This is a genomic window from Rhodococcus sp. NPDC004095 (assembly GCF_053604015.1).
This window is the reverse complement of sequence record NZ_JBSGGS010000002.1, coordinates 603,493-660,705: the sequence shown is the minus strand read 5'-3', so window position 1 is coordinate 660,705 and position 57,213 is coordinate 603,493. Positions and strand designations below refer to the sequence as shown.

Genomic DNA, 57,213 nt, shown 5'->3' with positions numbered 1-57,213 from the left:
AGCAGATTCACCCGCACGCCCCACGACGCCCACTCGCCCGACATCGTCACGGTCAGGTGCTTGAGGGCGGCCTTGGAGGCGCCGTACGCGACGGACGCGGAGTCCGAGGCGTAGGCCGCCATCGAGGCGATGTTCACGATGCTGCCCCCGCCGCCGTCCCGCATCACCGGCGCGACGCACTGGCTCATCCGCAGGGGACCTTCGAGGTTAACGCTGAACACCTTGCGCCACAACGGAAGCGACACGCCGGCGGCACTCTGGCCGGCGGGGTTGATGCCCGCGTTGTTCACCAGCACGTCGATTCGGCCGAACCGGTCGACGATCCGGTCCACCACCTCCTGGGCGCCGTCCCAGTCGGAAGCGTGCCAGGCGACGGCGAACGTCTCGGTGCCGGTGATGTCCCGGATCCGGGCCGCGGCCTCGTCGCACCGCTCCTGGTCACGGCCGCTGACCACCACCGACGCCCCGGCGCCGGCGAATCCCTCGACGATCGCTCGGCCCAAGCCGCGCGTCGATCCGGTCACCAGCGCGACCCGGCCGGTGAGATCGAACATGTCCAACGGGCTCTTCACTGGTTCAGGACCTTTCGACGCTGGTGCAGTTGATCATCGGCCCGCCCAGACGGGTGGACGCCTCTCGGCGAACGCGCGGGCTCCCTCCGCGGCGTCGGCGCTCGAGACGATCGCGGGCAGACTCTGCTGGACCGCTCGCCGCGCCTCCTCCTGGGTGCAGTCCAGCGCGCCGTACATGTGTTCCTTGGTGAACCGGACCGCGAGCGGCGCGTTCGCGGCGACGGCGTTCGCCAATCGGAGTGCCTCCGCGCCGACCTCGGCACCCGGCACCACGCGGTTCACCAGGCCGAGCGCGTGGGCGCGGGCGGCGTCGAGCGAGGCGCCGGTCAGCCCCATCTCCAGGGCGACCGCCAGCGGTAGCCGACGTGCGAGATGGACGATGCCGCCGCCTGCGGCGACGAGGCCGCGCCGGACCTCGGGGATCCCGAACTCGGCGTGCTCGGCGGCCACCACCAGATCGCAGGCGAGCAGCAGTTCGAGGCCCGCGGCGAAGGCGCTGCCGTTGGCGGCGGCGACCAGCGGCTTCGGGTACGTCCGGTTCAGCAGCGCCGCCAGACCCGGACCGTCGGTGGCCCGCGGCGCGGACCGGGTCCGGGAGAACTCCTCGAGATCGAGACCCGAACAGAAGGTGCGTTCGCCGGCTCCCGTGAGCACGACGGCCGCCACGGCGTCGTCGGACTCCGCGGCGGCCAGCGCCAGGCCCAGGCCGGTCACTGTCGCCGAGTCGAGGGCGTTGTGCCGGTCGGGGCGGTCGAGCGTGACGACCAGCACCGACCCCTCGCGCTGCACCCGGACGCTCATCGGCGGTCCTCAGTAGTGCGCTCGACCGAGGCCGAGCGCGTGCTGGGCGATCATGTTGCGGAAGACCTCGAGCGTGCCGCCGTAGATGCCGCACAGCGGCGCCCAGCGGTAGAGGTGCTCGGCGCCGCCGGCATCGGCGGCCCCCTCGGCGTCGATCGGCAGCAGTGCCGCGGTGCCGAGCACGTCCATCAGGTCTGGGGCCACGTCACGCATCGCCTGGGCCAGTGCCACCCGGCCGTACATGTTCGGAGTCGCGAGCGCGGCCTCGACGCGGGCGGCGGATCGGCCGAACCGCTGGGCGACCGAGCTGTCGTCGAGGCCCCGGCGGCCCGCCGGATCGGGCAGGCCGAGCAGACCCGCGGCGCGGTCCACGACCGCCGCCATCTCCAGGCCCTGGTGCTGGAGGATCGACACGTCCTGCAGTCCGTCGGTGTCGGCGTCGACGACGCCGTGCTCGGTGTCCAGGGGGCCGCGCAGCACGGCCCAGCCCTCGTTGACCTCGCCGAGCCGATACCTGTCGTCGACCCGGATGTCGCTGTAGTAGGTGATGTTCGTGCGGTCACCGTCGACGGTGCGCAGGCCCTGGATCTCGATGCCCGGGGTGTCCAGCGGGACCAGGAACATGGTCAGGCTCTTGTGCTTGCGCGCGTCCGCGTCGGTGTTGGTGATGAGGAAGACGTACCGGCTGTTGTGCGCGCCGGTGGTGAACATCTTGGAGCCGTTGATCACCCAGCTGTCGCGGTCCCGGACGGCGCGGGTCTTGCAGGTCGCGACGTCCGAGCCGCCTTCGGGTTCGGTGTAGCCCAGACACAGGCGCACGTGGCCGCTGAAGACGCCGGGCAGCACCTCCTCGCGCAGTTCCGGGCTGCCGAATCGCTCCACCGACCGCGCCACGATCGAGGTCGTACCCCAGGTCACCCACGGCACGTGCACGCGCCGCTTCTCCTGTTCCCAGATCCGGCGCTGGATCCGGTCGAAACCGCCCTCGGTCTCCGAGCGGTACTCGCGCTCGAGGTAGCCCGCGGCGCCCATCGCCAGGTGCACGCCCTCGTCGAAGTTGTCGCCGGTCTCGCGGTCGCGGCGGCGCACCTCGTCGGTCACGTGTGTCGCGAGGAACGAGCGGACCTCCTCGAGGAAGTCGTGATGTTCCTTGGACAGCTCGACCCGTGAGAAATCCATCTGTCGTCCTTGGTGATTCGGGGGAGTGATTCGGGGGAGTGATTCGGCGGCCTGAGGATCGGTCGGGCGCTACGCCGCACCGTCGCGAGCGACGAGTTCGGCACCGTCGCGAGCGGCGACGAGTTCGGCGACGCGGCGGGCCGCGGCGGCGGGATCGCCGCCGGCGAGGGTCCATCCGCGCGCCCGCACCAGGTAGGAGGTCGCGGCCGACTCCGTCGACACGCCGAGACCGCCCTGGACGTGCACGGCCATCGTGGCCGCGCGACTGGCCTCGTCGGTCATGAACACGAAGGCCGCTGCCGCCAGTTCGGGTCGCACCCGTGGCTCGTACTCGAGGTACCAGGCTGCCTTCCGGGTCAGGTTTCGTCCGCCCTCGACGGTGATCGCCATGTTGGCGAGGGGATGCGAGATGCCCTGCAACGTCGAGATCGGGACCCCGAAGGTGTAGCGGGTGGTGGCGAACTCGGCGGCGATCCGCATCGTCTGCTCGACGAGGCCGACCAGGGCCGACGCGGTGAGCAACCGCCATTCGTCGACGGCACGTTCGAAGGCCCGCACGGCCTCGGGGCCGGCTGCGACGACCTCCCGGGTGGTGGCGTCGGCGGGATCGACCCAGGCGAGCGGCAGCCGGCCGAGGTTGTCCACGTGCGCCGGTCGCGTCGCGAAACCGAGACGGACCACCTGGTCACCGTCGAGGGTGACCACGTGGTCGGCGACCGCGCCCGCCGGCACCAGTCGTGGGCCCGGTGCTCCCGTGGCGCTCACGTCGAGCGCCACCGGTTCGGCGCCGCTCACGGCCTCCGCCGAGAGGAGCGAGCAGTCGCCGAGACGGGCCAGCAGTCGGGTCGCGGTGACATGGTCGGTCCACGGAACCGGCGCGAGGCTGCGCCCGATCTCCTCGGCGACCAGCGTCAGGTCGACCAGGGTGGCGCCGTCGCCGCCCGCGGACTCCGGAACCGCCATCGACATGGCGCCCGTGCCGGCCAGTCGTTCCCACAGGCCCTTGTCGAACCCGGTGGCCTCGGCCGCGCGGACCACCTCGATCGGGCTGTACGTCTGGAAGAACTTCACGTATGCGGCCTGCAGGTCGGTGTGGTCCGACGTGAGGCTGTAGTCCTCACGGCGCAATTCGTACCGGTCCATCACTTCACTCCTGTGTCGTGTGCGCCTGCCGGCGCGTGCTGGTCGAAGAAGAATTCGCGGGCGTTCTCGTACAGGTAGCGGTCGCGCACCTCGTCCGGAAGGTCGAGTGCCGCGGCCTCCGGGATCACCCGGCGCATCGGCAGGACCGGCCAGTCCGACCCGAAGATGACCTTGCCCGCGCCGCGGCTGCGCATGAAGTGCAGCAACGACTCCGGCAGCCGCTTGGGTGACCAGGCGGAGGTCATCAGCCGCAGGTTCGGATACTTGATCAGGAGCCGGATCGCGACGTCCCACCAAGGATCGGCGCCGTGGATCATGCACAGCTTCAGTTCGGGGAACCGCACGCACACCCGGTCCAGGTGGATCGGGTTCTGCACCTCGCCCGGGATCGGCGGGCCCGGGATGCCGGTGTTGATGCAGAGCGGCAGTCCGAGTTCGGCGCATTTTGCGTACAGCGGGTAGTAGACCGCGTCGCTCGGCGGGTACTGTCCGTCGCCCCAGAAGCTCGGTCCGACGGCGGCGTAGGCCACCGGCAGATCGGCCGCCACCGCGGTCAGTTCGCGCAGCGTGGCGACCGGGCGGAGCAGATCGGGGCCACCCATCGCCAGTGCGAACCGGTCCGGGTGTGCCTCGACGAACTTGCGTGCCGTGGTCGACGGCTTGGTCAGCGAGTCCATCAGGATGGCACGCTGCACGCCCTGCTCGTCCATCTCGTCGATCAGTTCGGCAAGGTCGACCGGGGCGAACATCGACTTGGGGCCCTTGAAGTAGTTGTCCCGCACCGCGACCATCCAGCCCGGCTGCTGCTCGGTCTCACCGAAGTGGACGTTCACGAGGCAGTCGATGACACGGTGCCCGGGGCGATCTCCGCTCGCGTGGCTCATGCGATCTCCGTTGTGAGAGAGGTGGATTCATCGGTCATGGCGGCGACGGTGTCCCGGGCCCACCGATAGTCCGGCTTCCCGTTGCCGAGCCGGCCCACCGCATCGACGAAGTAGAGGGCCTTCGGGACCTTGTAACCGGCGAGGCGGGTCCTGCACAGCGCACGCAGGTCGGTGTCGTCGACCCCGCCACCCGGCGCACGCTGCACCAGGGCGACGACCTCCTGCCCCCATCGCACGCTCGGGCGGCCGACCACCAGTGCGTCGGCGACCTCGGGATGGGTGCGCAGGACCTCCTCGACCTCCTCCACGAACACCTTCTCGCCGCCGGTGTTGATCACCAGGGAATCGCGTCCGATCAGCCGGATCGTGCCGTCGGCGTCCAGCGTCGCGCGGTCGCCCGGCACCGCGACGCGCCGGCCGTCGATCACGGGGAAGGTGCGCTCGGTGGCCTCGCGATCCCCGTAGTAGCCGAGCGGAATGCGTCCGGTCCGGGCCGCCCAGCCGATCTCGTCCTCGCCAGGGGCGAGGAAGCGGCGGCGGTCCTTCGACACCACGGTGCCGCCGGGCCTGGGCAGGAACGTCTCGGCCCGCGACGCCTGGCCGGTGTTGCCGAACCCGAGCCCGCCGGTCTCCGAGGATCCGTATCCGTCGATGACGGTCACCTGCGGCAGGTGGTCGATGATCGCCTGCTTGTGGACCGGATTGGTGGCGGCCCCGCCGGTTCCGATCGCGAACAGTGACGTCAGGTCGTACCGGCCGGAACGCATCTGCTCCACCAGGGGACCCGCGTAGGCGTCCCCGACCATCGTCATCAGGAACACCCGCTCGCGCTCGATCGTCTCGAGCACCGTGCGGGCGTCGAAGGGTTCCCGGTCGTCGTAGAGGACGACGGTCTGGCCGCCCAGGACCCCGGCGAGCGCGGTCCACACACCGGCGGCGTGCAGCAGGGGCGAGACCGCGAACCACACCTGGCCACCCGAGGTGGCGATGTCGCGCAGCGTCTGTGCCGAGTGGTCGTCTCCGGACATGGCCGCGACGTACATGTCACTCTGTCTCCACAACACGCCCTTCGGCCGTCCGGTCGTTCCGCCGGTGCACATCATCACCAGGTCGTCCGGGCTGGTGGGGATCACCCGGTCCGGATCACCGAGGGCGAGGGCCTCGTCGAGGGTGATCGAACCCGGCAGGAGTTCGTCGCCGCTGCCGTCGTCGACGGCGACGAGCAGATCCGGCCCGACCACATCGACAGCCTCCCGCAGCGAGTCGCCGAGCGAGCGGTGATAGACGATGCCGCGTGGGCCCACGTACTCGAGCAGGTCCCGGATCTCGCGGGCCGTGTAGTGCCGGTTCACGTTCACCGGCACCACCCGGGCCTTGAGGCATCCGATCATCACGTCCGGATAGAGGTCGTTTCGCATGACCAGGGCGATCCGGTCCTGGGCGCACTCCCAGTTGTTCGGGGCCTTGCTGTTCACGGCATCGGGGCCGTCGTGCCGGCCGAACCCCTGGTCGGCCAGGAAATTCCCCAGCCGTCGGGTGCGATCCCGGACCTCCGCGAAGGTGCTGCGGCGGTCGCCGCAGACCGTCATCGTCCGGTCCGGAACCGCATCGGCGACGACATCGAGGATGTCGCCCAGCGTCCATTCGGTCACCGTGGTCCGCCCTTCCCGCCGACTGTCGTGAGGGGCGCTCGATTGGGGTGCACGGCGGCTACGCGGCGCTGCGGACGGGAAGACCGAGGTACTCGACGGCGTTGTCGCGCATCACTTTCCGGATCGCGGCGTCGTCGAGTCCGGCCAGATCGCCGACGTACGAGGTCGGGTTCTCCAGACCCTCACCGTGCGGCCAGTCCGAACCGAACAGGATCCGGTCCACCCCGATGCGGTCGGCGAGGGCATTGACGTCCTCCTCGTAGTACGGCGCGACCCAGACGTGATGGCGGAGCTGCTCGACCGGGTCGTTGGGGAAGGACTTCGGATACTGGTTCGCCAGCTTGGTCAGCCGCTTGGCGAGGCGATGCACCCACTCCGAGCCGTTCTCGATGCTCGCCACCCGCAGGTTCGGGTGCCGGTTGAAGACGCCGTGGACGATCAGCGACGCGATGGTGTCGTGGATGGCACGGTCGTCGGTGACGATCTTGTCGAAGGGGTCCACCGTGCCGAAGCCCTCGAAGTTCTCCTTGCCGCCCCACATCGCCGACAGTTTGAGGTAGCCGCTGTCGCCGAGGTGGAAGGCGACCGGGACACCGGCCTCCGCCAGGCGTGCCCAGACCGGGTCGTGGGACGGGTGGCCGAGCGAGCGTGGTTTGCTCGCACCGGGCACGGGGGCCGGCCGGATGTGCACCAGGCGTGCGCCCTTCGCGATCACCGAGTCGACCTCGGCGAGCGCGGCGACCGGGTCGGCGAGCGAGATCATCGGCGCCGTGTACACCCGGTGGTCGGCCCGGTCGAAGCCCCAGTCCTCGTCGAGCCAGAGGTTGAAGGCGTGCAGCGATGCCATGGTGGCGTCGATGTCGTGGCGCAGGGCCTGCTCGACCCCGCAGCCGAAGGTCGGGAACATGAACACCGTCTCGATGTCCTGCTTGTCGAGGACGTTCACGCGGGCGTCGCGGTTCTGGTACTCGGGTCGCAGTTCGAGTTCCTCGACCTGCATCATCGTCGACCGGTCCATGCCGTCGGGGATCTCGCCGCGGAAGAACGGGTCGAGGCAGCCCGGGACGATGATCGGATCGAAGGTCGGGTTCGGGATGAAACGATTGACGCGGTCCCCGATCACCGCGACGGTGTGCTTGCCCTCCTTCAGCATCTGCACGCCACGCCGGGTGAACTTCCGGTCGAGGTGGCGGGTGAACGCGTCGATGGGCTCGTAGTAGTGGTTGTCGACGTCGATCGCGCGGTAGTCGAGTGCGGTCACGGTCTCCTCCTTCGGTTCGGCACGTCGTGTGTCTTCTGGTCGTGTGGGTGGGGCGGGCAGTGCGGGATCACCGCCCGGCCCGCGCCTTCCGGACATCCAGGGGCGGGAAGGCGGGGGGCCGTTTGGCGAGGAACGCGGTGACGCCCTCGATCACGTCGGGACGAGTCAGCGACTCGGCCATCAGTTCGGCGGCCCGGGTCGTCGCGTCCGCCGCGTCACCGGAAGTCACCGCGTATGCCTGGTCCTTGATCCACCGCAGGGAGGCGGGCGAACAGTTCGCGGCCATGTCCTCGCAGTACCGGAGGGCGTGGTCGAACAAGTCCTCGGGCGGGAGCACCGCCGCGACAAGGCCGAGGTCGGCTGCCTCGCGGGCGAGGAAGGTGCGTCCGCTGAGCAGTAGGTCCAGTGCGACACCCCATCCGGCGAGCCGGGGGAGTATCCAGGCGATGCCGTGCTCGGCGATCAGTCCGCGCCTGGCGAACGGGGCGGCGAACTTGGCCCCGTCGGCGGCGAACCGGACGTCGCACATCAGCGCGTAGGTCAGGCCGATGCCCACGCACGGACCGTTGATCGCGGCCACCACCGGCTTGTGTACCGAGGTCAGGAAGTGCGGTGGCCGGTCGCCCATCAGGGCCGTGACGTCGACCGGTGTGTCCGACTCGAACGCGTCGCCGATGTCGGTGGACGACCCCATGTCGGCGCCCGCGCAGAACGCGCGGCCCTTCCCGGTGACCAGGAGCACGCGGACGTCGGGATCGGCCTCGGCCCGGTCGACGGCGGCGTAGAACGCGGCCGCGATGTCGCGTCCCCAGGAATTGAGGCGCTCGGGCCGGTTCAGGGTCAACACCGCGACGCCGCCGTCCGTGCGGTCGTAGAGCACCGCGTCGCCGTCTCCCGCGCCCTGGCGCGGGGTATTCCCAGCTCGTTCGGCCATGCCCTACTGTATACCTATCGGTAGAGCATTCCGCAAGCAATTCCGGCGGCCTCGGGGAGGGGTGTCGACGCGTCCCCCGGGATTGTGCCGAAGGTTATGCCGTATGGTTTACGGTAACTGCATGTGACGTGCCGGACACGACGGCGCGGCGGAGGTGTGAAGAGTATGGTCAAGCGCGATTCCGGGTCGGCGCGGCAGAGCCGGCCGCCGAAAAGGCAACGCCGGGAACGGGGTTCGATCGACCCGGACGACATCATCGCGGGCGCGTTCGAGCTCGCCGAGCGGGTGTCGATCGACAACCTGAGCATGCCGATGCTGGGCAAGCACCTCGGCGTCGGGGTGACCAGCATCTACTGGTACTTCCGCAAGAAGGACGACCTTCTCAACGCGATGACCGAGCGGGCCGTCCGTCAGTACCTGAGTGTGGCCCCGGCTCTGGCCGGCGATGGTGCGGCCTCCGACGTGGGGGGCTGGCGTCGGGTGCTGACCGGCTTCGCTCGCGGCATGCGCGCCACCTTCCTGGCGAACCCGATCCTGATCGACCTGATCCTGATCCGCTCGACGCTCAGTCCCGTCCACGGCCAGCTGGGTGCCCGCTACATCGAGACGATCGTCGCCGATCTGGTCGACGCCGGCCTGTCGCTGGCGGACGCCTTCGACACCGTCGCGGCGGTCCAGTTGCACGTGCGCGGTTCGGTCGTGCTCACCCGGCTCGGCGACAAGGCGAAGGAGGCGGACCCCGACTCGCACGCGTACTACGACGATCTCGACATCACGCCGGAGGGCACACCGCTGCTCGCCGAAGCTGCGGCGCAGGGGCGGACCGGCGCCGCGCCGGACGATCGGAACTTCGAGTACGGACTCGTCTGCATCCTCGACCGTGCTGCCGGTCTGCTCGGTGCGCAGGGGGCGCCGAGCGGGCCAGTTCGGGGTCGGGTGGGTGTGCGCGCCTGAGCGGTCCGGTGAACCGTTCCGCGCCGCCTCCCGGTCTGTTACGGTCTGGCTTACGGTAAGTAATTCGGCATCTGGGCGCCAGGGGTGGTGCCGACCGTTGCCGTGGTGGACAGCCACGGCCGGAGCAGTGAGGGGAGCAGCGGTGGCGGAGACGATCGGTTTCGTCGGAGCAGGTCAGATGGGGGAGCCGATGGTTGTTCGGCTCCTGGATGCGGGGCACGAGGTGAACCTCTACGCGCGGCGACCGGAGGTGCGGGAACGGCTCGGTGCTCGCGGTGTGGCGCTTGTCGACAGCCCGGCAGAGTTGGCCCGGCGCAGTGACATCGTCATCGCCTGCCTCTTCTCCGACGAGCAACTCCTGGACGTGGCAGGCGGGCCCGACGGGATTCTCGCCAATGCCGAACCGGGTGCGGTGGTGGTGTCCCACACCACCGGCAACATCGGCACGGTGACCGGGCTGGCGGCGCAGCATCCGGACGGTCCGGTCCTGCTCGACGGCCCCATCAGCGGCTCCGCCGAGGACATCGCGGCGGGCCGATTGACGGTCCTTCTCGGCGGGCACACCGCGGCCGCCGAGCGCGCCCAGAAGGTACTCGAGGCCTACAGCAGCAACGTCATCCACACCGGCGGCCTCGGCACCGCACTGTCCCTCAAGCTCGTCAACAACCTGCTCTTCGCCGGAAACGCCCAACTCGTCGCGGCCGCACTCGATCTCGGCGCGCGACTGGGCGTCGAGGACGCGGCGTTCCTCGACGCGCTCACCGTCTGCAGCGGACGCAGCCATGCATCCTCCTCGGTCCGGCTGCTCGGCAGCCTGGAGAAGTTCGGCAAGGTCGCCGGCCCATTCCTGCGAAAGGATGTCGCGGCCTGCGTGGACGCCGCCGACGACGCAGGAGTGGAGCTCGGCTGGTTGCGGACCGTCGTTGCCGACGGTCCGCTGTCCCTCTCCTGATCGGCGGAATCATGACCACCACCGACAAACCAACCGTCACCGCAGAACGGGACGGTGCCACCACTCTGCGCCCGATCCTCGAACGTCAGCGGGGCGCCTTCCTGGCCGAGGGTCCGCCCACACTCGCGGTGCGCCGCCACCGCATGGACCGGCTGGTCGCCCTCGTCCTCGACAACGCGGACGCCTTCGTCGAGGCGCTGGTCGCCGACTTCGGCAGCCGATCACGGACCGGGACGCTGTTCACCGAGATCATCGGGATGCTGTCGGTGATCGAACACACCCGCTCCCACCTGCCGCGGTGGATGCGCGACGAGACGCACATGCGGGCCGCAGGCCCGGTCGGGCTGCGGGCCCGGGTCCGGCCCACCCCGCTCGGCGTGGTCGGCATCGTTGGTCCCTGGAACTTCCCGCTGCACCTGGTGGTGCTGCCCGCCGCGGCCGCGCTGGCCGCAGGCAACCGGGTGATGATCAAGATGTCCGAGGTCACCGAACACACCGCGGAACTGTTCGCCTCCCTGGCGCCGCGCTACTTCGACGACTCCGAGGTCGCCGTGGTCACCGGCGACGCGCGGGTGGCGGCCGAGTTCGCGGCCCTGCCCTTCGACCACCTCTTCTTCACCGGCTCCCCTCGGGTGGGCCGGCTGGTGCAGCGGGCGGCTGCCGAGAACCTGGTCCCCGTCACCCTGGAACTGGGCGGAAAGAACCCGGTCGTCGTCGCGCCGGACGCGGACATCACCCGATCCGCCTCCCGAATCGCGCGGGCTCGCATGGTCAACGGCGGACAGGTGTGCATCTGCCCCGACTACGTCCTGGTGCCGGAAGCTGCCGTCGACGCGTTCGTCGCGGAGGCAATGCGCACCTTCGGCGAGGTGTTCCCCACGATCGTCGACAACGACGAGTACCCCGCCACCGTGAACATCGCGAACTTCGACCGTGTCGTCGGACTCGTCGAGGACGCCCGCGCACGAGGGGCGCACGTGGACACCGCCGCCCCGGTCGGTGAGACGCTGCCGGACCGTGACCGTCGCAAGATCGCGCCCACCGTCGTGCGCGGCGTGGACGACTCGATGGCCATCGCCCACGAGGAGGTCTTCGGCCCGGTGCTGGTGGTGCTGCCGTACCGTTCCGTCGACGAGGCGATCACCTACGTCAACGCCCGGCCGGCACCCCTCGTCGCCTACTGGTTCGGTCCGGACGGAACCGAGTTCCGCCGCTTCGTGGACCGGACTCGCAGCGGCGGCGTCGCGCGCAACGAGTTCGGCCTGCAGATGGTGCCGGCCGGCGCGCCCTTCGGTGGGGTCGGCAACAGTGGCATGGGCGCTTACCACGGCAAGGCCGGGTTCGACACCTTCACCCACCACCGGACCGTCGTCGCGAGCGATCTGCCGTTCATGGTGACCACCGGAAGCGCCGTCCCGCCGTTCGGCCGGGCCATGCGCTCCGGGGCATCAGCCGCGGTGTGGGCGGCGCGCCTGCGCGTCGCCTGGCGGCTCGCTCGGGCCCGCCGCACCACCCGCCCCGCCGGGCGCGGTGACTCCACCGCGTTCACCGACCATCTGCAGTGAGGTTGTGCCCGTGAGTATTTCGTTGCTCCTCGAGATGTCCGCCGACCTGGACCCCGGCCGGATTGCGGTGTCCAGCGACGGCGACCGCACGACTGTCGCGGAACTGAACGGGATGGCCGACCGCGGCGCGGCGCTGATCGCGTCCACCGGTGTTCGGCACGTCGTGCACGTCGGCACCGGCGGAACGGTACTTCCGGTGCTGCTGTTCGCGGCCGCGCGCGCCGGCCTCGCCCTGACCCCGCTGAACTACCGGCTCGGCGAGCGCGGACTGTGCGAACTGATCGAACGCCTGCCCTCGCCGCTGGTCGTCGCCGACCGCGAGTACCGCGAGGCCCTCGGTGGCGTTGACGCGCGAATCATCGACACCGACGAATTCCTCGCTGCCACGAGGGCCGCCGACGCGCCGAGTGCCGAGGCGGTGCCGGTCGATCCCGAGCGGCCCGCGGTCGTGCTGTTCACCTCCGGCACCACCTCGCAGCCCAAGGCGGTCGAACTCAGTCACAGCAACCTCACCAGCTACGTCATGGGTACGGTCGACTTCGCTTCCGCCGAACCCGGCGACGCTGCGCTCATCTGCGTCCCGCCGTACCACATCGCGGGTGTCGGGGCCTCACTGTCGAACCTCTACGCCGGCCGAACCATGGTGTACCAGAGGCGATTCGACGCAGCGGACTGGGTCCGGCTGGTCCGAGGCGAGCAGGTCACCAGCGCAACCGTCGTCCCCACCATGCTCGACCGCATCGTCTCCGCACTCGAGCACGATCCCACGGGGTTGCCGTCGCTGCGGACACTCGCGTACGGCGGATCCCGGGTGCCGTTGCCACTGGTGCGTCGCACGATGGGCCTGCTGCCCGAGGTCGGGCTCGTCAACGCATACGGACTGACCGAGACGTCGTCGACCATCGCGGTTCTGACACCGGACGACCACCGCAGTGCGGGATCCGATCCCGCGTTGGCCGCCCGCCTCGGATCGGTGGGCCGCGCGGTTCCCGGTGTGGAACTGCAGATCCGGGCCGAGAACGGAACCGTGCTCGGCGCCGGCGAGGTGGGGGAACTGTTCGTCCGAGGATCCCAGGTGTCGGGCCGCTACACGGGCATCGGCTCCGTCCTCGACGCGGACGGTTGGTTCCCGACCCGGGATCACGCCAGCGTGGACGCGGACGGGTACCTGTATGTCGTCGGCCGCGCCGACGACACCATCATCCGCGGCGGCGAGAACATCGCACCGGCCGAAATCGAGAACGTCCTCGTAGACCACCCGGACGTCCGCGACGTCACCGTTCTCGGCCTCGACGACGAGCAGTGGGGGCAGATCATCGTCGCGGTGGTGGTCCCCGCCGGGCCGGGCGAACCCGACACCGAGGCCCTGCGCACCTGGGTTCGAGAGCGACTGCGGGGATCACGCACCCCGGACCGGGTGGTCTTTCGCGCCGAGTTGCCCACCACCGACACCGGAAAGGTGTTGCGCCGCGCCCTGGTCGACGAGTTGCGCTCGGCCGAGCCGGACGTGACCCCGGTCTGAGCCCGCGGAAGCACCACATCCCGGAACCACGAGAGATGACCACAGGAGGCGAGAGATGATCAAGAGCGGTACCCGATTCGAGAGCCAGGTCTGTGACACCCAGGTGATCGTGATCAGGTCGACGGACCGGTTCGACGACCTGCGGTGCGGTGGGAGCCCGATGGTCGCGGTCGGCGAGGCGAAGACGGCCGGTGCGACGATCGACGAGCACCTCCGCGCCGGCAACGCCCTCGGCAAGCGCTACGTCGACGAGTCCGGGGCGGAGGTCCTGGTGACGAAGCCGGGTGACGGCACGCTCACGGTCGGCGAGACGCCGATGCAGTTGAAGGCGGCGAAGGCGCTGCCGGCGAGCGACTGACGAGCGCCGCCGCGGATGCCCCGGCCGGCGGGTGCATCCGCGGCGATGTCTCGGCGCTCGCGTGGCGCGCCGCCGCACCGGTCAGGAACAGCCCCGCCAGGTGCGCACCAGATCGTCGGTCGTCGTGAGCGTCGCGAGCACCGCCAGGGTGTTGTCGAGAACCGCGCGCCCGTAGTCGGCCGGAACACCCGCGACCGCGTCACGAGGCACCACGACCCGATACGCGGCATTCACCGCGTCCATCACCAGGTTCGGGATCGCGACGTTGAGGGACACCCCCACCGCCACGATCGTCGACACCCCGAGATTGCGCAGGACCGCGTCGAGATCGGTCCCGCCCATCGGGCCGAGACCGTGCGTCCTGGTGAGCACGAGATCGCTCGGATCGGGGCCGAACTCGGGGAGCAGCGACGCTCCCACGCCGCCCGGCTCGATGTCGACCCCCGCCCGCCCGATGTCGAAAAGGGCCGCGTTGGTGTTGGAACCGCGGCCGTCGGCGCGGCGCTGCACCAGACAGTGCACCACCTGCACGCCCGCGGCCCGTGCCGCGGGCAGCAGGCGGGCGATGTTCGGCAGGGCCTCCCGGCGGGCCTCCACCGCGAGGGCGGGCAGGCCGGCGTCCGGGCCGACCACCGCGCACTGACACTCCTGCGTGACCAGTGCGGTGTGGCCCGGTGTGACCAGATCGGTCACGCCCGGGCGCGCCGGGCTCACGGTGCGCTCGCCACGGCGGGCTCGGGTTCCACCTCGTAGAACTGCTTGGCCCACTCCCGCATGGCCAGATAGGGCTTGGCGTCAACGGCGGCCAGTGGCGGCTTCTCCACGTAGACCTGGTACCGCCAGATGTCGAGGTCCTCGAACACAGTGACCAGGAACCGCCGCTCCACCTCGGCCCGCACCTCCTCGGGGGGAACGTCGGAGACGTCGCCGGCAACGCGCGGCCACCAGATCGAGTAGAAGAGATCGGACACCTCGTCGTCGACGGGTGTGCACGCGAAGATGAGCCGGTGGTTCTGGGCGCCCTCGAAGACGCTCATCGCGAATCCCAGCCCGGAGAAGTGGCTGTGAATGCGCAACGCCATCGTCTCGGGGTCGTCACTGCGGGCATCCGGCCACCCGGTCAGGAAGCGCCACTCGTTGTCGACCGCTGCCCAGTCCAGGCACACCGGGGTCACCGACGCGCCGTGCACATAGCGGAAATGCGAACTGTCCGGGCCGTTCTCCGCGACGACCTGCGGGTGCACCGGCTCCCGTTCGGCGCGCCGGGAGAACTCGGGGAACGGCCGGTAGTACGAGTCCGGGCCGCTCTCGAACTCCGGGAACTTGGTGAAGATGTCGGGGAGTTTCCACTGCGGCGCTCCACCCTGGGGCTGATACCACATGAACACCACACCGTGCTGCTCCTCGACCGGGTACACGCGCAGTTTCTGCGTGCGATTGGGGCGGTCCGGCTGGTAGGGGATGTACTTGTTCGAGCCGTCCGGGCCCCAGCGCCATCCGTGGAACGGGCACTCGATGCAGTCGCCGACGACCTTGCCGCCGTGGCCGAGATGAGCACCCAGGTGTTTGCAGTGGGCCGTCATCACATGCAGATCGCCTGCCTCGTCCCGATAGGCGACCAGGTCCTCGCCGAAGTAGTGCAGAGCCCGTGATTCGCCGGTGGGGAACTCGGCGGACCACCCGATCACGAACCATCCCGTGACCTTCCAGGTGAACGGAACCTTCACGCGCACGCCTCCCGATCGACATCGCTGTAGTTGGACATACGGTAATACTTACGATAGCGGGATGTCGAGTGCGGCCGCCGGACCTCCCGCCTGCGGGAGAACGGAGCACGACTATCCTCGAACGCTGCGACGCCCGGGTTGAAAGGAGTCGCAGCCGTACTCGTTCTCGAAGGAGCATTCGTGGTCGACCTCGCCTATGTCATCGCCGGTTCGGAAGCCACCGGTGGAGCGGGTCTCCAGGTCGACCTGAAGACCTTCCAGGAACTCGGTGTCTACGGGGTCGGCACCATCACCTGCATCGTGTCCTTCGATCCGAAGGCAGGGTGGGCGCACCGGTTCGTTCCGATCGCACCGGAGGTCATCGCCGACCAGATCGAGGCCGCGACCGCCGCGCACGACCTCGACGTCGTCAAGATCGGCATGCTCGGCACCCCGGCCACCATCGAGGTCGTCGCGGCCGGTTTGCGTCGCCAGTCCTGGCGGCACGTCGTCCTCGACCCGGTCCTGATCTGCAAGGGTCAGGAGCCCGGTGCAGCCCTCGACACCGACACGGCACTGCGTGAGCAGATTCTGCCGCTCGCCACCGTCGTCACACCCAATCTGTTCGAGGCCCGCACGCTCGCGGGTATGGAGGCCATCGGCTCCGTCGACGAACTCATCGAGGCGGCGCGTCGCATCCACGATCTCGGACCGCGCTACGTGATCGCCAAGGGCGGCGTCGAGTTGGCCGGCGACGACGCCGTCGACGTGCTCTTCGACGGCACCGAGGTGACCGTCCTGCGGGCCCCCAAGGTCGGGCAGGAGCGGGTCTCCGGTGCCGGGTGCACGCTCGCCGCCGCGATCACCGCCGAACTCGCCAAGGGCGTCGAGGTGGCGTCCGCGGTCGAGTTCGCCAAGGAATTCGTCACCGCCGGAATCGCAGGCCGGGTCTCGGCGCGCACCCCGTTCGACACCGTGTGGCAGGGCGCGTACGTCGACGCCCTCGCCTGAGCGACCGTTCGTCAGCGGGCCGCGGCCGCGCGCACCTGCGCGGCCGCGTTTGCGTGACCGGCGGCGTTCGGGTGCAGCGGAATCGGCGCCGCGACCGAGGTCGGGATCGCGCCCTCGATCCAGCGCTGCTGCGGCGGCGCGCACACGTCGTGGCCGCGAGTGGACGGGAATAGATCGACGAACGTGGCGTTCGTGATGCCGGTCGCCATCGCCGCGTTCAGCCGGACGATCAGCGACTCGAGGTAGTCGGCGTCGACCGGCCACACCGGCTGGATCCCCGGGCAGCCGCCCGGCCGGATCGCGGTGGGGTATCCGACCAGCAGGACCCGCGCCCGCGGGGCTCGGCTCCGGATCTCGCCGATCACGGCCGTATACGTCGCGGCGAGCCGGTCGGCCCGCTCCGCGTGGCTGTCGGCGCCGTCGGTGGTGCGCGCGGCCGCGCACGACCGGCCGTACGGGGGCGGCCCGACGTTCAGGCACCCCACCGCGAGCGGCACCAGGCCGACGTCGTTGGCTCCGATGCCGACCGTGACGAGGGTGGTGTCCGGGGTGAGTGCATCGAATTGTGCCGGGCGCGAAGGGGACTGGCTCTGCCAGAGATCGCCGGTGGTGGCCCCGCTGCACGTGACGTCCCGGAACGCGGCGGCGTGCAACGCCGCGGCGACGAGGTGCGGATAGTTCACCGCGGACTGCAGACAGCCGGTCACCACGAGATTCGGAGCGATGCCGGGACCGGCCGAGAACGAGTCGCCGAGCGCCACGTACACCACGGGCGGCGACGGGGTGTCGGCCCGGGCGAGGGGCATCCCGGCGAGGACGAGGGCGGCGACGAACGCCGCAACCGATTTCATTGCGATCTCGGTTCCGTGAGGGCGACGAGCGATGCACAGTCAACGTACCCCCGTTGCACTGCCCGTGGAACGGGCGGATGAAACGTCCCGCCCGGCTACTGTCGACCGATGACGGCGAACGCGGCGAGATCGGCAGTGGACGACACCCGGCCGGGGCTGACCAGGGACCGGTGCGCGAACGCGCTGCAGCGGTTCGAGGTCCGTACCGCGCCCGACACCGGTGACCGCCGTGCTGCGGTCGCCCTCGCGGTCGTCGACCGCGCGGACGGTCCGGTCCTGCTGCTGACGCTGCGGCCGAGCAGGATGCGTGCGCACCCGGGACAGTTCGCGCTGCCGGGCGGCGGCATCGATCCCGGCGAGACGCCCGAGCAGGCGGCGCTGCGCGAACTCGACGAGGAACTCGGGGTGGCGGTGGGCGAGGACGCGGTGCTCGGCGTCCTCGACGACTTCGTCACCAGGTCCGGGTACGTGATGACCCCCGTCGTGGTGTGGGTCGGCGCGCTCACCGCGCCGCTGCGGCCCAACCCGGACGAGGTGGCGATGGTGTTCGAGGTGACCGAGGCCGAACTGGACACCGAGCCGGTGCGGCGACCGCTGCCCGGTGAGACCGAGGCGCTGTTCCGGTGGCCGTTCCGCGGCGAGCAACTCTTCGCGCCGACCGCGGCGATCATCCACCAGTTCCGGGAGATCGCCCTGCACGGTCGCGACACCAGGGTCGCCGCGTTCACCCAGCCGGACTTCGCGGCGCGGTGACACGCGCGCCGGGTCGTGAGCGGATGTCACCGTCTCGGGGTTACCGTCGGCTGATGGACGCGAGCATCCCACAGGGCGACGGACGAACCGCGGGCGACGGGCCCGCCCTGACCCGAGAGGGGTGCGCCGCCCGGGTCGCGGCGTTCGACCGGATCGCCGCTCCGGACACCGGTGGACGACGGGCCGCCGTCGCGCTGGCCGTGATCACCGACAGCGCAGGCGCGCGACTGCTGCTCACCCGGAGGCCCCCGAAGATGCGGGCGCACGCAGGCCAGTTCGCGCTTCCGGGCGGCGGGGTCGATCCGGGGGAGTCGCCGCAGCAGGCCGCGGTCAGGGAACTCGCCGAGGAACTGGGTGTCCAGGCGCCCGCCGAGAGCGTTCTCGGCCTCCTCGACGACTACGTGACGCGGTCCGGATACGTCATCACCCCCGTCGTGGTGTGGGTCGGTGGGCTCCCCGGCCCGATCACCCCGAACCCGGACGAGGTCGCGTCGGTGTTCGAGGTGACGATGGCCGAGGTCGACGTCGACCCGCTGCTGGAACCGGTGCCGGACGCACCGGCCGACGCCCTGCCCATGCTGCGCTGGCCGTTCCGCGGCGGCGCCATGCACGCCCCGACCGCCGCGATCATCCACCAGTTCCGGGAGGTCGCCATCCACGGCCGTGACACCCGGGTGGCCGGATATGCGCAACCCGACTTCGCGGCGCGCTGACCCGATTACCGTGGGTGCATGGGATTCGCACGCGACGTCCTTGCCCGACTCGACCGAACCGGCGTCGACCCCGTCGCGTGGCGGGCGCCGAGGCCGCCCCGTGAGATCCCCGATCCGGCACCGGAATTCGACGACCTCGAGCGGTGGCCGACACCCGGCACGGCGGGGCCGGAGGACGTGGCCGTCGATCACGAGGGCAGGCTCGTCACGGGCACCGTCGACGGCGCCGTCTGGCGCTACGACGGCCCCGGCCGCGTCGCACGGGTCGCCGACACCGGCGGCCGCCCGCTGGGCATCGAGATCCTCGCGGACGGTCGGTACCTGGTGTGCGACGCCGAGCGTGGCGTCCTGCGGGTCGACGACCGGGGCCGGATCGAGACACTGACGGACCGCGCGGTCGGCAAACCGCTGATCGCGTGCAACAACTCCGCCGTCGGACGGGACGGCGTGGTCTACTTCACCGATTCGTCCGCGAAGTTCACCATCCCCGAACACCGGCTCGACGTCCTCGAACATCGCGGCACCGGCCGGCTGATCCGCTTCGACCCGGCCACCGGCGACACGGACCTGCTCGCCGACGGCCTGCAGTTCGCGAACGGGGTGGGTCTCGCCGCCGACGAGTCGTACGTCCTGGTCGCCGAGACCGGGGGCTACGCGATCCGTCGGGTCGACCTGACCGGCCCCTCGGCGGGGCGGGTGTCGACCTGGGTCGAGAACCTGCCCGGCCTGCCCGACAACGTGACCTCCCAGACCGACGCGGGCATCTTCTGGGTGGCGCTCTACAGTCCCCGGATGCGCCTGCTCGACCTGATGGCGCCCTACCCCGCGTTGCGGATCCTCGCAGCGAACCTGTCGGACCGGGTACAGCCGGATCCCGAGCGGCGAGCGTGGGTCCTCGGCCTCGACGCCCGCGGGAGCATCCGGCACAACCTGCGCGGCCCCGAGGGCGGCTATTCGCCGGTGACCGGTGTGCGGGAGTCGGGCGGGTCGCTGTATCTGGGCAGCCTCACCGCCGACGGGGTGGCCCGCATCCCGGCACCCCGCCCGCCCGTGTGACAGTCTTTAGCGGATCGCCCCGACCCCGTGAACCAGTCCCCGGTGAACCAGCCCCGGGGGAATCGGGACGTCGGCGAAGCGGCGAGTGACTGTGGGAGTGACATGGACAGCGGAGACCTGCCACGCGGGCAGGCGGATGCGGCGGCAGAGCCGGTCGTGACCGACCGGGTGCTGACCGTGCCGAACCTGCTCAGTGTGGTGCGGTTGATCGGCGTGCCGCTGTTCGCCTACCTGTTGCTCGTGCCGCACGCGGACGGGTGGGCGTTGGCGATCCTGATCCTCAGCGGTTTCACGGACTGGGCCGACGGCAAGCTGGCGAGGCTGCTGAACCAGACCTCGAAGCTCGGCGCGCTGCTCGACCCGCTGGTCGACCGGCTGTACGTGGTCACCACCCTGCTGGCCTTCTCGATCCGCGGGATGATCCCGTGGTGGGTGACGGCGCTGCTCATCGGGCGCGACCTCGTGCTCGCCGCGACGCTGCAGATCTATCGCCGCCGCGGCCTGCCGCCGCCGTCGGTGCTGTACCTGGGCAAGGCCGCGACGTTCGCGCTGATGATCGCACTGCCGCTCGTGCTCGCCGCCCAGGGCGACTGGGCCGTCGCGCCCTTCGCGCACGCCTGGGGGTACGCGCTGCTCGCGTGGGGGACGGGACTGTACGTGTGGACGGGGCTGCTGTACCTGCTGGCGGCCCGGAATGTCGCCCGTGAGGTGACGCCGGTCGTGGCCGGCGCCGGGCGGGGAGTCGAATCACCATGAACGACAGCGGCGTTCCGGTGACGCCCGAGGTCTCGCAGGTGCGCCGCAATCCGACGCCGTCCCTGCTGACGGCGCTGCTCGCGGAGGGGCTCGACCCCGGCTACGCCGCGGCCGCCGAGGACCGCGCCCGCGGCCACTCGCTGCACCGGCCGCTGCGCGCCGGGGTGTGGTGCGCGGGCGGCGCACTGGTTCTCGGCCTGATCTTCGGAATCGCCTTCGCCGAGGCGGCCGACCGGGCCCCCGGCACCGAGCAGGTGCGCCGCGACATCCTCACTCAGGTCGATGCGGCGGAAACGCGCGGCACCGACCTCACCAACACCCGGGACGACCTGACCGCGCGCACCGACGCCGCGCGCACCCAGGCGCTCGCCGGGGACGCGCAGGGCGCCGCCGTCCTGGGCCGGATCGCCGCCCTCGAACAGGACGCGGCGCTCGGCCCGGTGCACGGGCCCGGGATCACCGTCACCCTGACCGACCCGGCCGCCCGGCCGGACCTGTCGGACCGCTCCCGTCCCGGTGGAGGCGCGAAGCCGGTGATCATCGACCGTGACCTGCAGGCGGTGGTGAACGGGCTGTGGGGCGCCGGCGCCGAGGCGGTCGCGGTCGGGAACGTGCGGGTCGGGCCCGGGGTGACGATCCGGCAGGCCGGCGGGGCGATGCTCGTCGACAACCAGCCGGTGCCGTCGCCGTACGTGGTGTCGGCGATCGGATCGCCGGCCAGGTTGCAGACCGGGTTCGTCGTCAGTGACGCCTACCTCCGGATGTCCGGGGTGGCGCAGCTGTACGGTGCCGGATTCGACGTCGCCGAGGACGACGAGATCAGCCTCCCGGCCGCGACGGCCAGGGAGATTCGCAGTGCACGAGAGGTGAGGGGTCAGTGAAGTCGGTCAAACCTCTGCAGGTGGCCAAGAACGGCTATGCGATCTACGGGGTGCTCGCACTGATCGTGGGCATCGTGGCCGGCGTCGTGTTCCGGCCGCAGGTTCCGGACGCGATCCAGCCGTACCTGCCGATCGCCGTGGTCGCGGCGCTGGACGCCGTGTTCGGTGGTCTGCGTGCGTATCTCGACGAGATCTTCGACGCGAAGGTGTTCGTCGTCTCGTTCGTGTTCAACGTGCTGGTGGCGGCGCTGATCGTCTGGCTCGGTGATCAACTCGGAGTCGGAACACAGCTCTCGACCGCGATCGTCGTCGTGCTCGGCATCCGGATCTTCGGCAACGCGGCGGCCTTGCGCCGCAGGCTCTTCGGGGCGTGAGGGTCGACGTGGGAGGTGAGGACTGAGGTGGCGACCGAGGGCAGGCACGAGTGGCACACCGCGACACCGGCCGCGGCGCGGCGATCGAAGGTGGTGTTCGGGCTCCTGGCGCTGCTGCTGATGGCGGCGCTCGGCATCGCGATCGCCACCCAGGTCCGCGACACCGGGTCGGGGGACACCCTGGACTCGGCGCGCCCCGCGGACCTGCTGGTGATCCTCGACAACCTGAATCAGCGCGAGGCCGCGCTGCGGCAGGAGATCACCTCGCTGCAGGAGACCCTTTCGACCCTGCAGCGCAGCGGTGGCGGCTCCGACGCCGCGTTGGCGGAGGCGAACGCCCGGCTTACCGCCCTGTCGATTCAGGTCGGCGCGGCGGCGGCGACCGGACCCGGGGTGGTCCTGACCGTCACCGACCCCGCCTCCGGGGTGGGTTCGGAAGTGATGTTGGACATGGTTCAGGAGCTGCGGGCGGCCGGGGCCGAGGCGATCGAGGTGCGGGGCGCCGAGGGCGCGCCGATCCGGGTCGGCGTCAACTCCTGGGTCAGTGGTACGGCCGGGAACCTGCAGCTCGACGGCGCTGCGCTGGCCGCGCCGTACGTCGTCACCGCGATCGGCGACCCGCCGACCCTCGCTGCCGCACTGAACATCCCGGGTGGTGTCGTGGACACCGTCGCGCGCAGCGGTGGCCGGGTGTCGGTCGAACAATCAGGGCAGGTCACGATCGCCGCCTTGCGAGAGGCGAAACCTCGCCAATACGCTCAGCCCGGAAACTGAAGTTCCGCTGTCGCACAGATCTTCTGTACGGCGTCGGACACTCGTCGAAAGGACCACACGGTGAGCGACACCAACATCCCGGCCGAATTGCGTTACACGGCCGAGCACGAATGGGTGCAGCGGACGGGATCGACCACCGTACGGGTCGGCATCACCGATTTCGCGCAGTCCCAGCTCGGGGACGTCGTCTTCGTGCAACTGCCCGCCGTCGACGAAGAGGTGGCGGCCGGAGATTCCTTCGGCGAGGTCGAGTCGACCAAGAGCGTGTCCGACATCTACGCGCCCCTGACCGCGAAAGTTGTTGCGGCGAACGAGAACCTGGAGGCCAGCCCGGAGCTGGTCAACTCTGCGCCGTACGGTGACGGCTGGCTGGTCGATCTCGAGGTCGCCGACGAGGCTGCTCTGGACGCTGCGCTGGCCGGGATGCTCGACGCGGCCGCATACCAGGAGGTAGCCGGGGGTTAACCCCGACGCGCCCCATGGCGAGAGCGCCTACGCGGACCGGCATCAGCAGGGTACGGTCGTGGGGAAGGGCATTCGCCGTGTCGGGGCGCAGATCCGGATCGGTTGTGATTGTGTCTACAGATTTGTTCGGGGAGTCCCGAATCGATCGGACTGAGGAGGAGAAACGGTGAGCGACAACGACAGCGACGCGGTCTACGGGGAGACGCCCGCGGAGACCACGTCGGTTTTCCGAGCGGATTTCCTCAGCGAACTGGACGGCGCCACGGCCGCGCCGACCGAGCAGGCCGTCTCCGGTGTCGAGGGTCTGCCCGCCGGCTCCGCCCTGCTGGTCGTCAAGCGCGGGCCGAACGCCGGATCGCGGTTCCTGCTGGACCACCCGACCACGTCGGCGGGACGGCACCCGGACAGTGACATCTTCCTCGACGACGTCACCGTCTCCCGCAGGCACGCCGAGTTCCGCCGCGAGCAGCACGAGTTCCAGGTCGTCGACGTCGGCAGCCTCAACGGCACCTACGTCAACCGCGAGCCGGTGGACTCGGCGACGCTGGCCAACGGCGACGAGGTGCAGATCGGCAAGTTCCGCCTGGTCTTCCTGACCGGTCCTCGCGGCGCGGCCGGTGACTCGCCTGCGGGTGCGGGTAGCTGATGACCGCGGTCGGGCAGCGGAGCCAGGGTGCGGGCGGGATGTCGATCGGCTCCGTCCTCGATCGGCTCCGCCCCGAGTTCCCGGACGTCACGATCTCGAAGATCCGCTTCCTGGAAGCGGAAGGCCTGATCAGTCCGGAACGCACACCGTCGGGATACCGGCGGTTCTCGATCGCCGACTGCGAGCGGTTGCGTTACGTACTCACCGCGCAGCGTGACCAGTACCTGCCGCTCAAGGTGATCAAGGAACAGCTCGAGGCCATCGACAGCGGTGTCGCCGTCGTCGGCGCCCCGGACGCCGCGCCGCGGCGTCCGCGGGTGCTGGCGGTGGCCCCCGGCGAGGTCTCGCCCGAGGAGTTCCGACCCGACCGGGAGGTCCGGATCAGCCGGACCGACCTGCTGGCCAGGTCCGGCGTCGACGAGGGCTTCCTCACCGAGCTGATCCGGGCCGGATTGATCGTGCCCGGGTCGGCGGGGTTCTTCGACGAGGACGCGGTCACCCTCGCCCGCACCGCGAAGGCGATGTCGGGGTTCGGTCTCGAGGTGCGGCATCTGCGGGCGTTCAAGCTCGCCGCCGACCGAGAGGCGGGGCTCGTCGCGCAGATCGCCGGGCCGGTCGCGAAGGGGCGCGACGCGGGTGCGCGGGACCGGGCCGAGGAGATGGTCCGCGAGCTCGCCGCACTGTCGCTGACCCTGCACACCTGCCTGGTGAAGTCGGCCGTCCGAGGCGCACTGGATCGCTGATCGTCGTCGCGGTGCGGCTCGCCGAATGGGTATCGGCGCGGTGCGTCGCATCGGCATAGAATCGGTCGAAGCAACAGATTTCACGGAAGGCGAGCGCGATGAGTGAGATGCGTGTGATCGGAATCCGCGTCGAGCAGCCGCAGAACTCGCCCGTGCTGTTGCTCCGCGAAGCGGACGGCGACCGGTACCTGCCGATCTGGATCGGTCAGACCGAGGCGACCGCGATCGTCCTCGAACAGCAGGGTGTCGAGCCGGCTCGGCCCCTGACCCACGACCTCATCACGACCCTGATCGGTGCGCTCGGTCACCGGTTGCTCGAGGTGCGGATCGTGGACCTGCAGGAGGGCACCTTCTACGCCGACCTGGTGTTCGACCGGAACATCACGGTTTCGGCGCGGCCGTCCGATTCGGTGGCCATTGCACTGCGGGCCGGGGTGCCGATCTACGCGGAGGAATCGGTGCTCGCCGAGGCGGGTCTGGTGATGCCGGACGAACGCGAGGACGAGGTCGAGAAGTTCAAGGAGTTCCTCGAGTCGGTCTCCCCGGACGACTTCAAGGCCACCGACGGATAGGTCTCGACACAGGTATCGATAGCATCTCACCTGCACAAATCCAGCTATTTTCAAGCTAAGCTTGGATCACTTTGGGCGTGTTGCGTTGACCGTGTGACCGTCGGCCCATACCGTCTGGCCGTCATGAATACGCACCATGTGATTCATCGGGACGCCCACTGAGCAACGTGGGCGTACGCTTTTCGATGAATCCACGGTTTGGATTTGCGTGTGAGAGGGAGCAGTCAGTGGTAGATCAGCCGCAGGACGCGAATGATCGTCAGCGCGTCGATGCCCAGGCGCCGGCCGTCGAGGTCGACGACGTGCAGCCGGGACTGTTCCCCGACGATTCCGTCCCCGACGAGCTGGTCGGCTACCGCGTCCCGATCGCGTGCCAGATTGCCGGAATCACGTACCGGCAGCTCGACTACTGGGCCCGCACGTCGCTGGTGGTGCCCTCGATCCGCGGCGCGGCCGGTTCGGGAAGTCAGCGCTTGTACTCGTTCAAGGACATCCTGGTCCTCAAGATCGTCAAGCGCCTGCTCGACACCGGCATCTCGTTGCAGAACATCCGGGTCGCGGTCGATCACCTGCGCAAGCGCGGTGTCGCGGACCTCGCGAAGATCACCCTCTTCTCGGACGGCACGACCGTCTACGAGTGCACCTCTCCGGAGGAGGTCGTGGACCTGCTGCAGGGCGGTCAGGGTGTGTTCGGCATCGCCGTCAGCGGCGCGATGCGGGAGCTGACCGGCACCATCGCCGACTTCCCGGCCGAGCGTGCCGACGGCGGCGAGAGCGAGCAGAGCCCGGAGGACGAACTCGCGTCCCGTCGCCGCACCCGGGGCAGCCGCAAGATCGGCTGACCCGCAGGTGGGCCCCCGGGATTTCCGGGGGCTTCCGGCGTGCGTGGCGCTCGCCACACTGCGGCGCCGCGGCATCGGCGTTTCGGCGAACGTCGCCTAGAATTCAGGGTGCGTCGTCGCCGTACGGGAGAGTTCCGGAGCACCTGTCCGGACGCCGAAGGAGCAGCACCTCCCCGTCAATCTCTCAGGCAACAGGGACCGTGCGGGCACCGGCGCCTCTGGAAAGCGGTGGGAGCACCCACCCGCCCACGGGGAAAGGGACGGTCACCCCGCCGACCCGAATCTCTCAGGCGCTCTGACGAGCAGGCGACAGAGGGGGAGGAACGCACCGAACGGTGTGCCCTCTGATCCTTCACCGCGGGAGTTGCCTTGCACGACCAGACCAGCGTCTTCGACAGTGCCGCGTTCGCGGCGCGTCACATCGGACCGGACGACGCCGAACTCGGCCGGATCCTGCACGTGATCGGTGTCGACGACCTCGACGCCCTAGCGGGTAAGGCGGTCCCCGCCAGCATTCTCGATGCGGTCACCGACGGTGTGAGCACCGGCCTCGACGCGCTGCCCGCACCGGTGTCCGAGCACGAGGTGCTCGCCGAGCTGACCGCGCTCGCGCAGCGCAACACCGTCGCAACGTCGATGATCGGTCTGGGCTACCACGACACCCTCACCCCGCCGGTGCTGGTGCGGAACCTGATCGAGAATCCCGCCTGGTACACCGCGTACACGCCCTACCAGCCGGAGATCAGCCAGGGCCGCCTCGAGGCGCTGCTGAACTTCCAGACGATGGTCTCCGACCTGACCGGGATGGAGGTGGCGAACTCGTCGATGCTCGACGAGGCCACCGCCGCGGCCGAGGCGATGACGCTGCTGCGGCGCGCGGGCAGGTCGAAGTCCGCGCGGTTCGTGATCGACACGGACCTGTTCCCGCAGACCCGGGCCGTCCTCGAGACCCGGGCCACCCCGCTCGGTATCGAACTCGTCGAGGCAGATCTCACCCAGGGCCTGCCCGACGGCGAGTTCTTCGGCGTGCTCGCACAGCTGCCCGGCGCGTCCGGCCGGGTCGTCGACCACTCGTCCCTCATCGCCGCCGCCCACGAGCGCGGCGCGCTCGTCGCGGTCGGCGCCGACCTGCTCGCGCTGACGCTGCTCACCCCGCCCGGAGAGATGGGTGCGGACGCCTGCTTCGGCACCACCCAGCGCTTCGGTGTCCCGATGGGCTTCGGTGGCCCACACGCCGGCTATCTCGCCGTGCACTCCAAGCACGCCCGGCAGCTGCCCGGCCGGCTGGTCGGCGTGTCCGTCGACGCGGACGGCGACAAGGCGTACCGGCTGGCACTGCAGACCCGCGAGCAGCACATCCGCCGCGAGAAGGCCACCTCCAACATCTGCACCGCGCAGGTGCTGCTCGCCGTCGTCGCCGCGATGTACGCGAGCTACCACGGCGCCGAGGGGCTGACCGCGATCGCGCGGCGCGTCAACGCCGCCGCCGGCAGCCTGGCGGCCGGTCTGCGTTCCGGTGGTGTCGAGGTCGTGCACGAGGCGTTCTTCGACACCGTCCTCGCCCGCGTCCCCGGTCGCGCCGCCGACGTCGTCTCGACGGCCAAGGGCTGGAACGTGAACCTGCGCCTCGTCGACGCCGACCACGTCGCCGTCGCGTGCGACGAAGCGACCACGACCGCGCACCTGCAGTCGGTCCTCGCCGCGTTCGGGGTCGCGGGTGACCTCACCGCGGACGCACCGGAATCGTTGCCCGCCCCGTTGGCCCGGACCACGGAGTTCCTCACCCACCCGGCGTTCACCAGCCACCGCACGGAGACCGCGATGATGCGCTACCTGCGCAAGCTCTCCGACAAGGACATCGCCCTCGACCGCAGCATGATCCCGCTCGGCTCGTGCACCATGAAGCTCAACGCGGCCGCCGAGATGGAGGCCATCACCTGGCCGCAGTTCAACGGTCTGCACCCGTTCGCGCCCGCCGACGACACCCCCGGCATCCGGCAGATCGTCGCGGACCTCGAGTCGTGGTTGTCGTCGATCACCGGCTACGACCGGGTGAGCCTGCAGCCGAACGCGGGCAGCCAGGGCGAGTACGCGGGCCTGCTCGCGATCCGCAACTACCACCTCTCGCGCGGCGACGACCATCGCGACACCTGCCTGATCCCGTCGAGCGCGCACGGCACCAACGCCGCGTCGGCCGTGATGGCCGGTATGCGCGTCGAGGTCGTCGCCTGCCGCCCGAACGGCGACGTCGATCTCGACGACCTGCGCGCCAAGATCGCCGACCACGCCGACCGCCTCGCCGCGATCATGATCACCTACCCGTCCACGCACGGCGTGTACGAGCAGGAGATCGCCGAGATCTGTGCCGCCGTGCACGACGCCGGGGGCCAGGTGTACGTGGACGGCGCGAACCTGAACGCGCTCGTCGGCCTGGCCCGGCCGGGCAGGTTCGGTGGCGACGTCAGCCACCTGAACCTGCACAAGACGTTCTGCATCCCGCACGGCGGTGGCGGTCCCGGAGTCGGGCCGGTCGCGGTCCGCTCCCACCTGGCGCCGTTCCTGCCCGGTCACCCGCTCGCCCCGGAACTCGGCGACGGCCCCACCGTCTCCGCGGCGCCGTACGGCAGCGCGTCGATCCTCCCGATCACCTGGGCGTACATCCGGATGATGGGGGCCACGGGGCTGCGTGAGGCATCGTTGACCGCGATCGCGTCCGCGAACTACATCGCCCGCCGGCTCGACGAGCATTTCCCGGTGCTCTACACCGGCGAGAACGGCATGGTCGCCCACGAGTGCATCATCGACCTCCGGCAGATCACCAAGGACACCGGTGTGACCGTCGACGACGTCGCGAAGCGGTTGGCGGACTACGGTTTCCACGCGCCGACGATGAGCTTCCCGGTCGCGGGAACGCTGATGATCGAGCCGACCGAGTCGGAGAACCTCGCCGAGATCGACCGGTTCTGCGACGCGATGGTCGCCATCCGCCGCGAGATCGACCGCGTCGGGTCGGGGGAGTGGCCGGTGGACGACAACCCGCTGCGCGGCGCCCCGCACACCGCGGCCTGCCTGGTCGGCGAGTGGACCCACCCGTACTCGCGGGAACTGGCGGTGTTCCCGGCCGGGACCGCCGACAAGATCTGGCCGCCGGTCCGCCGTATCGACGGGGCGCACGGCGACCGCAACCTGGTGTGCTCGTGCCCTCCGATCGAGGCGTTCAGCAACTGATCGCCCGGCCGTGAGCGTTGCTCACGGTCGTTGTGCGCGGCGTCCCGCCGGGAGGACGATGATCTCGCGTCTCCCGGCGGGGCGCCGTCCCCGCCTCACCCCATCAACGGAGGTCGGGAAAATGCCTGCCAAGATCGCACGTGCCCTAGCCGTCACCGCGGCCGTTCTCACGCTCGGCGCAGTGGTGGCGCCGTCGGCGTCGGCCGTCGAGCGGCGCGAGCTCGGCAATGGCTCGCTGAACATCTGCTTCGTCGTGCCGCTGCCCGGGTCCGCCGACATCAGCTGGTGCCTCTGACGAACCGGCGATCACGCCGACGCCGAATCGCTCACTGCACGGGCGCCGGAGCCTCCCGGACGGTGCCGTGGGCCTCGCCGCCGCGGAGGAAACGTCCGGTGGCCGCGGTCCGCCCGTACCCCGGCGTGAATTCGCCGGCGCGGTAGACGACCCTGCCGCCGACCGCGGTGACCGTGACCGCCCGGTCGTTGCGGTTGACCATGCGGCGCAGACCACCGAACTCCGCCATCGGTGCTTCCGCATAGCGTTCGGTTTCCTCGTCGAGCCCGGCCGGGTCGATCACAACCAGGTCCGCGCGGTCGCCCTTGCGGAGCCGTCCCGCGTCGAGGCCGTAGAAGTCCCCGATCTCGCCGGTCAGTTTGTACACCGCGGTCTCGGTGGGGATCACGGGTTCGCCGCGGCCCGCGAACTCGTGGATGCGGCGCAGGAACCGGATGCCGTAGTTGTAGAACGCCATGTTGCGCAGGTGCGCGCCCGCATCGGAGAAGCCGAGGGTGACTCCCGGCTGACGGATCAGATGGTTGAGGATCTCCGGTCGGTGGTTGGTGATCACGGTGGTCCACCGGATCGCGGTGCCGTTCTCGACGACGAGATCGAGGAAGGTGTCCACCGGATGCAGGTTCCGCTCGCGCGCCACCTGCCCGAACGTCTTGCCGACGAGAGTGTCGTCCGGGCACTCGGTGATGTGGGCGTCGTCGAAGTCGCGGTGCCAGATACGGGACGAGAACTTCTTCTCGAAGTCACGGCGGAACCACCGCCGGTACGACTCGTCGCGCAGCAGGTCGTTACGCCCCATCTCCTCCTTCAGATGCAGGGCGGCCCGACCGGAGCCGAACTCCTCGAACACGACGAGGTCGATGCCGTCCGAGTACACCTGGAACGGTGTCGGCAGGTGCTGCCAGCGCAGCGCGCCCTTGCCGAGGTCGTTCGTCAGCCGCGCGATCGGACCGAAGATGCGGTACAGCCACGGTTCGGCCTTCGGGTCGGCGGCTGCGAGGACCGACAGCTTCAGCGGCTTGCGCCGGATCCCGGTGCTTGCGGCCGCGAAGAACACGATGTCGTACTTGGTGTTCAGGTTCGGGATCGTCTGCAGGACGGCGCCCCGCCGACGCAGCACCCGGTGCAGGCGCCGGAATTCGCTCCACCGGGCGTAGGTGGAGGGCAGTGATCGGGACCGGTAGCGGTCGCCGTCGAGTTTGTCCCAGGGATTCGTCATCGTGGACAGCCCCAGGAACCCGGCGTCGATGGCGTCCTCGACGGCACGCTCGATCTTCCGCATCTCGGCGCGGTCCGGCTTCTGGCCGGGATCGGTGGACCGGCCCAGGCCCATCACATGGGCGCGGACGTCCGAATGCCCCAGGAAGGAAGCGACATTCGGGCCGAGCGGTAGGGCCTCGATCGCCTCGATGTACTCCTGCGGTGTCCGCCAGCACTTTCCGTCGGTGAGCGCGGGCAGAACGTGTTCGCGGGGCAACGCCTCGACGCGGCTGAACATGTCGGCGATGTCGACCGGGTCGGAGTACACGGTCGACAGCGAGCAGTTCCCCACGAGCACCGTGGTCACGCCGTGCCGGACCGATTCGTTCAGCCCGGGCGCCACCAGCACCTCGGCGTCGTAGTGCGTGTGGACGTCGATGAATCCCGGCATCACCCATTGGCCGGCGGCCTCGACCACCTCGGTGTCCGGACCTGCGGGCAACGGAGCTGAGCTGACCTCGACCACCCGCCCGCCGCGGATGCCGAGGTCGCGTACAGCGCCGGGCGCGCCGGTGCCGTCGAACCAGAGCCCGCCGCGCACGACGAGGTCGAATGGTGCGTCTGAAGTCTGCATGGTGTCCACCTCCCGGTTTTCTCGAAAGGTAGCAATCAACCGAGGGTGCCACGCCCCGAATCGGGACAACCGAATTCGGTTCCGGACGGGCCCCGGTGCCGCCCGTGCACCGAACGTCCACCGGGCGCGTTCAGCCTGCGCCCGCGGGTCCTCGCACCAGTTCGGCGAAGGTGATCTCCGGGGGTGCCCCGATCCGTACCGGTGGCCCCCACGCGCCCGCGCCGCGGCTGGTGTAGAGCACGGTCTCGTCGAATCGGTCGAGTCCGGTCACCGATGGTTGCTGCAGGGGCACCAGATGGCGGAACGTCCACATCTGGCCGCCGTGCGTGTGCCCGGACAGTTGCAGGTCGACGCCGAGTTCGGCGGCCTGCTCCACCTGCTTCGGCTGATGGGCGAGGAGGATGACCGCGCGCTCCGGGTCGCGGCCGGCCAACGCGGCGGGCAGATCCGGCGCGAACGGGGCGGCTGAACTGTGGTCGTGCACCCCGGCGAGGTCGATCACCGCTCCGCCGCGTCGCAACTCGACGCGTGAGTTGCGCAGGGTGTGGATGCCGAGCCGGTCCCACAGGTCGAGCCAGCGGCCACCGTCACCGGCATAGAACTCGTGATTGCCGCTGACCCCGAAGACTCCCAGCGGTGCACGGAGATCCGCGAGCGGGGTCAACGCCGAGCCGACCTTCGCGACGGTGCCGTCGACGAGGTCGCCGCCGAGCAGGATCAGGTCGGGTTGCCGGGCCATGACGGCGTCGACCACGCGGCGGGTGAACGGGGCGCCGCGTGCCGGTCCGACGTGCAGGTCCGTCACGAGCGCGATCCGGGTGCCCGCGAACTCGGCGGGCAGGCGGCGCAACGGAATCCGGACCTGGACCGCGCGGGGAGACGCGGCCTCGGCGACGCCGTATCCAACCGCGCCCAGCGAGCCGACCACCACGGCGACGGTGGCGCCCTGCAGCACGCGGCGCCGTGACGGGTCGGCGGGCGGGTCGTCGGCCCGTGACGTCCGGAGCCGTCGTGCGAGACCGGCGCCCACCGCGATCGCGGCGAGGCCGAGCGTCAGGTACAGCACCACGGCCAGCCACACCCAACCGGCGAACGCAGGCACCCTGGCCCACGTCGGATCGAAGACCTCACCGGTGCCCGCCGCGACAACGGCCAGCGCCGTGAGCACGACCAGGGCCGTGGCGACGGCGCGTCGGCCGTGGGCACCCAGCGCGGTCGGACGGGTCAGGCGCCGATACAGCCACCAGGTGAGCAGCGCCAGGAGCACACCGAACAGGAGGATCCGCAGCATTGCTCAGCGCATCATCGACGTGAATGCCTGCGCGAGTTCCGGTGCGTCCGAACTCGGCACCGCCGTCATCGTCCCGCCGGTCCGTTCGGCCAGCTGGGTGAGGGTGGTCGCGTCGGAGTTCTCGCCGATGGTGACGACGTCGACGCGGACGGGTGCTGCCGTGTCTGCGGTTCCTGCGATCGACCGGAGGAACTGGCTGCTGCTGATGCTGGTGTCGTCGTTGGGTCCGTCGGTGACCAGCAGCACCGAGTTCGGCCGGTCCGCGGCATAGCTGCTCACCGCGCTGGAGTAGGCGGCCTGCACCGAGGGGTACGTGGACGTCGCGGTGGCCGGCGTCACCGCCGCCAGAGCATCGGCGATCGCCTGCCTGCGCGGGACACCGCCGACGCTCTCGTCGACCGGTCCCGTGGTCACGAGCACCTTGTAGGCCTTCGACCCGTCGAGGCCGCGCGAGTACACCCACAGGCCGAGTTCCGCGTCGTCCGAGGTGGCGCGGACCGCCTCGGTGAGCGCGGCGACGGTGTTCGCCAGCCGGGTGCCCGCCCCCTCGACATTGCTCATCGAGCGCGAGACGTCGAGCAGCAGCGTCGTCCGGCCGGGCCGCGTCGGCGCGGCGATCATCTGCCGCAGTTCCGCGGACACCTCCGGGGCGGCAGGCACCAGCGGGGTCTGGATCGGCGCGTAGGCGACCTCCGGTGTCGAGGCCGGGGCACGGTCACCGGCGCGGAACCCGGCGGCGACGAACGCGTCCGCTTGCTCGGGTTGGCGGAGGAAGTCGGCGAAGTCGGCGGCGGCCCGGCGCTGGGTCTCGTCGGTCCAGGCCGCCGCGAGGACCGCACCGGGGTGGTCGGCGACCGGGGTGGCGCCGGCGGGGACGACCTCACGCAATTGCGCGCCCGCCGCGATCGCCGCGGCCAGTTGCTGCTCGGTGGCGGGCACCGCGTGGAGCGCACCGCTGCGGGGCTCCTTCTGCGCGCCGAGGGCGGCCAGGGCGTCCGCGGTGGTCGACGGCGAATCGGGGATTGCCGCGGAGCCGCGGGCGAGGGTGGTCACTGCCGACCTGACTGGGGGCGACGACGCCTGCTCGGCCGTGACCGGTCCCGCGCCTGCCACGGCGACCGCGGCCGCGACGGCTTCGGTGGCCAGCATCGTCGGCTCGGAGTCCGGTGGCATCGCCAGTTGGAGTGTGCCCCAGCGCGGCAGTCCCGCCGTCGTCAACGCCTCCGGATCGGACTGCATGCGCGGCAGGTCCTGCCATCCGACGAGGGGGCGCGACATCGCCTGCGCCACCACGGTCGGCGCGGCGATGACGACCGCCGCGGACGCGATCGGCTTCGGCTGCCCGTCGATCATTCCGGGATGGGCGTTCAACGTGGAGATCGACCAGTTCGACTGCGGAATCCACAGTGCCGGTGCGGGAGTCGGGCCAGTCCATGCTCCGCCTGCGCTCGCGGCGAGCGTGTCGGCCGTGGCCCGGGACGGCTCGTCCGTGACGGTGACGGTGATGCAGTGGTCGCGGACCACCGGCGCGGTGTCGGTGTATCCGGCGGCGAGATCGCGGACCACCGCGGCGATGTCGGGATCCGCGGTGACGTTCAGGCTCGCCTCTCCCTCGACGCAGGTGCGGGCCGCCTGGTCACCCTGGTCGGAGATCCTGTCCCGCAACTGGAACCAGCCGAGCACGGCGAGAAGGAGGACGAGCACCGTGCCGACGGCGATCACCGGGCCTTTGCTGACGCCCCGGAATCCGCCGCTGCCACTGCCGTCTCCACTGCCGCGATGTTGACCCACGGCGGCCAGTCTACGGACGCCCGGAGACATGCCTGACGGACGAGCGTCGCCGCGGGGGCGGCCGTGAACGACGGCACCGCCGTCCGAGGGTCTCGGACGGCGGTGCGGTCGGTCGACCGAGCCGGATCAGGCGTTGGCGGCCTTGTACTCGCGGCGGCGGCGGTGCAGGATCGGCTCGGTGTAGCCGCTCGGCTGCTTGGCGCCCTCGAGGATCAGCTCCTTCGCCGCCTGGAAGGCGATGTTGGAGTCGAAGTCCGGGGCCATGTTCCGGTAGGTGGCGTCGCCGGCGTTCTGCCGGTCCACCACCGGGGCCATCCGCTCGAGCGAGGCGACGACGTCCGCTTCGGTGACGATGCCGTGGCGCAGCCAGTTGGCGAGCAGCTGGCTCGAGATCCGCAGCGTCGCACGGTCTTCCATCAGAGCGACATCGTGGATGTCCGGCACCTTCGAGCAGCCGACACCGGCGTCGATCCAGCGCACCACGTAGCCGAGGATGGACTGGCAGTTGTTGTCGAGCTCCTCGCGCTTCTCGGCGTCCGACCAGTCGGTGGACGGGGCGAGCGGGATGGTGAGGATGTCGTCGACGGTGGCCCGCGGCTTGCCCTTCAGCTCGTCCTGGACCGCGAACACGTCCACCTGGTGGTAGTGGGTGGCGTGCAGGGTGGCGCCCGTCGGGGACGGCACCCACGCGGTGTTGGCGCCGGACTTCGGGTGGCCGATCTTCTGCTCGAGCATGTCGGCCATCAGGTCCGTCATCGCCCACATGCCCTTGCCGATCTGCGCCTTGCCCTGCAGACCGGCGGCCAGGCCGGTGTCGACGTTCCAGTCCTCGTAGGCGGCGATCCAGCGCTGCTTCTTCATCTCGGCCTTGCGCACCATCGCGCCGGCCTCCATGGAGGTGTGGATCTCGTCGCCGGTGCGGTCGAGGAAGCCGGTGTTGATGAACACGACCCGCTCGGACGCCTCCTTGATCGAGGCGGCGAGGTTCACCGTGGTGCGGCGCTCCTCGTCCATGATGCCCACCTTGAGGGTGTTGGCGGGCAGGTCGAGGACCTGCTCGACCCGACCGAACAGTTCGGTGGTGAACGCGACCTCTTCGGGGCCGTGCTGCTTCGGCTTGACGATGTAGATCGAGCCGGTGCGGCTGTTGTTCAGCGGGCCGTGGGCCTCGTCGATGGTCAGGCCGTGGACCGCACACGCGCTGGTGACCAGGGCGTCGAGGATGCCCTCGGGCACCTCGCCTCCGTCGGCGTCGAGGATCGCCGGGTTGGTCATCAGGTGACCGACGTTGCGGACGAACAGCAGTGACCGGCCGTGCAGGGTCAGCTCGGAGCCGTCGACGGCGGTGTAGGTGCGGTCGCCGTTCAGGGTGCGGGTGAGGGTCTTGCCGCCCTTGTCGAACGATTCGGACAGGTCGCCGCGGTTGAGGCCGAGCCAGTTGCGGTAGCCGACGACCTTGTCGTCGGCGTCGACGGCCGCGACCGAGTCCTCGAAGTCCATGATCGTGGTGATCGCGGACTCGAGCACGACGTCCTTGACGCCGGCGGCGTCGGTCGAGCCGATCGGGGAGGTGGCGTCGATCTGGATCTCGGCGTGCAGGCCGTTGTTGCGCAGCAGCACCGACGTCGGCGCGTCCTTCTCGCCGAGGTAGCCGACGAACTTCTCCGGCTGAGCGAGGCTGGTGACGACCTCGGAGCCGAGCTCGATCTTCAGCTCGGTGCCGTCGACGAAGTAGCGGGTGGCGTCGGCGTGGGTGCCCTTCGCCAGCGGGGCGGCGGTGTCGAGGAAGTTGCGGGCCCAGGCGATGACCTTGTCGCCGCGAACCTTGTTGTAGCCGGGCTTTCCTCCGGGCGCCTTCTCGGCGCCACCGGCCTCGGAGATCGCGTCGGTGCCGTACAGCGCGTCGTACAGCGAGCCCCAGCGGGCGTTGGAGGCGTTCAGTGCGAAGCGGGCGTTGAGGACCGGCACGACCAGCTGTGGGCCTGCGGTGGTGGCGATCTCGGCGTCCACGTTCGCGGTGGTGACCTGGAACGGCTCCGGCGTCGGCAGGAGGTAGCCGATCTCCTGCAGGAAGGCCTTGTATGCGGCGGCGTCGTGCGGCTGTCCGGCGCGCTCGCGGTGCCAGCCGTCGATCTGCGCCTGCAGGTCGTCACGCTTGGCCAGCAGTTCCTTGTTCTTGGGGGCGAGGTCCTCGATCACCTTCACGGCGCCGGCCCAGAAGGCGTCGGCGTCCACGCCGGTGCCGGGAAGGGCCTCGTTGTTCACGAAGTCGTAGAGCACCTTGGCGACCTGAAGACCACCGACCTGCACGCGTTCAGTCATTTGAACAGCCTCACTTTTCCGGTACCAGCGGCGGCCCAGCGGGACGCCTACACGGGACGACAACAATGTTACCCGGCGGTAGCTTCCCGGGGAGATCGGGCCGGGCCGCAGCCGGGGCGGAAATCGACGAAAACAGCACTGGTGCTGAGGCGCGTGAGGTGGGCGCCGGCCGTTGCGGACGTATGGTGCGCGTCCGGCCACGGTCTCGATCATGACGGGCGAGTCGGCCGTCGGAAACAGATCATACGGTTTGGTCAGGATCTCGGGCACGCGGCACCGCGACACGGGCGGTCGGGTCCCGGTCCGGAGCGGCGAGCGGTCGCGAGGATGCGGCGAACGGTGCGCACGGATCGAAGCGCGTACGGGTGCGCTCCTACCCGCGCACCCGGATCTGCTGCATCATGTCGTGGTCCTGGTGTTCGAGGTTGTGGCAGTGCCACGTGTACCCGCGGACCTCCTCGTGGTCGCCGTGGCCGCCCGCGGCATCGGCCGGGACAGGGATCGGCGCGTCCGGATCGAAGCCGAGGTCCGCGACCGAGGGCCAGTGCACGAGGAGGGTGAGCACCGAGTCCGACTCGACGAGCGTGGTGTCCTTCCAGCCGGCCTCCCAGGGCGCAGGCGACGCGCGCTCCCCGATGAGGAACGGGGACGGGTCCGGCGCCCAGCGGACGCCGTGCTCGAGCGGAGGGGGCCAGGTCGCCATGTAGCCGGCCGTCCACAGCTTCTGCCTGCCGAGGACCCGGAACCGGGCCAGGTGCAGGTGCACCGGATGCTCGAACGGAAAGGTGTTGACGACGCGCCAGATCTCCGTCGTCCCGGCCCCGGCGACGTCGATGTCGTCGGTGAGGAACGGCAGATTGTTGATCGAGCCCATCAGCGGCAACACCGCGGCGGTCCGGTCCAGGTCGAAGCGTGCCAGGAACGTCATGACCCGGGTACGGGCGACACCGTCGGTGGTGGCGGGCGCGATCGTCGGGGGGAGCCCCGGCCCGCCACGCAGCCGCGCCGGCACACGGACCGGTTCGGCCACGGCCCGATCCGCGTCGAACCGCATGATCTCGGGCAGTGGCGGGATCGCGATCACGGCATTGCCGACGCTGTTGAGGGCGGTGTTGACCAGCGTCACCGACTCGCCCGGCGCGAGCGCCGAGAAGTCGACCAGCACGTCGGCGCGCTCTCCGGAAGTCATCACGACGTGGTCGGTGCGGACGGACGCGTCGAGCAGGCCCTGGTCGCCGCCGATCACCGTGAACGGCATCCCGTTCGAGAACGCGAACCGGTAGGTGCGCGAGTTCGAGCCCTGCAGCAGCCGCAGCCGATACAGCGTGCGCCGCACCGTCATCCGTGGCCACGCCACTCCGTTGACCACGGCGACGTCGCCGAACTGGCCGCCCTGGTTGTAGCCGCTCGGCACGTAGCGGGCCAGCATCGGCTGCAGCGTTCCGTCGGCGTTGAAGGTGCGGTCCTGCACCACGATCGGCACCTCGAACTCCCCGGCAGGCAGGCCCAGGGGATTGTCGGCGCGGCCGGTGTCGAACTCGTCGCGCAGCAGATAGAACCCGGCGAGTCCGGCCTGCACGTTCAGGCGGGTGTTCGCCATTGCGTGGTCGTGGTACCAGAGGGTCGCGGCCTCCTGGTCGTTGGCGTAGTGGTTGGTCTGTACACCACCACGCCGCCACGTGATCAACGGATGCCCGTCCGAGTCGGGCCGGCTCCGGGCGCCGTGCAGGTGCACCGTCGTCCGCGGATTCGTCCGATCCTCCTCGGTGGCACCCTCCATCGTCAGATCGACGGCCCCGCCCAGAGGGTTGACGTCGATCGAATTGACGAACGACACGGTCGTCGGCACGTCGAGACGGGCCTCGAGAGTGGGGCCGAGGATGCCGTCGTGGTAGCCGAGGACCGTCGTCGCGGGAAGATCCGGGTGGTACGTGTGAATGCTGGACTGCGCGGTGAGCGTTCCCGACGCCGCGGCGGTCGGCAGGCGCGGCAGGTCGGTGACGAAGCGGCGGAGTGGCGGCGACGCGAAGTTCAGCGGAAACGGGCCCGCCGGCGGCAGGTCCGGGATCGGGACCGGTGGTGGGGGTATCGGCACACCCGGCCTGGCGGAGGCCGACGGTGCGCCCAGCCAGCCGACAGCGGCGACCGAGCCTGCCAGACCGAAGAATCCACGTCGTGAGAGCTCCATCGTCGAACTCCTTGGCTGCGTGACGACATCCGTGGGATCCAACTCATGCGGATGTTACTCAAGCGGCCGACGTCGCAGGGCGTAATGCGTCACGGCGGGCCGAGCCGTGGCCGCCACATCTGCCTTCCGCTCGAACGTCCGTGACCTGTCGTGCGGCCGCCCTATCGATGCTGCTCCGTCACCGACGCCGCCACCTTCCCGGCCGCGTCGGCGAGGGGAACGCCGTCCTCGGCGAGCGCGGGAACCAGCAGGTCCATGCACTTGCCGAGCAACGCCACCAGCAGGACTCGCAGGGAGCTGATGTCGGCGGCGACCCGCACTCGGTCCGTACTCACGCACGAGAGCCGCGAGTAGGCCTGCTCGACCATCTGCCACTCGCCGAGCAGGCCCTCGACCAGCAACTGGGCCCGCGTCACCGGCGCCGCCGCCGGATACAGCGACTCCTGGACCGCCCGATGCCACGGTCGCAGCGTGAACTCGGAGAAGTCGACGACGGCACGGTGCGCGGCCTCGAACTCCGGACCGCCGGCACCGACGGTGCGGAACACGTCCTGCTCCAGCGCGGCGATTCGGCCGAGCAGGTCGAACATCGTCGCCTGGAGATCCTCCACCGCGTCCTGTGTCACGTCCGTCATCCCACCGTTCCTCTCGCCGCGCCTCTTCCGCAGTCAACGTAGAGGTTGCCCGGACGGTCCGGTGTGTCCGGTCCTGCCCGTCGGGACCCGGCGCGGCGGACCCCGGGATCGACTCGCCTAGGGTTGACGGTCATGCGTGGTGAGTACAAGGTTCCCGGTGGCAAACTCGTGGTGGTCGATGTCGAGGTGGACGACGGGCACCTGTCGCGGGTGTCGCTGTCCGGAGATTTCTTTCTCGAGCCGGACGAGGCGCTCGGGGACATCACCGCCGCGGTGACCGGCCTTCCCACGACGGCCGACGCCGCTCGGCTCGGCCGGGCGATCACGGAGAAGATCGGAGACGACGTGTCGATGATCGGATTCACGCCCGAATCCGTCGGTGTCGCGATCCGCCGCGCGCTCGGCCATGCCACCAGTTGGCACGACCACACCTTCGACGTGATCGAACCCGTGGTGCTCGATCCGGCGCTGCACGTCGCACTCGACGAGGTGATCACCAGGGAGGTGGCCGCAGGCACGCGCCCTCCCACCCTGCGGTTCTGGGACTGGGATTCGCCGCTGGTGGTGCTCGGGTCCTTCCAGTCGGTGCGCAACGAGGTCGACGAGGACGCCGCGGCCCGGCACGGCATCGGGATCGTCCGCCGCATCTCCGGTGGCGGCGCGATGTTCATGGAGCCCGGCAACTGCATCACGTACTCGCTGTCGGTGCCGACGTCGCTGGTCGACGGGCTGAGCTTCGAGCGCTCGTACGAATTCCTCGACCAGTGGGTGATGGGCGCGCTCGCCGACGTCGGCATCAAGGCCCGCTACGTGCCGCTCAACGACATCGCCTCCGAACAGGGCAAGATCGCCGGTGCCGCGCAGAAGCGGTTCTCGGCCGGGGCGGTGCTGCACCACGTGACCATGGCCTACGACATCGACGCCGACAAGATGACCGAGGTGCTGCGTATCGGACGGGAGAAGATCTCCGACAAGGGCATCACGAGCTCCGGCAAGCGGGTCGATCCGATGCGTTCGCAGACCGGCATGGCCCGCGCCGACATCATCGCCGCCTTCACCGCGCACTTCCGCGCCCGCTACGACACCCGACCGGGCGTCTACACCGACGCCGAGCTGGACGCCGCACGGGAGCTGGTGCGGACCAAGTTCGCGGCCGCGGAGTGGACCCACCGGGTGCCGTGACCGCCTCACGCTCGGGCGAAGAGCCGGTCAGCCTTCGGTGGCCTCCCGTGCCCACGCGGGCAGGATGAACACGCCCTCGGCCTCGACGGTGACGCCGTCCCCGTCGGAGAGGGTTCCCACGACGAAGGTCTTCACGCCTTCGACCCGGTCGATGTGGGCCTCGGCGCGCAGCGGTCCCAGTGGGGTGGCCCGGCGGAAGCGCAGGGTCAGCGTGCCGGTGAAGCTCGGCTTGTCGGCGGGTGCGGCGGCCATGCCGAGGATGTGGTCGAGCACCAGGGAACAGATGCCGCCGTGCACGTGCCCGGGCGGGCCCTCGTAGGCGGCGCCCAGGGTGAACTCGCTCGTGCAGGAGCCGTCCGGGTGCCGCTCGAGTGTCAGCGGGGGAGCGACGGCGTTGCGCAGACCGACGACGGCGTTGCCCCACGGCATCGGGTGGCCGTCCTGGGTGAAACGCACCCCGAATGGGCCGTCGATCTGACGGTCGCGCAGTCGCGCGGTCGCGGACCGGATCTGGTCCTCCACCTCACGGATCGAGTCCTCGTCGACCTCGGTGCGGATCGTTGCGTCGATCAGCTCGCGAACCGCGTTCGCGAGCGGGCCGTAGACCGTCTCGCGGCGGGTGATCTCCTCGGCGTCGATGTCCTCGAGCGTGAACCGCACCGAACCTCCCAAGTTTTCTGGACAAACCGATGTTCTGGACAACTGTCTGGACTGTTGTGTGAATCTAGGCGGGTGTGCCGGTGCTGTCCAGCACTTGACGGTTCGCCGCAGGCGCGGTTGATTGGCGACATGCAGTTCGCCGCACCGGCGGAGCAGTACGACCGCTACATGGGACGCTACGGGGCGTCCCTGGCGCCCGCGCTCGCCGACGCGGCCGGGGTGGCCTCCGGTTGGCGCGTCTGCGATGTCGGCTGCGGCCCGGGCGCGCTCACCCGGGAACTCGTGGCCCGGGTCGGAGCCTCGAACGTCGCCGCGATCGATCCGGCGCCGCAGTTCGTCGCGGCCTGCCGTCAGCGGAACCCGGGAGCGGACGTGCGGGAGGGGGTCGCGGAGCAGTTGCCCTGGGAGAGTGGACGATTCGATGCCACGATGTCCGCGCTCGTTGTCGGCTTCATGCGCGATCCCGACCGCGGGGTGCGCGAGATGGCCCGCGTGACCCGGCCCGGGGGCGCCGTCGCCGCCTGCATGTGGGACACCACCGCCGGCGGCATGACCATGCTCCGCCTGTTCTGGACGGCGGTACGCATCCACGACCCCGACGTCGTCGGCGAGTCCGCGATGGCGGGAACCGCCGAGGGTGACATCGCCGCGCGGATGCGCCACGCCGGACTGTCGGAGGTGGTCTCCGGTGCGCTCACCGCCCGGGTCGGCTACCTCGACTTCGACGACTTCTGGCAACCCTTCACCTTCGCGGTCGGTCCGGCCGGCCAGTACCTGCGGGAGCTGTCGAGGGAGGGGAAGCGGGCGGTACGCGACGCGTGCCGGGCCGAGCTCCCGGACGGCCCATTCACGCTCGACGCCCGCGCCTGGTACGCGCGGGCCACCGTCCCCGGTCGGCTACCGGGAGGGTGAGACGAAGATTCCCTCCGCCTCCACCGTGACGCCCTCGGCGTCGGAGAGGGTGCCGCGCACCGTCGCCTTCCGCCCGTCCACGCTCACCACCTGCGCCTCGCAGTGCAACGGCCCGAGTGGGGTGCCGCGCAGGTAACGCAGCGTCAGGGTGCCCGTGAGGCGGCGCTCCTCCGCGCTGCCCGTCATGCCGAGCACGTGATCGAGGACCAGCGCGCAGATACCGCCGTGCACGAGGCCGGGCGGGCCCTCGTACGCGGCACCGAGGGTGACGTCCGTCCAGTGCCGACCGGTGTCGTCGCGCTCGATCACCAGCGGCGGCGCGACGGCGTTGCGCAGTCCCACACCGGCGTTGCCCCACGAGTACGTCTCGCCCTCGGCGGTCATCCGCATCCCGAACGCGCCCTCGAGCTGCCTCGTGCGCAGCTTCGCGGTGGCGGCGACGACCTCCGCATGCACCTCGCGGATCACCTCATCCTCGACCTCGGTGCGGATGGTCGCGTCGACGAGCTCGCGCACCGCCTCCGCGAGCGGGCCGTACAGCGCCTTGCGCCGCTCGTGCTCGTCGCGGTCGATGTCTTCGTGGGTGAGATTCACCAGCGCTGCTTTCGCTCGGGGACGATCGGATTCCTCGCGCCCGAATCTAGCTGCTGCCGCTCGGCGATCGGACCAGGTTCTCGCACGCCGGGATTCGACGCGGGCTCATCCGCCGTCGACGGCCGGATCCTCGAGTTCGAGAAGGTCGACGTCCTCCGGGCTCATGTTCTCGTTCGGGTCCACCGCGGTGGACAGCGATTCGGCGGCGGTCAGGGATGCCGGGGCTGCGTCGTCGTCATCCGGTGCGCGAGCGCGTGGTCACCGGGATCGGCCGACACCGCCAACGCGTCGATCACGGCCTGCCGATTCCGGTCGGGCTGATTCTGGCTCAGTTTCGCTTTGGCCTCGACCCGCTCGATCGGCAGTTCCAGGCCGACGATGGCGCGCAGCATCGCCGTCACGTTCACCTCCTCGACCTCGGTCACCCGCCACGGCGCGTCGCGTCCGCGCTCGTGCTCCTCGGTCATCGCCGTGACGTGCGTGCGCAGCCAGTCCGGGTCGTCGTGGACGATCAGCCGCCCGTGCACCGTGAGGATCTCGTAGTTCCAGGTGGGCGCCATCCGCGTCGTCGGCGCCGTCGCCGGGTAGTAGCGAGGGGAGACGTAGCCGTGCACGCCGGAGAAGATCGCGACCGTCTGCGCGTCGGCGCCGTCACGCCAATGCGGGTTCGCCCGCGCCATGTGCCCGACCATGGCGTGCCGCGACTCGTCGTAGAGCAGCGGTAGCGAGGTGGTCAGCAGCCCGCCGGGCCCGGCGCTGACCAGGTGCGCGAAACCGCCGCGGCGCAGAGCGGACGCGGTCTCGTCCTCGGTCAGGGCGAAGGCTGCGGGTGTGTACACGGACCAGACCCTATCGGTCGAGGAGGGCCCGGCACGTGTCCAGCAGTTCGGCCCGCAGCGGCGCCGCCCGCTCGACGAGCGCGGACTGGGCGCGCACGTATTCGGCGCGGCCGGACGGCGTCTCGATCGGAACCGGGCCGTACCCGAGCTCACGCAGGTCGTACGGGCTGGCCCGCATGTCGAGTTCCCGTGCGGCCATCGCCAGCTCGAAGCAGCGCAGCAGCAGGTCCGAGTCGACCAGTGGCACCAGCTTGTAACACCACTTGTACAGGTCCATGCCCGCGTGCAGGCAGCCCGGCTGCTCGCGGACCGCCTGATCCTCGCGGGACAGGGGAACGTCGTTGCGGCCCACCGCATCCGGGGTGAAGAACCGGAACGCGTCGTAGTGCGTGCAGCGCAGGTTCATCGACTCGACGACGGCGTCGGTGCCGTCGGGGCCGAGCCGCAGCGGGACACCGGAATGGCGCACCGCCTCCTCGCCACCGCGGTACACCATCGCCCACTCGTGCAGGCCGAAGCAGCCGAGCTGGGCGGGCCGGGACGCGGTCCCCGCCAGCACCCGCTCGGTGAACTCGAGCATCGAGCGTCGCCGGTCGAGCAGGGCCGGGTCGGCACCCACCCCGTCACCCTGTTCGCGGTACCCGGAGAACTCCGCGTAGTCGCGGGCCGACGGCCCGGCGAGCAGCACCCCGAAGCCGGGATGCCACCGGCGCAGCTGCGCCGGCCGCAGGCTGTAGTAGGTGAACAGGAAGTCCACCACCGGGTGCTTCACCCCGCGGGCCTGCCGACCCAGATGCGGACCGATCAGCGCGTCCACCCGGGCCTGGTGGGCGTCCCGCGCGGCGGTCCACTCGTCCTCGGCGAGAACGAGCGGACCGCCGAGCCGCGTCCGGACCTGTGTCACGGCGTCCGCTGGCCGGGCACGGCGTCGGTGATCCGGTGGGTGCCGTCACGGACGGTGCCGACAAACTCCTCGACCAGGTCCTCGAGCGCCACGATGCCCAGGCACCGGCCGTCGGCGTCGACCACCTCACCGAGGTGACTGCTCGCCCGCCGCAGCACGGCGAGGGCCTCGTCCAGCGGTGTCTGGACCTGCAGTCGCGGCCACGGCCGCACATCGGCGCGCGGGACGACCGTGTCCGGTCCGGCGGACTCGTCGAGCACCTCGTCGAGCACGTCCTTCAGGTGCAGGTAGCCGACGAGGGTGCCGTCCGGCAGGGCCGCCGGGTAGCGCGAGTAGCCGGTCTCGACGACCGCCCTCTCGATCGCGCCGAGGGTGGTGCCGCGGTCCGTCAGCGGCACCGTCCGGACCTTGTCGAGGGGGATCAGCACGTCCGAGACGGTCCGTCCGGTGGTGTGCAGCGCCTGCGTCAGCCGGCGATGCTCCTCCGCGTCGATCAGCCCCTCCGAGCGGGACTCGCCGATCATCTCCGTCAGCTCGATCTCGGAGACGGTGGTGTCGAGCTCGTCCTTCGGCTCGACCCGCAGCAGGCGCAGGACCGAGTTCGCGCACCAGTTGTAAAACGCGATCAGCGGCTTCGCCAGCTTGATGAAGCCCAGGTGGATCGGCACGAGCAGCATCGCGGCCCGCTCCGGTCCGGCGATCGCGATGTTCTTCGGCACCATCTCGCCGAGCAGGATGTGCAGGACCACCACGAGGGCCAGCGCGATCGTGAACGCGATCGGGTGCAGCAGCTGATCCGGCAGGCCGACCAGGTCGAGGGGCTTCTCGATCAGGTGCGCGATGGCCGGCTCGCCGACCCGGCCGAGCAGAATCGAACAGATCGTGATGCCCAGCTGGGCTGCCGCCAGCATCAGCGACAGGTGCTCACCGGCCCGGATCACGGTACGGGCCCGGGTCTTGCCCTGCGCCACGAGCGCCTCGAGGCGGTCACGGCGCGCCGAGATCAGGGCGAACTCGGCCGCAACGAAGAACGCGTTGCCCGCCAGCAGGAGAACCGTCAGTGCGACGGCCAGCAGGTCATTCATCGTCCGCCTCCTGGCCGGTGCGCAGCACGTGCGCTGCGATCGTCTCCGCGGGGACCGGGGTCAGCACGACCCGGTCGATCCGCCGGCCGTCCATCTCGGTGACGCGGGCCATCCAGCCCCCGGCCGAGGCGTCGCCGACGACCGCGCGCCGGACATCGGAGCCGTCGGGATCGGGCAGCACCACCTCATCGCCGACCTCCGGGATCCGACCCAGCCGCGCGAGCACCAGCCCGCCGAGGGTGTCGTACTCACCTTCGGGGGCCGCGTACCCGGTGGCCTGCCGGACCTCGTCGATCCGCAGCAGGCCCGCGCAGATCCAGCCGTCGCCGCTGCGCTGGACGTCGATCTCCGGATCGTCGTGCTCGTCGCGGACGTCACCGACGATCTCCTCGATCAGATCCTCCATGGTCACCAGGCCTGCGGTACCGCCGTACTCGTCGACGACCAGCGCGACCTGCATGCCGTCGGCACGGACCTGCTCCATCAGTGCGTCGCCGTCAAGGCTGGACGGCACCACGGGCACCTTCTGCGCGAGCACCATCAGCTGGGTGGTCGCACGCGAGGACGCGGGCACGGTGAAGGCGTGCTTGACGTGCACGACGCCGATGGTGTCGTCGAGGTCACCGTCGACGACGGGGAACCGGGAGAACCCGGTGCGGGACGCGGCGTCGATCAGGTCGGCGACGGTGTCGTGCAGGTCGAGGGTCTCGATCTTCACGCGCGGGGTCATCAGTTCCTCCGCGGTGCGCTCACCGAACCGCAGCGACCGGTCCACCAGCAGCGCCGTGCCCGGGTCCAGGGTGCCGCTGCGGGCACTGATGCGGACCAGCGAGCCCAGCTCCTGCGGCGAACGCGCGGACCGGAGTTCCTCGGCCGGTTCGACACCGAGCCGGCGCACCACCCAGTTGGCGGCGCCGTTGAGCCCGTTGATCGCCCACCGGAACACCGTCGAGAACCACGCCTGCAGACCGGCGGTGGCGCGGGCGGTGGCCAGCGGGTGCGCGATGGCCAGGTTCTTCGGGACCAGCTCGCCGAACACCATCGACAGCGACGTCGCGATGATCAGCGCCAGCGCCAGCGAGATGCCCGACGCCACCGACTCGGATACGCCCACGGCCTTGAGGCCGGGCGTGATCAGTTGAGCGAGAACGGGTTCGGCGATGTAGCCGGTGATCAGGGTGGTGATCGTGATGCCCAGCTGAGCGCCGGACAGCTGGAACGAGAGGGTGCGGTGCGCGTGCTGAACCTGACGCGCGCGGCGATCGCCGTCGCGGGCATGCGCGTCGACCGTGCTGCGCTCGAGCGCGGTCAGGGAGAACTCCGCCGCCACGAAGACGGCGGTTCCCGCGGTCAGGGCGAGGAACCCGAGCAGGCTGACGATTGTCACTGCGATCTGCATGGTCTATCGCCCCCGTACGGGGGTCGGGAAGGGGTCGCCGGGTTTGTCGCCCGGCTCGGTAGAGGAGCCCTCCGTCGTGGAGCTGTCGTCGCCGCCGGATTCGGCGTCGCGGGTCAAAGTGGGTGCCTCGGGCACCTTGGTCCTTTCGTCGTGCCCGGATGACCCGGGCGCACACTGGTCGAGAGAACCATTCTACCGACAGCCGGCGATATGTCCGGTCACGGCGAGCCGCGTCACGTGGCGGCCTCGCCGTGACCTGACCCCGTCACCACCCCGCCGGGAGCGGCCGCCCCTCCGCGAACCCCGCTGCCGACTGCACCCCGAGGACCGCCTTGTCGTGCAGTTCCTCGATGGTGCGTGCCCCGGCATAGGTGCAGGTGCTGCGCACCCCGGAACAGATGTGGTCGATCAGGTCCTCGACGCCCGGCATGACCGGATCCAGGCGCATCCGGGAACTGGAGATGCCCTCCTCGAAGAGCGCCTTGCGGGCCCGGTCGAACCCGCTGTCCGACGCGGTGCGGGCCGCGACCGCCCGCTTGCTCGCCATCCCGAAGCTCTCCTTGTAGGCGTTGCCCTCCTCGTCGAACCGCAGGTCGCCCGGCGACTCGTAGGTGCCCGCGAACCACGAGCCGATCATCACGTTCGACGCGCCCGCCGCGAGCGCCAGCGCGACGTCGCGGGGATGCCGCACGCCGCCGTCGGCCCACACGTGGGCGCCGAGTTCGCGTGCCGCCGCCGCGCATTCGGCGACCGCCGAGAACTGCGGGCGCCCGACCCCGGTCATCATCCGGGTGGTGCACATCGCGCCGGGACCGACCCCGACCTTGACGATGCTCGCGCCGGCGGCGACCAGGTCCCGGGTGCCGGCGGCGGAGACGACGTTGCCCGCGGCCAGCGGCACCCCGAGGTCCAGCGCCGCGACGGCAGCCAGCGCCTCGAGCATCTTCTCCTGGTGCCCGTGCGCGGTGTCCATCACCAGCACGTCGGCACCCGCGTCAACCAGGGCCTTCGCCTTCGCCACCACGTCGCCGTTGATGCCGACCGCCGCCGCGATGCGCAGCCGGCCGTCGGCGTCGAGGGCCGGGGTGTAGATGCCGGCCCGGATGGTGCCGGTCCGCGTCAGCGCGCCCTCCAGGCGTCCGTCGCCGTCGACGATCACCGCGATCGGATCGTGCCGCGACTCGAGGAGTTCGAACACCTCCCGCGCCGACGCAGTGACCGGCGCGACCGCGAAGTCGGTGACGGCGACCGCGCTCAGGCGAGTGAACCGGTCGACGTCGGCGCAGGCCGCCTCGGTCACCACCCCGACGGGGCGTCGATCGCCGTCGACGACGACCACCGCGCCGTGCGCCCGCTTCGGCAACAGCGCCAGCGCGTCCGAGACGGAGGCGTCCGGGCCGAGGGTGACCGGGGTGTCCGCGACGAGGTGCCTGCTCTTGACGAACGCGACGGTCTCCGCGACCGCGGCCGCCGGCACGTCCTGCGGGATGACGACGATGCCGCCGCGCCGCGCAACCGTCTCGGCCATCCGACGGCCCGCGACCGCGGTCATGTTCGCCACCACGATCGGGATCGTGGTGCCGGATCCGTCCCGGCTGGCGAGGTCCACGTCGAACCGGGACGTCACGTCGGTGCGGCTGGGCACCAGGAACACGTCGTCGTAGGTCAGGTCGTAGGGCGGGGTCTGTCCGTCGAGGAAGCGCACGCCTCGGACGCTACCGGCTCCGCGGCCGGTCCGCCCGCGCTCGCGTGCGCCTGCGACCGGGACAGCGCGATCGTGGTGACGACCATGACGATCACCGCCGCGACGACCACCGCCACACCGAGGGGATCGGTCCGCAGCCGCTCGCCGAGCACGGTGAATCCGAGGTAGGCGGCGACGAGCGGCTCACCGATCGTGATCGCCGGCAGCGACGCGGCCAGCGACCCGGCCTGGAACGCACGCTGCTGCAGGTAGAACCCGGTGGCCCCGGCGGCCGCGAGGGCCCACAGCTCCCACGACGTCAGCACCGCCGCCGGGCCGTGCGCGAACTCGTCGAGCACCGGCTTCGTCAACGCGACCGCCACGCCGTACATCGCGCCACACGCCGAACCCAGCAGCAGTGCGCGGGGACCCGACGGGATCCGGGTCAGTGCCACCGCGACCGCCAGCACACAGCCGCCGGCCACCACGGTCAGTGGAATCGCCCAGTGCCGCAGGGTCGCCGTCGCCGTGCCCTCGGTCGGGTTGCCGACGACCAGAAAGACCGCCAGCGACGCGGCCAACGCGATCGCCGTCACCCACGTTCGGGTCGTCATCCGGGTGCCCGCGAATCGCGCCGACATCGGTAGCGCGAACAGCAGCGTGCTCACGATCAGCGGCTGGACCACCAGCACCGACCCCAACCCGAGGGCCGTGGCCTGGAAGACGTAGCCGCCCAGGTCGCCGCCCACACCGACCCACCAGCGTGGGGAACGCACCAGTTCGCCCAGCAGGGCGTCGCCCTCCTCGACGCCCGCAGCCGCGGACTGCTGTGCCACCGAGCCGACCGCGAACAGCAGCGCCCCCACGAGAGCGCAGACGATGGCCGGCAGCGGCAGGTCGGGCATGCACTCAGCTTCCTCTGCCGCGCCGCTGTTGTCCTCGGGATCGACCCGACGGGGCGTTCCGGGAGGCGGGCCGCCCGCCGCGCGCGGGCCGGGCCGCGGTCGCCGTCGGCTCGGGGCGGGGGGCCTCGTCCCGGACCGGCACCCCGGACGGTCGGCGGGCACCGGTCAGCGCCACCAGCTTTCGGCTGCCGGGCCGGACCGGGACACCCTCCGGATCGACCCCGGCCCGGGTCATCACCGACGCGACCTCGTCGTGCTGGTCCTCGGTCACCAGCGTCACCACCCGCCCCTCCGCGCCTGCGCGTGCGGTGCGGCCCGCGCGGTGCAGGTAGTTCTTCGGGTCCGCCGGCGGATCGACGTGCACGACCAGGGAGACGTCGTCGACGTGGATCCCGCGCGCCGCGACGTCCGTGGCGACCAGCACCGGGACCTGACCCGACGTGAACGCCGACAGCGCGTGCCTGCGGAAGGCCTGCGACTTGCCGCCGTGCAGGGTCCCGGCCCGCACCCCGACCGCGGCGAGTTGTGCGACCAGGCGGTCCACGCCGTGCTGGGTGCGCACGAACAGCAACGTCTTGCCGGGACGGGACGCGATCTCCGCGACCACCGCGGCCTTGTCCGTCCGGTCGACGAACAGCACGTGGTGGTCGCCGGCGGACACCGGCGCCGCGGCGGCCGCGGTCGCGTGGGTGACGGGGTCGTGCAGGTAGCGGCGCACCAGGGTGTCCACGTCCTCGTCGAGGGTTGCCGAGAACAACAGCCGCTGACCAGATTCCGGGGTGCGGTCCAGGATCGCGGTCACCTCCGGAAGGAAGCCGATCTCCGCGAGGTGGTCCGCCTCGTCGATCGCGGTGACCACCACGTCGTCCAGTGCGAGCGCGTCCTGTCGCAGCAGGTCCAGCGCCCGCCCCGGCGTCGCGACGAGCAGGTCCACCCCGCGTGCGAGTCGCTGGGCCTGGCCCTTGGTCGCGACCCCTCCGGTCGCGGACGCCAGCCGCAGTCCCAGCGCGAGCGCGGACTCGTCGAGGGCCCGCTCGATCTGCGTCGCCAATTCCCGGGTCGGGGCGAGCACCAGCCCTCGAGGCCGCTTCGGGGCGCTGAACGAGCCCTTCAGGCGCAGGAGCATCGGCAGGCCGAACGCGAGGGTCTTGCCGGAACCGGTCGGGCCGCGGCCGAGCACGTCACGGCCGGTGAGGATGTCCGGGATCACCAGCGCCTGGATCGGGAAGGGGTCGACGATCTGCTCGCGCCTCAGGGACTGCACCAGCGTCGCGGGCAGGCCGAGGTCGGCGAAGGTGGGCATGGAATCTCCTGGAAGCCGGGAACGAGTGATCGTCGCAGGTCGACACTACCGACACCCGAACCGACGTTCCGACCTGGACGCGGTGTTCAGGCCTGGATCAGCGGGCCGCACCGGATGTCGAACCGCTCACCAACGGTGTCCAACGTCCGGCGGTGGTGCTCGCGGTCCCGGTGACTGGTGACCGCGAACCGCGCTGCCCCCTGCAGTTGGCGATGCATCGGATACCAGCGGTCGAAGTTGAGCCCGCAGTCGCGTAACACCCGGGACGGCAGTGCGTCTGCAATGAGGCCGAGGTTGTACATCGCCAGCGTCATCACGGTGTAGGAGAACACCGGCTTCCCGCCATTTCTCAGCAGGCCACCCACGTCGAGTTCGTACAGCGGGATCTCGCGAATCCTGCCCGAGAACAACAGGTGCGCAAGGTAGTAGCCCATGAACGACGGCAGGTGGAGGATCGCGGAGCGCGCCTGTACCGACACGACCGACCCCGTGCCGGAGACGTAAGGCTCGTAGGGTCGGTCGAACCTCACGTACCCCGTGCAGTTCACGATCCAGCTTCCCGGTTCGATCGTCTTCGTCGCGCCGCTCCGGAGCACGAGATCGGTGGCGCCGTTGCGATCGACGGCGTCCACGAACCGATCCATGATCACGTCGTTCACGCCGGCGGCGATCGCCCTGTTCTCCGATTCCGACAGGATGCCCAGCAGGAAGTTTCGGGCCCCCGGGACGAGACTGATGCCGTGTTCTGCGCAGTGCCACCGCGCGACGTCCATCTCGTTTGTTCCGTCGAATCGTCGGGCCGTCTCCGCGGCCACTGCGTTGGGTAGGGGGCCGCGCCACCAACGCCGGGCCCCGAGCGGGAAGGTGCGGTCGCGGCGGATGAAGTACGTGCCCTCGCCGGCCACCAGGTTCACCTCCCGGCCCGGATACGCGGTGACGAGTGCGTACGCGGTGTCCATCGCGGTCTTGCCGCCACCGATCACCCAGACCGGTGTGGCGGTCTCCCGCATCTCTCCCACGCGTACGTCGCAGTGGTCGGGGGACACCGATCGGACCCGGGAACTCGACACCGCGAGTGGATCGTTCGGTGTGAAGTCGAAGCCGTAGGCCTTGATCAGTTGCTTCGCCAGGACGACCTGTCGCCGCCCGTCGGGCGAGCTGCAGGAGATCCGCACGATCCCGTCGGATTCGTCGCAGGAGTCGAAGGACCAGCCGAAGAATTCGTCGACCCGCACGTGCTCCTTGATCACGTCGAGGCAGTGTTCGAAGTGGTCGAGCACCTCGTCCTTGGTGGCCAGGTAGGACGGGCTGCGGTCGAGTGTCCAGGCGATGTTGCCGGCGGTGAACATGCCGTGCGGTTGATGCAGGCGTACATACGGGTAGGTGTCCACCCACATGCCGCCCACACGTTGGCGGCGTTCGATCAGAATGACTCGCTGATCGCGGGTCAGGTACCGGCCGGCGACGAACAGGGCATTGAGGCCTGCGATGCCGGCACCGACGATGCAGACGTCGCAGATCTCCGGCGTGGCCTGCTCGTTCGGCCTTGTCTTCGCATCGTGTGCCGGATTCGAGTCCGGTGGATGTGCTTCGGTCACCGGGACCTCCCCACGGTGCCTTGTGCGTGTGATCACCTCGACGGCGACAGCAACATCAGACTACTCGGTTCGGCAAGCGTCACGGCCGGGCGTTGGCGCACCCGGGTGCGGGGACATGAATCGTGTCGGTGCCCCGGGGCACACTCGAAACTCGAACACAGTTTCGATTATTCGAGCGATGGGGGTGTGGTCAGATGTGCGAGATGTGTGACGGGAAGTCGCCTGCGCGACTTCGCAAGGACCTGCGGCGGGTGATCCAGCGGTACGGCTGGGCGTTGCAGTACGTGCAATCGGCGATCGACGAAAGCGGGATACATCCGGCCTACTGCTACTCGGTGGGGCTGACCGCGAAGGAGTGGCCCGAGCTGGTGATCACCGGCCGGGTCGCCGATCAGTCGGCCGAGGTCCTGGGCGGTCTCTGCTCCCTGATGGGAGACGGGCCGCCCTTGGCGGCGGGGGACACGTTCACCGTGGGCGGGCTCGACGTGTGTCTCGTCGAGGTGCGCCGGCCCGAACAGTGGCTGCTGCGAGCCACCGACCTCTACGGGCGTCGCCGGGTGCGCGCCCTGCAGGCCGTGTGGGCGGACTGCGCCGGCCGACTGCCGTGGGAGGGGGAACCGGGCGCCGACGTGGTGCAACCGTTGCTCGGCATGCCGGCGGGCGGGAGCCTGGCGTCCTGACGGTGCGTCAGCGGCCCCGGGGCGGGTGCCCCGGGGCCGCGTGTTCACGTCGCTCAGGCCTCGACTTCGCTGCGGTCGCCGCTCCAGAGGGTGTGGAACTTGCCGGGGCGGTCGGTGCGCTCGTAGGTGTGTGCACCGAAGAAGTCCCGCTGCCCCTGCGTCAGTGCGGCCGGCAGCCGCTCGGCGCGCAGGCCGTCGTAGTACGACAGCGACGAGGAGAACGCCGGAACCGGGATGCCCAGCATCGTCGCGGTCGCGACCACGCGACGCCACGAGTCGATCGCGTTCTCGATTGCATCCTTGAAGTACGGCTCGACGATCAGGGACGTCAGCTCCGGGTTGGTGTCGTACGCCTCCTTGATCCGGTTCAGGAATCGCGCGCGGATGATGCAGCCGCCGCGCCAGATGGTGGCCATGTCCCCGGGGGTGAGGTCCCAGTTGTACTCGACGCTGCCGGCACGGATCTGGTCGAAGCCCTGCGCGTACGCAACGATCTTCGACGCGTACAGCGCGCGGCGGATGTCCTCGGTGAACTGCTCCGCATCGGTGGGCTTGTCACCCAGCACGCCCGACGCCAGCCCCTGTGCGGCCTTGCGCTGCTCGCGCGAGCCCGAGAGGGCGCGCGCGAACACGGCCTCGGCGATACCGGTGACGGGGACGCCGAGATCGAGCGCCGACTTCACCGTCCAGCGTCCGGTGCCCTTCTGTTCGGCCGCATCGACGATCACGTCCACCAGCGGCTTGCCGGTCTTCGCGTCCACCTGCGAGAGCACCTCGGCGGTGATCTCGATCAGGTACGACTCCAGCTCGCCGGTGTTCCACTCGCCGAACACCTTCGCCACCTGCGCGGCGTCGAAGCCCAGTGCGTCGCGGAACAGGTGGTACGCCTCGCCGATCAGCTGCATGTCGGCGTACTCGATGCCGTTGTGCACCATCTTCACGAAGTGTCCCGCGCCGTCCGGGCCGATGTGCGTGCAGCACGGCGTGCCGTCCACGACCGCGGCGATGGACTCCAGCAGCGGGCCGAGGGACTCGTAGGACTCCTTCGGGCCGCCGGGCATGATCGACGGCCCGTTCAGTGCACCCTCCTCTCCGCCGGAGATGCCGGCGCCGACGAAGTGCAGGCCACGCTCGCGGAGCGAGGACTCACGACGAATAGTGTCCGTGAACAAGGCATTTCCGCCGTCGATGATGATGTCGCCGGGCTCCATCGCCGCCGCGAGCTCCTCGATCACCGCGTCGGTCGCCTCGCCGGCCTTGACCATGATCAGCACGCGCCGCGGCCGCTGCAGAGCCGCGACGAACTCCTCCACGGTCTCGGTGCGGACGAAGTCGCCTTCGGCGCCGTGCTCGGCGATCAGGGCGTCGGTCTTGGCGACGCTGCGGTTGTGCAGGGCAACCGTGTGCCCGTGGCGAGCGAAGTTGCGGGCAATGTTCGAACCCATCACGGCAAGTCCGGTGACGCCGATCTGGGCCCGCGCAGTCGAGGAGGTGTTGTCGGTCATGCGGTCAAGCATTCCCTGCCCTGTGAACGAGCGAAACTTCAGGGTCTCGCACCTTGGGATGGCAGGACGCCGGGAAACACGACGCCGCCACCCGCGGGGCGGGTGGCGGCGTCGGTGGGATCGCGTCGAGAGGTGCGGTCAGCGGTCGCGGTGCGGACCGTCGAAGCCGTCGTAGGAGCGGCGCTCCGTGCGGGAGCGGAACCCGCCGGCGGCACGCTCACCGCGCTGCGGGCGGTCGCCGTACGAGCGATCGCCGCTGCGCTGGTGGCCACCGTCGCGCTGCGGACGGTCGTTGCGGTAACCGTCCCGCTGCGGCCGGTCGCCGTAGGAGGGGCGGTCGCCGGAGCGCTGGTAGCCGCGGTCCCGCTGCGGCCGGTCGCCGTACGAGCGGTCACCGGAACGCTGGTAGCCGCCCTCGCGCTGCGGGCGCTCGGACCGGTGGTTGTCCCGCTGGGGGCGGTCGCCGTACGAGCGGTCGCCCGAACGCTGGTAGCCGCCCTCCCGCTGCGGCCGGTCGCCGTAGGAGGGGCGGTCGCCGGAGCGCTGGTGGCCGCCGTCGCGCTGCGGACGGTCGTTGCGGTAGCCGTCCCGCTGCGGGCGGTCGCCGTAGGAGGGGCGGTCGCCGGAGCGCTGGTAGCCGCCGTCGCGCTGCGGGCGGTCGGACCGGTAGCCGTCCCGCTGGGGACGGTCGTTGCGGTAACCGTCCCGCTGCGGCCGGTCGCCGTAGGAGGGGCGGTCGCCGCTGCGCTGGTAGCCGCCCTCGCGCTGCGGGCGGTCGTTGCGGTAGCCGTCGCGCTGCGGGCGGTCGCCGTACGAGCGCTCGCCCGATCGCTGGTATCCGCCGTCCCGCTGGGGCCGGTCACCGCGGTAGCCGCCGTCGCGGCGGGGCCGGTCGTAGCCGTCCCGGCGCGGGCGGTCGCCGTAGGACCGCTCGCTGCGCCGCTCGCGCACCGGTTCCCCGCTCGGCGTGCGAGCACCGGTGATGGCGGCGAGCTCCTCGGAGCCGGGGCCGACGTTCACCTCGGTGGCGTCGACGCCGGCAGCCCCGGTGAGCCGCCGCACCATGCGGCGCTGGTTGGGCAGCACGACGGACACGACGGTGCCCTTCTCGCCGGCGCGGGCGGTGCGGCCGGCCCGGTGCAGGTAGTCCTTGTGATCGGCCGGCGGGTCGACGTGCACGACCAGGTCGATGCCGTCGACGTGGATGCCGCGCGCGGCGACGTCGGTGGCGACGAGAACCGGGGTGCGCCCCGCCTTGAACCGTTCGAGCACCCGGGTGCGCTGGTTCTGCGCCTTGCCGCCGTGCAGTGCCTCGGCGGCGACGCCGACCTCACGGAGGCGTTCGGTGATGCCCTCGCAGCCGAGCTTGGTGCGCGCGAACATGATCGTGCGGCCGCCCTCACGGGATCCGATCTCTGCGAGCACCGCGTCCTTCTGGCCGCGGTCGACATTGAGCACGTAGTGCTCCATCGTGTCGACGCTGGCGCGCCCGTCCTCGGTGGCGTGCTCGACGTGGTCGGACAGGAACCGGCGGACCAGCGACTGCACCTCCCGGTCGAGAGTCGCCGAGAACAGCAACCGCTGTCCGTCGGGGCGGGTCTGTTCGAGGATCGAGCGGACCTCGGGGAGGAAGCCCATGTCGGCCATCTGATCGGCCTCGTCGAGGGCGGTCATCTCCACCTCGTCGAGGATGCAGGTCTCCTGCCGCAGGTGATCGCCCAGGCGGCCGGGTGTCGCGACGAGGATGTCGACCCCGCGGGAGAGCTGCTCGACCTGCTTGGTGAACACCATGCCGCCCACCGCGGAGCGGACACGCAGACCGACCGCGGACGCGTACGGGAACAGGGAGTCGACGACCTGGACCGCAAGTTCGCGGGTCGGGACCAGCACCAGGGCGCGCGGGCGCTTCGGCGCGGGCCGGTCGTCGCGTCCGGCCAGGCGGGCCAGCATCGGAAGCCCGAACGCCAGCGTTTTGCCGGAGCCCGTCTGTGCGCGGCCGAGGACGTTGCGACCGGCGATCGCATCGGGGATCGACATCGCCTGAATCGGCGACGGCACCGTGATGCCGTCGCGGGCTAGAGCCGCGACGACGGGGGCGGGCAGGCCGATCTCGGCGAAGGTGGACTGCGGGGCCTGATCGGCGGTGGCCTGATCGAGGGCAGCAGAAGATGGGACGGCGTCGGTCACGCGGATATACCTCTCCGGACGTTGGGCGCGTCGCGGAGTGCAGCCTGAAACAACAGCCGCGCAGAAGAGACGAGCCGGGCACGCGCGCCCCGGGTTCGGGGCATGGCTGTGCCGAAAGTGTGGTTAACAATCGAAATGGGCCGCGAAATGGGCCGTGGTCCAGTGTACGGGACCGCGGGGTGTGCCCGTGCCCCGCGGCGACGTGAGGTCCGACTCAGCGCCGACGGGCGGAGATCAGTCACTCCCGGAAGCGCCGGAGATCAGCCGCTTCCGGC

General features: G+C 70.5%; 52 protein-coding genes and 1 riboswitch (1 of these 53 only partly in view). Of the genes, 23 read left to right on the top strand and 29 right to left on the bottom strand.

Features of this window, described 5'->3' with window-relative positions; all coding sequences use genetic code 11:
* The 8 genes from ACWEPG_RS06105 to ACWEPG_RS06070 all read right to left on the bottom strand — a co-directional run.
* Window positions 1-572: the 5' portion of an SDR family NAD(P)-dependent oxidoreductase gene (locus ACWEPG_RS06105; protein WP_452594060.1), read on the bottom strand. Its footprint begins 205 nt before the window's first position; 572 of the gene's 777 nt are visible here — the first part of the coding sequence; it begins with the start codon at window positions 570-572; its stop codon lies beyond the left edge, outside the window.
* A gap of 33 nt (window positions 573-605) precedes the next feature.
* On the bottom strand, window positions 606-1,373 hold the full coding sequence (locus ACWEPG_RS06100) for an enoyl-CoA hydratase-related protein (protein ID WP_452594059.1): 768 nt from the start codon (window positions 1,371-1,373) through the stop codon (window positions 606-608).
* 9 nt (window positions 1,374-1,382) lie between these two features.
* Window positions 1,383-2,552, bottom strand: coding sequence for an acyl-CoA dehydrogenase family protein (locus tag ACWEPG_RS06095; protein WP_452594058.1), 1,170 nt, complete (start codon window positions 2,550-2,552; stop codon window positions 1,383-1,385).
* A 69-nt stretch (window positions 2,553-2,621) separates the two neighbouring features.
* Complete coding sequence (locus ACWEPG_RS06090) at window positions 2,622-3,695, bottom strand: acyl-CoA dehydrogenase family protein (protein WP_450116546.1); 1,074 nt, start codon at window positions 3,693-3,695, stop codon at window positions 2,622-2,624.
* Window positions 3,695-4,579, bottom strand: coding sequence for an amidohydrolase family protein (locus ACWEPG_RS06085; RefSeq protein ID WP_450116545.1), 885 nt, complete (start codon window positions 4,577-4,579; stop codon window positions 3,695-3,697). The genes ACWEPG_RS06090 and ACWEPG_RS06085 overlap by 1 nt, the downstream gene beginning before the upstream one ends.
* Complete coding sequence (locus ACWEPG_RS06080; RefSeq protein ID WP_450116544.1) at window positions 4,576-6,231, bottom strand: acyl-CoA synthetase; 1,656 nt, start codon at window positions 6,229-6,231, stop codon at window positions 4,576-4,578. Before ACWEPG_RS06080 ends, ACWEPG_RS06085 begins: the two co-directional genes overlap by 4 nt.
* Before the next feature lie 58 nt (window positions 6,232-6,289).
* Window positions 6,290-7,492, bottom strand: coding sequence for an amidohydrolase family protein (locus tag ACWEPG_RS06075; RefSeq protein ID WP_450116543.1), 1,203 nt, complete (start codon window positions 7,490-7,492; stop codon window positions 6,290-6,292).
* A 67-nt stretch (window positions 7,493-7,559) separates the two neighbouring features.
* The gene (locus tag ACWEPG_RS06070; RefSeq protein WP_450116542.1) at window positions 7,560-8,426 is read right to left on the bottom strand and encodes an enoyl-CoA hydratase; all 867 of its coding nucleotides are present in this window, start codon (window positions 8,424-8,426) and stop codon (window positions 7,560-7,562) included.
* A gap of 165 nt (window positions 8,427-8,591) precedes the next feature.
* On the opposite strand from ACWEPG_RS06070, the gene ACWEPG_RS06065 reads away from it, so the two are divergent.
* The 5 genes from ACWEPG_RS06065 to ACWEPG_RS06045 all read left to right on the top strand — a co-directional run bounded on the left by ACWEPG_RS06065 (window position 8,592) and on the right by ACWEPG_RS06045 (window position 13,777).
* The gene (locus tag ACWEPG_RS06065) at window positions 8,592-9,380 is read left to right on the top strand and encodes a TetR/AcrR family transcriptional regulator (protein WP_450135607.1); all 789 of its coding nucleotides are present in this window, start codon (window positions 8,592-8,594) and stop codon (window positions 9,378-9,380) included.
* A gap of 142 nt (window positions 9,381-9,522) precedes the next feature.
* Complete coding sequence (locus ACWEPG_RS06060; protein WP_452594057.1) at window positions 9,523-10,332, top strand: NAD(P)-dependent oxidoreductase; 810 nt, start codon at window positions 9,523-9,525, stop codon at window positions 10,330-10,332.
* Window positions 10,333-10,343: 11 nt separating this feature from the next.
* Window positions 10,344-11,897, top strand: a complete 1,554-nt coding sequence (locus ACWEPG_RS06055) for an aldehyde dehydrogenase family protein (RefSeq protein ID WP_450116539.1) — start codon at window positions 10,344-10,346, stop codon at window positions 11,895-11,897.
* A 10-nt stretch (window positions 11,898-11,907) separates the two neighbouring features.
* Window positions 11,908-13,419, top strand: coding sequence for a class I adenylate-forming enzyme family protein (locus ACWEPG_RS06050; RefSeq protein ID WP_450116538.1), 1,512 nt, complete (start codon window positions 11,908-11,910; stop codon window positions 13,417-13,419).
* Between the two features lie 55 nt (window positions 13,420-13,474).
* The gene (locus ACWEPG_RS06045) at window positions 13,475-13,777 is read left to right on the top strand and encodes a hypothetical protein (protein WP_450116537.1); all 303 of its coding nucleotides are present in this window, start codon (window positions 13,475-13,477) and stop codon (window positions 13,775-13,777) included.
* An 81-nt stretch (window positions 13,778-13,858) separates the two neighbouring features.
* Here the strand turns inward: ACWEPG_RS06045 and ACWEPG_RS06040 are convergent, their stop codons facing one another.
* Both ACWEPG_RS06040 and ACWEPG_RS06035 read right to left on the bottom strand, forming a co-directional pair.
* A complete protein-coding gene (locus ACWEPG_RS06040) occupies window positions 13,859-14,491 on the bottom strand; it encodes a cysteine hydrolase (protein WP_450116536.1) in 633 nt (210 codons plus the stop codon).
* Window positions 14,488-15,504 carry a Rieske 2Fe-2S domain-containing protein gene (locus ACWEPG_RS06035; RefSeq protein WP_450116535.1) on the bottom strand — a complete coding sequence of 339 codons (1,017 nt, stop codon included), beginning with the start codon at window positions 15,502-15,504 and terminating at the stop codon, window positions 14,488-14,490. Before ACWEPG_RS06035 ends, ACWEPG_RS06040 begins: the two co-directional genes overlap by 4 nt.
* Window positions 15,505-15,684: 180 nt before the next feature.
* Here ACWEPG_RS06035 and thiD point away from each other — a divergent pair, with 180 nt between their 5' ends.
* Window positions 15,685-16,494, top strand: coding sequence for a bifunctional hydroxymethylpyrimidine kinase/phosphomethylpyrimidine kinase (thiD, locus tag ACWEPG_RS06030; protein WP_450116534.1), 810 nt, complete (start codon window positions 15,685-15,687; stop codon window positions 16,492-16,494).
* An 11-nt stretch (window positions 16,495-16,505) separates the two neighbouring features.
* Here thiD and ACWEPG_RS06025 read toward each other — a convergent pair whose 3' ends face one another.
* The gene (locus ACWEPG_RS06025; protein ID WP_450116533.1) at window positions 16,506-17,345 is read right to left on the bottom strand and encodes an SGNH/GDSL hydrolase family protein; all 840 of its coding nucleotides are present in this window, start codon (window positions 17,343-17,345) and stop codon (window positions 16,506-16,508) included.
* A 108-nt stretch (window positions 17,346-17,453) separates the two neighbouring features.
* On the opposite strand from ACWEPG_RS06025, the gene ACWEPG_RS06020 reads away from it, so the two are divergent.
* The 14 genes from ACWEPG_RS06020 (at window position 17,454) to ACWEPG_RS05955 (ending at window position 29,443) form a co-directional block, all read left to right on the top strand.
* Window positions 17,454-18,098, top strand: coding sequence for an NUDIX hydrolase (locus tag ACWEPG_RS06020; protein ID WP_450116532.1), 645 nt, complete (start codon window positions 17,454-17,456; stop codon window positions 18,096-18,098).
* A gap of 53 nt (window positions 18,099-18,151) precedes the next feature.
* Window positions 18,152-18,811, top strand: a complete 660-nt coding sequence (locus ACWEPG_RS06015; protein WP_450116531.1) for an NUDIX hydrolase — start codon at window positions 18,152-18,154, stop codon at window positions 18,809-18,811.
* An 18-nt stretch (window positions 18,812-18,829) separates the two neighbouring features.
* Window positions 18,830-19,867, top strand: coding sequence for an SMP-30/gluconolactonase/LRE family protein (locus ACWEPG_RS06010; RefSeq protein WP_450116530.1), 1,038 nt, complete (start codon window positions 18,830-18,832; stop codon window positions 19,865-19,867).
* A 102-nt stretch (window positions 19,868-19,969) separates the two neighbouring features.
* Window positions 19,970-20,623, top strand: coding sequence for a CDP-alcohol phosphatidyltransferase family protein (locus tag ACWEPG_RS06005; protein WP_450116529.1), 654 nt, complete (start codon window positions 19,970-19,972; stop codon window positions 20,621-20,623).
* Window positions 20,620-21,504, top strand: a complete 885-nt coding sequence (locus tag ACWEPG_RS06000) for a DUF881 domain-containing protein (RefSeq protein ID WP_450116528.1) — start codon at window positions 20,620-20,622, stop codon at window positions 21,502-21,504. Before ACWEPG_RS06005 ends, ACWEPG_RS06000 begins: the two co-directional genes overlap by 4 nt.
* Window positions 21,501-21,878 carry a small basic family protein gene (locus ACWEPG_RS05995; RefSeq protein WP_450116527.1) on the top strand — a complete coding sequence of 126 codons (378 nt, stop codon included), beginning with the start codon at window positions 21,501-21,503 and terminating at the stop codon, window positions 21,876-21,878. The genes ACWEPG_RS06000 and ACWEPG_RS05995 overlap by 4 nt, the downstream gene beginning before the upstream one ends.
* 15 nt (window positions 21,879-21,893) lie before the next feature.
* The gene (locus ACWEPG_RS05990) at window positions 21,894-22,652 is read left to right on the top strand and encodes a DUF881 domain-containing protein (protein ID WP_452594056.1); all 759 of its coding nucleotides are present in this window, start codon (window positions 21,894-21,896) and stop codon (window positions 22,650-22,652) included.
* Window positions 22,653-22,712: 60 nt separating this feature from the next.
* Complete coding sequence (gene gcvH / locus ACWEPG_RS05985; protein WP_450116525.1) at window positions 22,713-23,117, top strand: glycine cleavage system protein GcvH; 405 nt, start codon at window positions 22,713-22,715, stop codon at window positions 23,115-23,117.
* 166 nt (window positions 23,118-23,283) lie between these two features.
* On the top strand, window positions 23,284-23,763 hold the full coding sequence (gene garA / locus ACWEPG_RS05980; protein WP_450116524.1) for a glycogen accumulation regulator GarA: 480 nt from the start codon (window positions 23,284-23,286) through the stop codon (window positions 23,761-23,763).
* Window positions 23,763-24,506, top strand: coding sequence for a transcriptional regulator FtsR (gene ftsR, locus ACWEPG_RS05975; RefSeq protein WP_450116523.1), 744 nt, complete (start codon window positions 23,763-23,765; stop codon window positions 24,504-24,506). The genes garA and ftsR overlap by 1 nt, the downstream gene beginning before the upstream one ends.
* A gap of 98 nt (window positions 24,507-24,604) precedes the next feature.
* On the top strand, window positions 24,605-25,078 hold the full coding sequence (locus tag ACWEPG_RS05970; RefSeq protein ID WP_450116522.1) for a bifunctional nuclease family protein: 474 nt from the start codon (window positions 24,605-24,607) through the stop codon (window positions 25,076-25,078).
* 302 nt (window positions 25,079-25,380) lie between these two features.
* Window positions 25,381-25,920, top strand: coding sequence for a MerR family transcriptional regulator (locus ACWEPG_RS05965; protein WP_450116556.1), 540 nt, complete (start codon window positions 25,381-25,383; stop codon window positions 25,918-25,920).
* 114 nt (window positions 25,921-26,034) lie between these two features.
* Window positions 26,035-26,131, top strand: a riboswitch (glycine riboswitch).
* A 158-nt stretch (window positions 26,132-26,289) separates the two neighbouring features.
* Window positions 26,290-29,148, top strand: coding sequence for an aminomethyl-transferring glycine dehydrogenase (gene gcvP / locus ACWEPG_RS05960; protein ID WP_450116521.1), 2,859 nt, complete (start codon window positions 26,290-26,292; stop codon window positions 29,146-29,148).
* 121 nt (window positions 29,149-29,269) lie between these two features.
* Entirely contained in the window at window positions 29,270-29,443 is a 174-nt protein-coding gene (locus ACWEPG_RS05955) for a hypothetical protein (protein ID WP_450116520.1), read from the top strand.
* A 31-nt stretch (window positions 29,444-29,474) separates the two neighbouring features.
* On the opposite strand, the gene ACWEPG_RS05950 is transcribed toward ACWEPG_RS05955, so the two are convergent.
* The 6 genes from ACWEPG_RS05950 to ACWEPG_RS05925 all read right to left on the bottom strand — a co-directional run bounded on the left by ACWEPG_RS05950 (window position 29,475) and on the right by ACWEPG_RS05925 (window position 39,501).
* A complete protein-coding gene (locus ACWEPG_RS05950; protein WP_450116519.1) occupies window positions 29,475-31,274 on the bottom strand; it encodes an N-acyl-D-amino-acid deacylase family protein in 1,800 nt (599 codons plus the stop codon).
* A 130-nt stretch (window positions 31,275-31,404) separates the two neighbouring features.
* Window positions 31,405-32,565: a metallophosphoesterase gene (locus tag ACWEPG_RS05945; RefSeq protein WP_452594055.1), complete on the bottom strand. Its 1,161-nt coding sequence runs from the start codon at window positions 32,563-32,565 to the stop codon at window positions 31,405-31,407.
* 3 nt (window positions 32,566-32,568) lie between these two features.
* The gene (locus tag ACWEPG_RS05940) at window positions 32,569-34,356 is read right to left on the bottom strand and encodes a substrate-binding domain-containing protein (protein ID WP_452594054.1); all 1,788 of its coding nucleotides are present in this window, start codon (window positions 34,354-34,356) and stop codon (window positions 32,569-32,571) included.
* 126 nt (window positions 34,357-34,482) lie between these two features.
* Window positions 34,483-36,678: a malate synthase G gene (locus tag ACWEPG_RS05935; RefSeq protein ID WP_452594053.1), complete on the bottom strand. Its 2,196-nt coding sequence runs from the start codon at window positions 36,676-36,678 to the stop codon at window positions 34,483-34,485.
* A gap of 373 nt (window positions 36,679-37,051) precedes the next feature.
* Complete coding sequence (locus tag ACWEPG_RS05930; RefSeq protein ID WP_452594052.1) at window positions 37,052-38,866, bottom strand: multicopper oxidase family protein; 1,815 nt, start codon at window positions 38,864-38,866, stop codon at window positions 37,052-37,054.
* Between the two features lie 161 nt (window positions 38,867-39,027).
* Window positions 39,028-39,501: a hypothetical protein gene (locus ACWEPG_RS05925; RefSeq protein WP_450116817.1), complete on the bottom strand. Its 474-nt coding sequence runs from the start codon at window positions 39,499-39,501 to the stop codon at window positions 39,028-39,030.
* Window positions 39,502-39,633: 132 nt separating this feature from the next.
* Between ACWEPG_RS05925 and ACWEPG_RS05920 the strand changes: the two genes are divergently transcribed.
* Window positions 39,634-40,683: a lipoate--protein ligase family protein gene (locus tag ACWEPG_RS05920; protein ID WP_452594051.1), complete on the top strand. Its 1,050-nt coding sequence runs from the start codon at window positions 39,634-39,636 to the stop codon at window positions 40,681-40,683.
* A 27-nt stretch (window positions 40,684-40,710) separates the two neighbouring features.
* Here the strand turns inward: ACWEPG_RS05920 and ACWEPG_RS05915 are convergent, their stop codons facing one another.
* Window positions 40,711-41,343, bottom strand: coding sequence for a PaaI family thioesterase (locus ACWEPG_RS05915; protein WP_450116815.1), 633 nt, complete (start codon window positions 41,341-41,343; stop codon window positions 40,711-40,713).
* A 129-nt stretch (window positions 41,344-41,472) separates the two neighbouring features.
* On the opposite strand from ACWEPG_RS05915, the gene ACWEPG_RS05910 reads away from it, so the two are divergent.
* Complete coding sequence (locus ACWEPG_RS05910; RefSeq protein ID WP_452594050.1) at window positions 41,473-42,255, top strand: class I SAM-dependent methyltransferase; 783 nt, start codon at window positions 41,473-41,475, stop codon at window positions 42,253-42,255.
* Here the strand turns inward: ACWEPG_RS05910 and ACWEPG_RS05905 are convergent.
* The 9 genes from ACWEPG_RS05905 to ACWEPG_RS05865 all read right to left on the bottom strand — a co-directional run bounded on the left by ACWEPG_RS05905 (window position 42,241) and on the right by ACWEPG_RS05865 (window position 52,566).
* Window positions 42,241-42,849: a PaaI family thioesterase gene (locus ACWEPG_RS05905; protein ID WP_450116813.1), complete on the bottom strand. Its 609-nt coding sequence runs from the start codon at window positions 42,847-42,849 to the stop codon at window positions 42,241-42,243. The genes ACWEPG_RS05910 and ACWEPG_RS05905 overlap by 15 nt on opposite strands.
* A gap of 209 nt (window positions 42,850-43,058) precedes the next feature.
* Window positions 43,059-43,688, bottom strand: a complete 630-nt coding sequence (locus ACWEPG_RS05900) for an FMN-binding negative transcriptional regulator (protein WP_450116812.1) — start codon at window positions 43,686-43,688, stop codon at window positions 43,059-43,061.
* Window positions 43,689-43,698: 10 nt separating this feature from the next.
* Window positions 43,699-44,592 (bottom strand): 3-methyladenine DNA glycosylase, encoded by an 894-nt coding sequence (locus ACWEPG_RS05895; protein ID WP_452594049.1) that lies wholly within the window; start codon window positions 44,590-44,592, stop codon window positions 43,699-43,701.
* Complete coding sequence (locus tag ACWEPG_RS05890; protein WP_450116810.1) at window positions 44,589-45,677, bottom strand: hemolysin family protein; 1,089 nt, start codon at window positions 45,675-45,677, stop codon at window positions 44,589-44,591. Before ACWEPG_RS05890 ends, ACWEPG_RS05895 begins: the two co-directional genes overlap by 4 nt.
* On the bottom strand, window positions 45,670-47,076 hold the full coding sequence (locus ACWEPG_RS05885) for a hemolysin family protein (RefSeq protein ID WP_450116809.1): 1,407 nt from the start codon (window positions 47,074-47,076) through the stop codon (window positions 45,670-45,672). Before ACWEPG_RS05885 ends, ACWEPG_RS05890 begins: the two co-directional genes overlap by 8 nt.
* A 265-nt stretch (window positions 47,077-47,341) precedes the next feature.
* Window positions 47,342-48,781, bottom strand: a complete 1,440-nt coding sequence (gene guaB1 / locus ACWEPG_RS05880; RefSeq protein WP_452594048.1) for a GMP reductase — start codon at window positions 48,779-48,781, stop codon at window positions 47,342-47,344.
* Window positions 48,742-49,665: a DMT family transporter gene (locus ACWEPG_RS05875; RefSeq protein WP_450116807.1), complete on the bottom strand. Its 924-nt coding sequence runs from the start codon at window positions 49,663-49,665 to the stop codon at window positions 48,742-48,744. Before ACWEPG_RS05875 ends, guaB1 begins: the two co-directional genes overlap by 40 nt.
* A gap of 4 nt (window positions 49,666-49,669) precedes the next feature.
* Window positions 49,670-50,968, bottom strand: a complete 1,299-nt coding sequence (locus ACWEPG_RS05870; RefSeq protein ID WP_452594047.1) for a DEAD/DEAH box helicase — start codon at window positions 50,966-50,968, stop codon at window positions 49,670-49,672.
* 86 nt (window positions 50,969-51,054) lie between these two features.
* On the bottom strand, window positions 51,055-52,566 hold the full coding sequence (locus tag ACWEPG_RS05865; RefSeq protein WP_452594046.1) for an FAD-dependent oxidoreductase: 1,512 nt from the start codon (window positions 52,564-52,566) through the stop codon (window positions 51,055-51,057).
* A gap of 203 nt (window positions 52,567-52,769) precedes the next feature.
* Here ACWEPG_RS05865 and ACWEPG_RS05860 point away from each other — a divergent pair, with 203 nt between their 5' ends.
* Complete coding sequence (locus ACWEPG_RS05860) at window positions 52,770-53,246, top strand: DUF4262 domain-containing protein (RefSeq protein WP_450116804.1); 477 nt, start codon at window positions 52,770-52,772, stop codon at window positions 53,244-53,246.
* A gap of 53 nt (window positions 53,247-53,299) precedes the next feature.
* Here ACWEPG_RS05860 and gndA read toward each other — a convergent pair whose 3' ends face one another.
* Window positions 53,300-54,751, bottom strand: a complete 1,452-nt coding sequence (gndA, locus tag ACWEPG_RS05855; protein ID WP_450116803.1) for an NADP-dependent phosphogluconate dehydrogenase — start codon at window positions 54,749-54,751, stop codon at window positions 53,300-53,302.
* 138 nt (window positions 54,752-54,889) lie between these two features.
* Window positions 54,890-56,938, bottom strand: coding sequence for a DEAD/DEAH box helicase (locus tag ACWEPG_RS05850; RefSeq protein WP_452594045.1), 2,049 nt, complete (start codon window positions 56,936-56,938; stop codon window positions 54,890-54,892).
* Between the last annotated feature and the right edge of the window lie 275 nt (window positions 56,939-57,213).

Excerpts from the sequence above, each read along its gene's own strand:
- ACWEPG_RS05950 (WP_450116519.1), bottom strand. The coding sequence starts at position 31,274 with ATGCAGACTTCAGACGCACCATTCGACCTCGTCGTGCGCGGCGGGCTC.
- gndA (WP_450116803.1), bottom strand. The coding sequence starts at position 54,751 with ATGACCGACAACACCTCCTCGACTGCGCGGGCCCAGATCGGCGTCACC.
- ACWEPG_RS06100 (WP_452594059.1), bottom strand. The coding sequence starts at position 1,373 with ATGAGCGTCCGGGTGCAGCGCGAGGGGTCGGTGCTGGTCGTCACGCTC.
- ACWEPG_RS06025 (WP_450116533.1), bottom strand. The coding sequence starts at position 17,345 with ATGAAATCGGTTGCGGCGTTCGTCGCCGCCCTCGTCCTCGCCGGGATG.
- ACWEPG_RS05935 (WP_452594053.1), bottom strand. The coding sequence starts at position 36,678 with ATGACTGAACGCGTGCAGGTCGGTGGTCTTCAGGTCGCCAAGGTGCTC.
- ACWEPG_RS05860 (WP_450116804.1), top strand. The coding sequence starts at position 52,770 with ATGTGTGACGGGAAGTCGCCTGCGCGACTTCGCAAGGACCTGCGGCGG.
- ACWEPG_RS05945 (WP_452594055.1), bottom strand. The coding sequence starts at position 32,565 with ATGCTGCGGATCCTCCTGTTCGGTGTGCTCCTGGCGCTGCTCACCTGG.
- ACWEPG_RS05970 (WP_450116522.1), top strand. The coding sequence starts at position 24,605 with ATGAGTGAGATGCGTGTGATCGGAATCCGCGTCGAGCAGCCGCAGAAC.
- ACWEPG_RS06010 (WP_450116530.1), top strand. The coding sequence starts at position 18,830 with ATGGGATTCGCACGCGACGTCCTTGCCCGACTCGACCGAACCGGCGTC.
- ACWEPG_RS06020 (WP_450116532.1), top strand. The coding sequence starts at position 17,454 with ATGACGGCGAACGCGGCGAGATCGGCAGTGGACGACACCCGGCCGGGG.
- ACWEPG_RS05875 (WP_450116807.1), bottom strand. The coding sequence starts at position 49,665 with ATGCCCGACCTGCCGCTGCCGGCCATCGTCTGCGCTCTCGTGGGGGCG.
- ftsR (WP_450116523.1), top strand. The coding sequence starts at position 23,763 with ATGACCGCGGTCGGGCAGCGGAGCCAGGGTGCGGGCGGGATGTCGATC.
- ACWEPG_RS06055 (WP_450116539.1), top strand. The coding sequence starts at position 10,344 with ATGACCACCACCGACAAACCAACCGTCACCGCAGAACGGGACGGTGCC.
- ACWEPG_RS05925 (WP_450116817.1), bottom strand. The coding sequence starts at position 39,501 with ATGACGGACGTGACACAGGACGCGGTGGAGGATCTCCAGGCGACGATG.
- ACWEPG_RS05885 (WP_450116809.1), bottom strand. The coding sequence starts at position 47,076 with ATGCAGATCGCAGTGACAATCGTCAGCCTGCTCGGGTTCCTCGCCCTG.
- ACWEPG_RS06095 (WP_452594058.1), bottom strand. The coding sequence starts at position 2,552 with ATGGATTTCTCACGGGTCGAGCTGTCCAAGGAACATCACGACTTCCTC.
- ACWEPG_RS05930 (WP_452594052.1), bottom strand. The coding sequence starts at position 38,866 with ATGGAGCTCTCACGACGTGGATTCTTCGGTCTGGCAGGCTCGGTCGCC.
- ACWEPG_RS06065 (WP_450135607.1), top strand. The coding sequence starts at position 8,592 with ATGGTCAAGCGCGATTCCGGGTCGGCGCGGCAGAGCCGGCCGCCGAAA.
- ACWEPG_RS05920 (WP_452594051.1), top strand. The coding sequence starts at position 39,634 with ATGCGTGGTGAGTACAAGGTTCCCGGTGGCAAACTCGTGGTGGTCGAT.
- ACWEPG_RS06045 (WP_450116537.1), top strand. The coding sequence starts at position 13,475 with ATGATCAAGAGCGGTACCCGATTCGAGAGCCAGGTCTGTGACACCCAG.
- ACWEPG_RS06015 (WP_450116531.1), top strand. The coding sequence starts at position 18,152 with ATGGACGCGAGCATCCCACAGGGCGACGGACGAACCGCGGGCGACGGG.
- ACWEPG_RS05890 (WP_450116810.1), bottom strand. The coding sequence starts at position 45,677 with ATGAATGACCTGCTGGCCGTCGCACTGACGGTTCTCCTGCTGGCGGGC.
- ACWEPG_RS06000 (WP_450116528.1), top strand. The coding sequence starts at position 20,620 with ATGAACGACAGCGGCGTTCCGGTGACGCCCGAGGTCTCGCAGGTGCGC.
- ACWEPG_RS06005 (WP_450116529.1), top strand. The coding sequence starts at position 19,970 with ATGGACAGCGGAGACCTGCCACGCGGGCAGGCGGATGCGGCGGCAGAG.
- ACWEPG_RS05870 (WP_452594047.1), bottom strand. The coding sequence starts at position 50,968 with ATGCCCACCTTCGCCGACCTCGGCCTGCCCGCGACGCTGGTGCAGTCC.
- ACWEPG_RS05910 (WP_452594050.1), top strand. The coding sequence starts at position 41,473 with ATGCAGTTCGCCGCACCGGCGGAGCAGTACGACCGCTACATGGGACGC.
- ACWEPG_RS06070 (WP_450116542.1), bottom strand. The coding sequence starts at position 8,426 with ATGGCCGAACGAGCTGGGAATACCCCGCGCCAGGGCGCGGGAGACGGC.
- ACWEPG_RS06090 (WP_450116546.1), bottom strand. The coding sequence starts at position 3,695 with ATGGACCGGTACGAATTGCGCCGTGAGGACTACAGCCTCACGTCGGAC.
- ACWEPG_RS05955 (WP_450116520.1), top strand. The coding sequence starts at position 29,270 with ATGCCTGCCAAGATCGCACGTGCCCTAGCCGTCACCGCGGCCGTTCTC.
- ACWEPG_RS06085 (WP_450116545.1), bottom strand. The coding sequence starts at position 4,579 with ATGAGCCACGCGAGCGGAGATCGCCCCGGGCACCGTGTCATCGACTGC.